Source organism: Cyanobium sp. Candia 9D4, from assembly GCF_024346155.1.
GTDB lineage: Bacteria > Cyanobacteriota > Cyanobacteriia > PCC-6307 > Cyanobiaceae > Cyanobium > Cyanobium minutissimum.
In genome coordinates this window covers 1-51,449 of the sequence record NZ_JAGQCK010000013.1, presented here as the reverse complement: position 1 = coordinate 51,449, position 51,449 = coordinate 1, and the positions used below count along the sequence as shown (strand labels likewise).

Here is a 51,449-nt window from a genome sequence, read left to right as displayed (position 1 = left end):
GGCCGGTGATCGTGCTGCTGCGGTGGACGTGGGGGATGGAGACGTGGTGGCAGTACGGGTTGGCGGTGGTGGGGAGCGTGGTGCTGGCGGTGGCGGCGTACGGGCTGGTGGAGCAGCCGGTGCGGCGGCATCCACTGAAGTGGTGGTGGGAGACAGCTCTGGCGCTGCTGGCGGTGGGGGGGCTGTGGATCGGCATTGATGCCCTGCATCACCAGTTCCGCGGCAAGTTGTTCCTGGGCAAGGACGCCGATCCGGTGCCGATCAGCGAGCGGGTCCATGCCCTCAATCCCCTCATCCCCGGCACCGGCATCACCAGCGATTGCACGGTGGCCAGCGGCAAGCCCTACAACGCCACCACCCGGCCGAATTTCGACAGGTGCAACCGGCCCGGCCTCCCCGGCGCCCGGGAGATCTTCCTGCTGGGCGATTCCCACGCCCAGCACCTGCTGCCGATGCTGGATGCGGTGACCGCCCGCACCGGCCAGCGCCTCACCTTCGCCGCCATGGGTGCCTGCCTGATCGCCCCGGAGCTCACGGTCACCTGGCAGCAGGGCCGCTACGAATCCTGCCGCCAGTTCTCCGCCGGGGAGATGGAGCGCTCCCTGCAGCGCCTGCAGCCGGGTGACATGGTGCTGGTGTCGGGCTTCCTGCACAACTACCTGGCCAGCAACGACCTGGAGGGCCGGGGCTATGGCGCCCCCACCTACCGGGGCGAGCGCCGCCTGCGTATCGCCGAGGTGCGCCAGGTCTGGGTGGCGTCCATGCGCGCCTACGCCGAGCGGCTGGCGGCCCGGGGCCTCCAGCTGGTGCTGGTGGTCGACAACCCGTCCCTGGCCAGGGAGCCGGTGGCCTGCCAGGACCCCGCCGGCAGCAGCTGCGCCGGCGATGCCGCCACCACCGCCCGGATGCGGGCGACCCTGCGAGGGCTGCTCGGCGAGGTGGCCGCCGGCCTGCCCAATGTCCATGTGTTCGACCCCACCCCCTACCTGGTGGGTCCCGACGGCCGGGTGGTCTACCGCCGGCCCGACGGCACGCCCCTCTACGCCGATTCCCACCACCTGAGTGTCTCGGGGAGCCGGTCGCTGGCGGGTCCTTTCGAGCGTTTCCTGCAGCAGCAGGGCCTCACCAGCCCCCGGCCCACCCCACCGCCCCCCACCCCACCGCCCCCCACGCCATCGCCCCCCACCCCATGACCCTGCAGCCCCCCACCGGGTCCTCCCCCCGCTGGCACTTCACCGATCCGGTCAGCGGCGATGCGCTCACGCTCGCCCCCGAGCGTGGCGGTCTGGTCACCGGCTGGTGCTGCGGAGGAGAGGAGATCCTCTACTTCGATGCGGAGCGCTTCGCCGACCCCGCCAAGTCGGTGCGGGGAGGGATCCCGGTGCTCTTCCCCATCTGCGGCAATCTCCCCGGCGACGAGCTCGTGCTGAACCAGGGGCGCTTCCCCCTGCCCCAGCACGGCTTCGCCCGCGATCGGCCTTGGTCCATCGCCCCGCTGGCGGACGGCAGCGGCGTGGGCCTGCGCCTCGAGGACAGCCCGGCAACCCTCCGCCACTTCCCCTTCGCCTTCGCCCTGGAGCTGGAGCTGCGGCTGCAGCCCTCGGCCCTGGCGATCACGGCCCGGATCAGCCACCGGGGTGAGGTCGGCGCCGATCCCCTCCCCTTCAGCCTGGGCCTGCACCCCTACGTCGCCGTCGCCGATCTCTCCGCGGTCCGGATCGAAGGCCTGCCGGCGGACTGCTTCGACCACCTCAGCATGGCGCCGGCCGTCACCGCCGACCAGCTCTCCCGGCTCGAGCAGGGCGTGGATTTTCTCTGCAGCGGCCAGGGCCCGGTGCGGCTGGTGGATCCGGCGGGCGGCCGGGCGGTGACGCTGCATCCCGTGGCGCCGATGGATCTGGTGGTGGTGTGGAGCGACCCGCCCCGGCCGATGCTGTGCCTGGAGCCCTGGAGCGGTCCGCGGGGGGCCCTGAGCTCCGGGGAGCGGCGCCTGCTGGTGCCCGCCGGGGACTGCCTCGAACTGGGTTGCCGCTACACCGTCGAGAGGCTCTGAGCGACGCCGGGGAGCCGGCCCGGGGCCAGCTGGCCGGCGGGATCGAAGCGGTGCTTGATCGCCTCGATCAGGGGGCGGGCGGGGGCATCCAGCCAGGCCGGCAGGCCGGCGCCCGGGGGCTGGCGCAGCACGGTGAGATGGCCCCCGAGTTCGCCGCAGAGACGGCGCAGGGCGCCCACCTGGCTGGAGGTCAGGACCGGCTGGGACCCCGTCGGGTCTGACCAGGCCAGGCCGAGGCCGCTGCCGGCGGCCATGTCCACGGCCAGCCCCGCCAGGGCCGGCGCCGACATCAGGCTCGCGAGCCGATCGGGGCTGACCCCGAGGCGCAGCAGCCAGGCGGGCGCGGTGGCGGTGGCACCCGGAGGTGCGGGGCCCGCAGGCTCGGCGCCGCTGCCCCCCCGGGCGCGGGCCAGCCAGGCGCCGGTGCTGGCGCCATCCAGCACCCGAGCCGGCAGGCTGCAGCGCTCCTGCAGGCAGCGCACCTGCTCCTGGAGGGTGGCGGCATCGACGCTGGCCAGGCCGATCAGCAGCAGGGGATCCGGGTCCAGCCCGGCGGCGGCGGCGAGGCTGCCGTTCCACCAGTCGATCCGCTCCGGGCTGAGGCTGGAGCCCAGCAGCCAGCGGCTGAGGCCGGCCAGGTCCTCCGCCCCCCCCTGGAAGCAGACACTGCGCCGCAGGGGCGGCCGGGGCAGGGTGCGCAGGGTCAGCTCCGTGATCAGGCCCAGGGAGCCCCAGCTGCCGGTGAACAGCCGCATCAGGTCGTAGCCGGCCACGTTCTTGACCACCTTGCCGCCGGCCCTGGCCATCACCCCGTCGGCCCGCATCAGCGCCAGGCCGATCAGCTGGTCGCGCACCCCCAGGTAGCGCTGGCGGTAGCCCCCCGCCAGGCCCCGGGCCACCAGGCCGCCGATGCTGCCGGCGGCGGCGCCATCGTCGTCTCCCCAGGGGGCATCCACGGACAGCCACTGCCCGTGGTGTCCAAGCGCGTCCTGCACCTCCACCAGTGGTGTGCCGGCGGCCACGGTGATGGTGAAGTCGCCGGGGTTGAACTCCCGCACGCCCCGCAGGGCAGCGCAGCTGACCACCGTGCAAGGGGCCTGGAGGGGCGGGCCCCAGTCGAGCCGGGTGCCCAGGCCCGCCGGAAGCCAGGCGGAACCCTGCCGGTGCAGGTCCCGCACCAGCTCCTGCAGCTCACTGGGCTCAGGTCGCATCACGGCACGATGGTGCCATGGCGCAGGCAACGCTCGACCCCCGGCCCGGGCTCAAGATCGTCGTCATCGACGACGACCCCACCGGCTCCCAGACCGTGCACGGCTGTCCGTTGCTGCTGCGCTGGGACGCCGGGACCCTGGCGGCCGGCCTGGCCCACCCGTCGCCGCTGCTGTTCCTGCTGGCCAACACCCGCGCCCTGGCGCCGGCGGCGGCGGCGGAGCGGGTGCGGGAGATCTGCCGCGCCCTGGGGCCCGCCCTGGCCCAGGCCGTCGCCGCCGGCCGCATCGGCGGCTGGATCGTGGTGAGCCGCGGCGATTCCACCCTGCGGGGGCACTTCCCGCTGGAGGTGGAGGTGATCGCCGCCGAACTCGGCCCCTTCGACGCCACCCTGCTGGTGCCGGCCTTCCTCGAGGGGGGGCGCACCACGGTGGATGGGGTGCATCGGCTCCAGGGCCGGCCCGTGCACGAGAGCCCTTTCGCCCGGGACGGACTGTTCGCCTACGGCACCAGCCATCTCCCGGACTGGGTGGAGGAGAAGAGCGGCGGCCGCATCCCGGCCAGCGCCGTGGACCGCATCGGCTGGCGGGAACTGGAGACCGGCGGCCCCGCCCTCCTCCGCCACCTGGCCCGCCTGGAGCGCAATGTCTGCGTGGCGGTGGACGGCGCCTCCGAGGGCCAGCTGGCGTCCCTGGCCGCCGCGGTGCGCTGCCTGATCGCGGGATCCCCGGCGGAACAGGGCCCCGGCAACGGCCCAGGCGATGGCCTCGGTGTTGGGCGCCCCCGGCGCTTCCTGTTCCAGAGCGCCGCCAGCCTTATCCAGGCCCTGGCGTCGCTGCCGCCCCAGCCGCTGGCGCCGGCGGCCCTGGCCGGACTGCGCCGCCGTGGCGGCGCCGGCCCCCTGCCGGGGCTGGTGCTGGTGGGCTCCCACGTGCCCCTGGCCGACCGGCAGCTCGAACGGCTGCTGGCGGAGCCGGACTGCGTCGGGGTGGAACTGGAGGTGGCCAAGGTCCAGCGGTTGCTGGAGGGCCCGGAACCCGCCCTGCTGCTGGCCTCCCTGGAGCAGGCCTGGGGGCGGCGCCTGGCGGAGGTGCTGGCCGGGGGCCGCACGCCGGTGCTCTACACCAGCCGTGGCGAGGCCCGCTGCCGCCATGCCGGCGAGCGCCGGGCGCTGGGCCTGGCCCTGGCGGGGGTGATGGCCCGGCTGGCCGCCGCCGTGGCTCCCGCCCTGGGCTATCTGATCAGCAAGGGGGGCATCACGACCCACACCCTCCTGGCCGATGGGCTGGCCCTGGAGCTGGTGGAGCTCCAGGGCCAGCTGCTGCCGGGCCTGTCGCTGGTGCTGGCTGCCACCGACGGCGCCACCGAGCCAGCCCCTGATGCCCGGAAGGAGCCCCTGCCCGTGCTCACCTTCCCCGGCAATCTCGGCGACCCGGGCACCCTGTGGGAGGCCTGGCGCTGGATGGACACTCAGGCCGGACCGGCGTAGCTGCGATCGAGCAGCTCGATCGGATGGACCACCGGCAGCGGTCGCGGCTGCGCCTCCATCGCCTGGCGGATCTGCAGCGTGCAGCCGATGTTGGCGCTCACGGCCAGCTGGGCGCCCGTGCCGCTCAGATCGGCGGCCTTGATCCGCCCCAGTTCGGCGGCTTCCTCCGGCTGCACCAGGTTGTAGATGCCGGCGCTGCCGCAGCAGACGCCGGCTTCGGTGGCCTCGCGGATCCGCACATGGGGAATCCGGCCCAGCAGGCGCCGGGGCTGGGCCGCCAGGCCCTGGCCGTGGAGCTGGTGGCAGGCATCGTGATAAGCCAGTTGCATGGGGCGCTCGGCGCTGGCGGGGGTGCCGTCGTCGTGGAGCAGGGGCCGCAGACCCGCCTGGAAGCCCTCGCTGAGCCCGACCTTGTCGAGGAATTCCTGCAGGTCGGCCACCCTCCCCAGCACGGGGTGGCGGGTGCCGAGGATCTGGTCGTAGGCCTTCAGGGTGTGACCGCAGCCCGAGGCGGCCACCAGCAGGGCATCAAGGGGTTCGGGGCCGGCCGGTCGCCCCGGGCCGATCACCGCTTCGAAGCTGGCCATCAGGGCCGCCGCCAGCTCCCGGGTCTGCTCCAGTTCGCCCTGGTGGTGGGTCATGGCCCCGCAGCAGCCCTGATCAGGGGGAATCACCACCTCGATGCCGTTGGCGGCCAGCACCCGGACGGCGGCGGCGTTCACCCCCGGCTCGAAGACCCGCTGCACGCAGCCGAGCACCAGCCCGACCCGGTGGCGGCGGGGCCCCACCGCCGGCACCAGCACGGGCCAGTCGTCACGGAAGGACTGGGCGGGCAGGGGCGGCAGCAGGGTCTCCATCGCCGCGATCTGCGGACCGAACAGGCGGGTGAGGCCGCTGCGGCGCGCCAGGGCCTGCAGGGGCGTGCCGGCGTAGGCCCGCAGGGGGGCCAGCAGGGCCCGCAGCCGCCCGGGGTAGGGGAGCAGGGCGAACAGCAGGCGCCGGAAGGTGCGCTGGCCGGGGCTGCGCAGCTCGGGGGCGTTCAGCCGCGGCCGCATGGTCTCGATCAGTTCGTCGTAGCGCACCCCCGCCGGGCAGGCGGTTACACAGGCGAAACAGCCCAGGCAGGTGTCGAAATGCTTCGCCACCGTGGCATCGAGCACCAGCTCTCCGGCGTCGATGGCTTTGAGGGCATGGATGCGTCCCCGGGGTGAGTCCATCTCGGTGCCCAGCACCCGGTAGCTGGCGCAGGTGGGCAGGCAGAAGCCGCAGTGGACGCAGGGGTCGGCGGCGATGAAGCCGGCCCCGGGCTCCCCGGCAGCCGGGGACCCGCTGGTCGCGAGGGACGGAAGGCTCATGGCCGCCATTCTGATCGCTTGCACGTCCCCCTCAGGCCGTCGGGCACTCACTCCCAGAAGGCGCCGAACCAGGCATCCCACTGCCGCGGCATTCGCAACAGCAGGCCAGCCCCCGGATAGGGCGTCAGTTCCCCCACAAGGACGCCCCTGTCGCTCAGAAAGCCGTCCACCCTCAGGAAGGGCGTTTCGCAGGAGAGATCCTGGGCCAGGGCGCAGAAGGTCTGCAAGGGAGGACGATCAAGGCTGGCGAAGTCCCGGCAATGGTCGTGCTGGGGGCGTTCCAGTGGCAGCGGCCGGAGCGCCTCATCGAGAAAGCACTCCTTGGTGCGGGGTAGTTGTCGCTGGTTGCTGCGATGCCGGGCATGGGCGGACTCCGGGCGGAACAGCCGCAGGCCCCTGACACTGCCGTTGAAGCAGAAGGCGCTCATTTCGATGCACTGCCTGCCGGAGAAGCTGAGGAACTCCTCGGCCAGCAGCCGCCGCGGCAGGTTCCTGTAGCCCCATTCCTGAAAGACTTCGGAATAGTCCATGCTCAGCCACCGTTGGGCCTGCGCGATCACCAACTCATCCATGGGATGGGTGGTAGAGGCCACCAGTTGGTACCAGCCGGATCCATGGCTGGCCTTGAGCATCCAGCGATCAGGAAGCTGGTGGGCCCGCAGGGCCTCGACACTGTCCGCAATCGCCAGGGTGCGGGGGGTTCGGCCCGCTCCGATGCGGGTCGCAATCCATTGCTTGGCGGCGAGCTTGTCGCAGAACGTGCGTAGAAGGGGGTCCCGGTCCGTCAGGATCCGATGCAGGATCCGCTCACTCAACAGGCGTGGCTTACGCAGATCGGGAGCCACGCCGTTGATCTGCCGGAAGCGGGCGGCCATTTGCGTCCGCTTTGGCAGAAACCTGACGAGATGCCGGGCCGCCTGGGATTTGCATCTCCTTGCAGAAAGCATCTCCTCCATGACCAATCCGGAAGCGACCCTAAGGCGATCGTCTGGGGTTGGTTGGCAACTCGCCTTGAGACCCATGCGTCATCGTTGGCTCGTCCCATCCCCCATCCCCCAGGCCCCTTGCCCTCACCCTCCGAAGTGGCGCACCACGGCTTCGGCGAAGCCGGAGCAGCTGACGGCCTCGGAGCGGGGTTCCATCAGCCGGGCGAGGTCGTAGGTGACCTCCTTGTTGGCGATCGCGGCGCTGATCCCGGCGGTGATCAGGTCGGCGGCTTCCTGCCAGCCCATGTACTCGAGCATCATCACGCCGGAGAGGATCACCGATCCGGGGTTGATGCGGTCGAGGCCGGCGTGTTTGGGGGCGGTGCCGTGGGTGGCCTCGAAGATCGCCGCGTTGTCGCCGATGTTGGCCCCCGGTGCCATGCCCAGGCCGCCCACCACCGCCGCCGCCGCGTCGGAGATGTAGTCGCCGTTGAGGTTGAGGGTGCAGAGCACCGAATACTCCTGGGGCCGGGTCTGGATCTGCTGGAAGATGCTGTCGGCGATGCGGTCGTCGACCATCACCATCGCTTTCCATTTCCCTTCGCCGTGGCTGGCGCCGATGGCGTCGATCACGGCCTTCACCTCCGCGTCGACAGCCGCCTTCTTCTCGGGGGTGAGGCTGTCGTAGCCGGGTTCGATCAGGCGGGCGTTGTCCTCGATGCTGAGGCCGGGCTTCTCCTCCAGGTTCCCCAGGATCCAGCTCTCCCGTTCGGTGATGCACTGGTCGCGGAACTCGGTGGTGGCCAGCTCGTAGCCCCAGTCGCGGAAGGCCCCCTCCGTGAACTTCATGATGTTGCCCTTGTGCACCAGGGTCACGTGGCGCTTGGCGCCCTCCAGCCCCAGGGCGTGGCGGATGGCCTTGCGGACATGGCGCTGGGTGCCGGCCTTGCTCACCGGCTTGATGCCGATGCCGGCCCCTGCCGGGATGCGGCGGTTGCCCAGCTTGCCGTTGGCGGGGATCACCGTGTCATTGAGGTGGGCGATCAGCTCAAGGCAGACAGGATCCGTCGCCTCCCATTCGATCCCCATGTAGATGTCCTCGGTGTTCTCGCGGTAGACCACCACATCCAGGTCCTGGGGCCGCTTGTGGGGGCTGGGGGTGCCGTCGTAGTAGCGGCAGGGCCGCACGCAGCAGTAGAGGTCGAAGATCTGGCGCAGGGCCACGTTGAGGGAGCGGATGCCGCCGCCGATCGGGGTGGTGAGGGGGCCCTTGATGGCCACCCCGTACTGCTCGATCGCCGTGAGGGTGTCCTGGGGCAGGTACTGATAGGTGCCGTACAGCTCGCAGGCCTCGTCGCCGGCATACACCTTGAACCACTCGATGCGGCGCTCGCCGCCGTAGGCCTTGGCCACGGCCGCGTCCAGCACCCGCTGGGTGGCGGGCCAGATGTCCACGCCGGTGCCGTCGCCGCGGATGAAGGGAATGATCGGGTCGTTGGGAACGATCGGCTGGCCGCCCTCGAATCGGATCGCCGTGCCGCTGGCTGGGACGGTGAGCTTCTCGTATGTGGCCATTGAGTCGGCACGGAACGCGCCGATGAGCCTAGGTTTCGGGGACATCGGCTTTCTGCTCAGGGGAAACGGCATGAATGCGGCCGACCAGGCCCGATCGGTGGAACTGGCCGCCGCGATCGCCGCGGTGGTGGGGCACTTCCGCCTGCATTTCCCCGCCGCCCGGGCCAACCTCACCCCCTGGCGCGACGATCCCCTCACCCGGGCCTTCGATGAACGGGAGACGCTGGATCTCTCCTTCCACTTCCCCGGCTGGAGTCCCCGTCTGCAGTGCCGCTCGCTGCTGGTGCAGCTGCGCCTGGAGCGGGCGCCGGTCGGGTCCGGCGAACGGCCCCGGCTGCTCGGCGTGCTGATCCGCGGCCTCACCTACGAATCGGAGCGCTGGCGCCTGGCCACGGTGGGGGACTGGCAGCCGTCGGGTTCCCATCTCCCCAGTGAGGAGGTGGTCGGCGTGCTGCAGCAGGTGTGCCGCGAGCTGTTCGATCTCTTCGGCGATGTGTCGGCCGGCGGCAGCCGGGCCGCGTAATCCTTCGCAACCTTGCCGCGCCGTCCTGCAGGCCCCACCTACGTTTGTACGTCTGCCCGCGCAGCCTCCCGATCCCATGCCCGTCGCCCTTGCTTCCCAACTCCGTGAGGGAACGAAGAAAGCCCACACCATGGCCGAGAACACCGGCTTCGTGAGCTGTTTCCTCAAGGGGGTCGTCGACAAGGCCAGCTATCGCACCCTGGTGGCCGACCTGTGGTTCGTCTACAGCGCCATGGAGGAGGAGATCGGCAAGCTGGCCGACCATCCGGTGGTCGGTCCGATCGCCTCCCCCGAGCTCAACCGCCGCGAGTCCCTCGAGGCTGATCTCACCTTCTATTTCGGCGGTGACTGGCGCCAGCAGATCCGCGCCACCCCCGGGGCCCAGGAGTATGTGGCCCGCCTGCACCAGGTGGCGCGGGAGTGCCCCGAACTGCTGGTCGGCCACCACTACACCCGCTACATCGGTGACCTCTCGGGGGGCCAGATCCTCAAGAACATCGCCCAGAAGGCGATGAACCTGGGGGAGCACGATGGCCTGCGCTTCTACGAATTCGACGCCATCGACGACGAGAAGGCCTTCAAGGCCAACTACCGCGCCACCCTCGACAGCCTGCCCATCGACCAGGCCATGGCCGACCGGATCGTGGCGGAGGCCAATGAGGCCTTCCACTGCAACATGAAGATGTTCCAGGAGCTGGAAGGCAATCTGGTGGCGGCGATCGGCAAGGTGCTGTTCGGCTTCCTCACCCGCCGCACCCGCACCGGCAGCACCGAGGCCGTGCCCGCCTAGGTTTGCCAGGCCGGCGGCGGCCGCCGCCCTTTCGAACCGCGTGCGCCCGATCCGCTTCCTGCTTCCCGGCACCACCGGCCGCTTCCGCGGCGGTGGCCTGCTGGTGGAACTGCAGACCGCCCGGCTGACCTCCCAGCTGACCCCCACCGAGGTGGTCACCTACCGGAACCGTGAGCCCGACCACCCGTTCCTGGCTGACCTGCTGGCCCGGGAGTCGGCGCCCGGGGACGCCCTCTGGATCGTCAGCTGGGGATTTGATGTGCCCCGCCTGATGCGGCAGCTGCGGGGACGGCCCGTGGCCTACCACGCCCACAGCAGCGGCTACGGGTTTTCGCTGCCGCCCGGGGTGCCGGTGCTGGCGGTCAGCCGCAACACGCTCGGCTACTGGGGCGACAGGGGCCCCCGCCATCCCCTGTTCCTGGTGCCGAACGCCCTCCAGCCCCAGTGGCTGGAGCGGGGCAATCGGGCGGCCCCCGCGGGCGTCGGCCGCCCCATCGATGTGCTCGTACAGCAGCGCAAGAACAGCCGCTATGTCCTGGAGCGGCTGGTGCCGGCCCTGCGCCGGCGGGGGCTGCGGGTGGAGGTGCAGAGCGGCTGGGTGGACGACCTGGTGGACCTGTTCAACAGCGCGGCCGTCGTGCTCTACGACTCCGCCGACTACTGGCGCGGCCGGGGGGTGAGCGAGGGTTTCGGCCTGCCGCCGCTGGAGGCCATGGCCTGCGGCTGCGTGGTGTTCAGCAGCCTCAACCACGCCCTGGCCGACAGCCTTGACCCGGGGGTGGTGGGCCACCAGATCGGCTGCGGCAGCCTGGAGAACGACCTGGAGCGGATCCAGGCGGCGGTGACCGACCCGCTGGCCTGGCTGCCGCCGCCGGGCCGCCTCGCCAGCCTGCTGGAGGCCTGCAGCGAGCCGGTGCTGCAGGAACGCTGGCATTCGGCCCTGGAGGCCATCGACGCCCACTGGACCCACCTGCTGCGGGGAGGGGCGTCGCCGCTGCGCTCGCCCCCCCTGCTGGCCTTGCGGATCGACCAGTGGCGGCGCCGGTTTTCGGCCATGTGGCGATCACTGAACTGACTGGCTGGCGTGGCGGCGGCCCTTCTGGCCGCACGGGTACGATTTTCGCAAAAGTCTGACCAGATGTTTCGCAAAAGCCAAACCTTCAAGAGTTTGGTGCGACTTCTGGCCCAATTGCCGCGTCGCCGCAAGCGGGCGCTGATGCGTCTCATCCCGCTGGCGATCCTCGCCGGGGTGGCCGATCTGGTGGTGGTGGCCCTGGTGGCTCGCCTGTTCACGGTCGTCGTCGGCGGAGAGAACCGCCCCTCCATCCCCTGGGAGGGCCTGGTACCGGAAGATCCCCGGGTCAAGGTGGTGGTGCTGGTGGTGGCCTTCGTGGCGGCCGCCTGGTTTTCCTCGCTCTCCAAGCTGCTGCTGCGGGCGTTTCAGCTGCGGCTCAAGGCGTCAATCTGGCGCGATCTATCGGATATGGCGCAGCGCAAGTTGATCGCCCAGCCCTATGTCTACTTTCTGGGCGAATCGAAGTCAGATATCTCCTCCATGGTTCTCATCAATGTGTCGCGCGTCGCCGACATCGTCGTGCTCCCCCTGCTGCAGCTGGCCAGTGGTGTGTTCGTGATCGCCCTGCTCTCCGCCGGGATGCTGATCGTCGGCAAGCTGATGGCCGTTGTGCTGATCGTGGGCCTGCTGGGCGGCTATCTGCTCATCTCCACCGCCATCACCCCGTTCCTGCGCTTTGCCGCCCGTCAGAGGATCCTGCTGGAGGTGCGCACCAACACGATCCTTTCGGAATCGATGCGCACGATTCTCGATGTGCAGCTCACCGGCTCGGAGCCCTACTTCGAGCGCCATTACCAACAGGCCGGCCGTGAAACCATCCCCTTCATCTGGAAGGCTGATGTCCTGCCCGAGACCCCGCGAGCTCTGATCGAGCCGCTCGGGATCACGATGATCTTCGCGGCCGGGATGCTGCCCCTGCTTTCGAATCCCGACCCTGGGGCGCTGCTGAAGATCATTCCGTTCCTGGCCACGGTGGCTGTCACCTCCCTCAAGCTCACCCCTCCCCTGCAGGACAGCTTCCGCGCCATCACCTCCCTGCGGGCCGGCCTGCCCGACCTGGAGGAAACGCTCAAGCTGATCGAGCTTCCCGAGGCCCGCCTCACGATTCGCTCCGAGGGGGTGCCCTCCCCGGATGGTGTGATGCCCAAACGGGTGATCCGTCTCAACAGCATCTCCTATCGCTATCCCGGGTCGGACACGGATGTCCTTCGTGACGTCTCCATGTCGATTCCGGTGGGGTCCCGTGTCGCCTTCGTCGGTGCCACCGGCAGCGGCAAGACCACCACGGCCAACCAGCTCCTCTGCCTGCTGCGTCCCACCTCGGGCACCCTGCAGCTGGACGGCATCGATGTGGACGAGGCCGATGTACCGGCCTGGCAGGCGAACTGCGCCTACGTTCCCCAGGCGATCAACCTGCTCAACAGCAACATCATCGAGAATATCGCCTTCGCCGAGGAGGTCGATGAGGTCGATCAGATGCGGGTCTGGGAGGCCCTCCAGGCCGCCCAGCTCGCCGACATCGTCGCCGACCTCCCCCTCGGTCTGTTCACGCCGATCGGTGACAACGGCATCCGTCTGTCCGGAGGCCAGCGGCAACGGCTGGCCCTGGCCCGCGCCTTCTACCGCAATGCCAAGTTCCTGGTGCTGGATGAGGCCACCAGTGCGCTCGACAACCGCACCGAATCCGAGGTGATGGATGCCATCGAGGTGATCGGACGCCGCTGCACCCTGGTGGTGATCGCTCACCGGCTCTCCACCGTGATGCGCTCGGATTGCATCTTCGAATTCGAGGCTGGGCGCATCAAGGCCTCTGGAACCTTCGACCAGCTCCGCCAGCGCTCGGATACCTTCAATGATCTGGCCTCCTTTGAACGTCGCCTATCCAGCCCGCTCGGTTGATGGTGTTGAGGAGGAATCTGTGGCTGGAAGGCTATTGCTCCCATCGACAGACTCGCGCCGCCTTCTCTAGCTGAGCGACCCGCATCTGTCGGGACCGGCCCGCCCATCGGGAGGGGGCTGCTAGGGTCCGATTTCAACCTTCTCCGCCGGAGCCTGTGAGTTTTCTGGCCGGTCTGAACGAGGCCCAGCGGCGGGCGGTCGATCACCATACCGGCCCGCTGCTGGTGGTGGCCGGGGCCGGCAGCGGCAAGACCCGGGCCCTGACCCACCGGATCGCCCATCTGATCGGGCACCACGGCGTCGATCCGGCCCAGGTGCTGGCGGTCACCTTCACCAACAAGGCCGCCCGGGAGATGAAGGAGCGGCTGGAGGTGCTGCTGGCCCAGCGGCTGGCCCAGAGCCAGTTCGGCCAGCCCTGGAGCACCCTGCCGGCCCGGGAGCAGAAGCAGCTGCGCAGCCGTATCTACCGGGAGGTGATCAAGGACCTCTGGATCGGCACCTTCCACGCCCTGTTCGCCCGGCTGCTCCGCTTCGACATCGACAAGTTCCGCGACCCCGAGGGACTCACCTGGACGCGCCAGTTCTCCATCTATGACGAGAGCGACGCCCAGAGCCTGGTCAAGGAGATCGTCACCCAGGAGATGCAGCTCGACCCCAAGCGTTTTGAGCCCAAGAAGGTGCGCTGGGCGATCAGCAGCGCCAAGAACCAGGGCTGGCTGCCGGAGCGGCTCGAGGAGGAGCACCCCGGCCCCCGCGGCAAGCACGAGGCCGAGGCCTACCGCCGCTACCGGCGCGCCCTGGCCGCCAACAACGCCCTCGACTTCGACGACCTGCTGCTGATGCCGGTGCAGCTGCTGCAGCAGAACGAGCAGATCCGCCACTACTGGCACCGCCGCTTCCGCCACGTGCTGGTGGACGAGTACCAGGACACCAACCGCACCCAGTACGACCTGATCAAGCTGCTGGTGGCCAACGGCCATCCCCCCGAAACCTTCGATGACTGGGAGGGGCGCTCGGTGTTCGTGGTGGGCGACGCCGACCAGAGCATCTACAGCTTCCGGGCCGCCGACTTCACGATCCTGATGGGCTTCCAGAAGGAGTTCGGCGACGGCTCCCTCGACGGGGACACCGGCACGATGGTGAAGCTGGAGGAGAACTACCGCTCCACCGCCACGATCCTGGAGGCGGCCAACGCCCTGATCGCCAACAACAGCGAGCGCATCGACAAGGTGCTGCGCCCCACCCGCGGCGAGGGGGAGCCCATCAGCCTCACCCGCTGCGACGACGAGATCGCCGAGGCCGAGGCGGTGGTGCACCGGATGCGGATGCTGGAGGCGTCCCACCCCGACCTGCGCTGGGGCGATATGGCCGTGCTCTATCGCACCAACGCCCAGTCCCGCGCCATGGAGGAGTCGCTGGTGCGATGGGGGCTCCCCTACATCGTCGTGGGGGGCCTGCGCTTCTACGACCGGCGCGAGATCAAGGATGTGCTCGCCTACCTGCGCCTGCTGGTCAACCCGGCCGACACCGTCAGCCTGCTGCGGGTGCTGAACGTGCCCCGACGGGGCATCGGCAAGACCACCATCGAGCGGCTCACCGATGCGGCCAACCAGCTGGGGCTCCCCCTGTGGGAGGTGGTCAGCGATCCGGAGGCCGTCCGCTCCCTCGCCGGCCGCTCCGCCCGGGGGGTGCTGCAGTTCCAGGAGCTGATCACCGACCTCAGCCGCCGCCTGCAGGATGCTCCCCCCTCCGAGCTGGTGCAGCGGGTGATGGAGCAGAGCGGCTACCTGGCCGAACTGCTGGCCGAAGCCACCGATGAATCGGAGGAGCGGCGCCGCAACCTGCAGGAGCTGGTCAACGCAGCCCTCCAGTACCAGGAGGAGAACGAGGAAGGCTCCCTGGAGGGCTTCCTGGCCTCCGCCGCCCTGGCCAGCGACGCCGACAGCAAGGACACCGAGGCCGACCGGGTCACCTTGATGACCCTGCACGCCAGCAAGGGGCTGGAGTTTCCGGTGGTCTTCCTGGTGGGGCTGGAGCAGGGCCTGTTCCCCAGCTACCGCTCCCTGGAGGACCCGGCCGCCCTCGAGGAGGAGCGCCGCCTCTGCTACGTGGGGATCACCCGGGCCAAGGAACGGCTGTTCCTCTCCCATGCCAGCGAGCGGCGGCTCTGGGGCGGCATGCGGGAGCCGGCGGTGCCCTCGGTGTTCCTCTCCGAGCTGCCCGAGGCCCTGCTGCAGGGCGACATCCCCCGCAGCGGCGGCGCGGCCCTGCGGCGGGAGCAGCGGCTGGAGCGGCTCACCCGGGTGGATCGGGACGACAGCCAGCGGGTCGCGGCCGGTGGGTCGGCCGGCATTCCCGCCAATGCGGTGCGCCGCCGCGGCGCACCGCGCACCTGGGCCGTGGGGGATCGGGTGCGGCACAGCAGCTTCGGCGAGGGCCAGGTCACCCACCTGTTCGGCAGCGGCGACAAGACCTCCATCGCCGTGAAGTTCGAGGGCATGGGGCCGAAGATCCTCGACCCGCGCCTGGCCCCGATCGAGCCGGCATGACCCTGCCGCTGGTCACCGCCGTGGTGCCCACCCGCAACCGCCGCCAGACCACCCTGCGCTTCCTGGCCGCCATGGCCGGCCAGACCCACGGCGCTTTGCGGGTGGTGGTGGTCGATGCCAACTCCAGCGACGGCACCGTGGCGGCGATCCGCCGGCAGCATCCCAAGGTGACGGTGGTGGCGGCCGGGGACAGGGATTTCTGGGCCGGTGCCACCAACCGCGGCGTGCGGCGGGCCCTGGCGGCCGGCACCGACTACGTGCTCACCATCAACGATGACGCCGTCGTCCCGGCCGATTACGTGGAGCGGATGGTGGCCCTGGCCCAGCGCCACGGCTGCGGCATCCTCGGCAGCCGCATCGACCTGCTGGCCGAGCCCGGGCGCATCTGGGCCCTGGGCACCCGCACCGACTGGGGCACGGACCGCTTCCTGCGCCTGTCCCACCACGACGAGCTGGCCAGCCAGCTGGATCCGGCGCTGGCGGCCGCCGAGGTGCTCCCCACCGAGGCGATGCCGGGCAACGGGGTGCTGATCCGCCGGGAGGTCTTTGGCCGTGTCGGCCTCTACGACGCCCGCTGGCTGCCCCACTATCACGCCGATTCCGAGTGGGTGATGCGGGCGGTCCACCGGGGCGTCGAGGCCCGGGTGACCCCGGGGGTCGTGGTCCTCAACGACTTCGGCGACGAGCAGAAACGCCTGCCCCTGGGCAGCCTGCGGGGGCTGCTGTTCACCTTCTTCCACCCCAGGTCCCACCTCTACCTGCCGGCGGTGGCCGCCATCCTCTGGCGCTACTGTCCGCCGGCCCAGCGCTGGCCCACCCTGCGGGCCCTGGCGGGCCGCTTCCTCAGGATGAAACGGTGAAGGAGGTGCGCGGGTGGGGCGGCTCCGGCCGGCGCAGGAGCCCCCGCCAGCACCAGCGCAGGTAATCCCCCAGCCCCCACCAACGGCCCCGGGCCCGCTCCGGATCGGAGAGGCAGAAGCTCAGGGGGCGGACGGCGTAATAGATCAGGTTCAGCAGCAGGGCCAGCGGCGTGGCGTGGCGGTGCAGGAAGTAGAGCTTGCTGAAGGTGGCGTGCTGGTACTTGGCCCGGGGGGCCCGCTGGGTGATGGCGGACACCTGATGCTCCACCAGCACGGCCTGGGTGACCCGCAGGCGGTAGCCGAGCCGATGGTGGCGCTCGCAGATGTCGGCGTCCTCGTAGTCGAGGAAGTAGCGGGGGTCGAACTGGGGGCAGTCCCGCAGCACCCCCAGGCGGAAGATCAGGCTGCAGCCGGAGATCCAGCGGGTGGGCCAGGTGCGCACCGGAAGGGGGCGGCAGTCGTCGCCGGGGAAGCGATGGCCCAGCTGGCCGGTCCAGCGGTTGAAGCTGCCGTGGCTGAACCAGACGTCCCCCTGCGGGTCCCGGATCCGGGTGCCGAGCAGGGCGATCCGTTCGTCGTCGCGCAGGCACTGCCGGACGTAGGCGATCGCCCCGGCATCGAGGCGGGCATCGGGGTTGATCAGCCAGGCCACCGCCTGCCGGTCGGTCTGCCACACGTGGGCGAGCCCCAGGTTGCAGCCGCTGCCGAAGCCGAGATTTCCACCGGCCTCGATCAGGGTCACCCGCTGGCGGTTCGGCGTGGAAGGGAGCCAGTGCCGCAGGCCGGCGTCCCGGGGCGAGTTGTTGACGACGATGAAGTGCAGATCGGGGTCCCCTGAGGCGAACGTGTGCTCGATCAGCCCGATGATGAAATCACTGCAGTGATAATTGATCGTGATGAAATGGATCGCCTGCAGCGCCCGCCCGCCGGTCATTGATAGGTGGAGGGATAGACGAAGGCGCCTGTGATGCCCTTCAAGGCGGCTTCGCGCAGCCGGTTGTTGTAGCTCAGGGGAACGCCACGTGCGTAGATGAGATCACGGAATTCATCCGCGAGTGCCTTGATCTCCTGTTGGCGTTCTTCCCCCATGGAATCGAGAAGAGCTTCCTTGAACAGGCTGATGGCCTGGGCCATCGTGTAGCTGCCTGCGGTTCCGAGGTCATGCTTCACAAATGGACAGTGGAGATAGAAGGGATAGAGAAAGGCTGCGATGTGACTGGGATTGCCATTCTCAATCAGATCAGGAATGCTATAGAGTTCCACACGAGAAAGATGCTCGTTCTTATCGCTTTTCGCCATCAGCTGGTTGAGGGAGTAGCCAATCTTCTTCATCTGCGACGTCCTGGCCGGAGAGGGCATCAGCCGGAAGACTTCCCCAGCGGGCACTCCCGTTTTCTCCGGGCATGACTGCTCGATGGCCTCGAGTAGCTTGTCGCTGGTGTAGAGGGTCTCGACGGGATTGAAGCGTCGGTAGACCTGCTGAGACAGTTCGATTTCCCCCTTGTAGATGCAGTGGCCCCGATGGGACAAAGGCAAGTAGTTCTTCCAGAAACGGATGAATGGCTTGGCGAGGAAGACTTCGGGCTTGAGAACTTGAAAATAGGATTGATAGTGGGTCTGAATCTGATGGCTGATGTGGCTGAAGAGGGCTTTCCGGTCGGAGCTGGCGAAGGCCTCCACGGACCTGACCAGGGCATCGGCATTCCTGCCTGGGATGAACTGCATCGAATCATTCACGACGCAGAGGAGCTGGCATCGTTGCAGGTGGCCTTCCTCCAGAAGCAGCAGAATGCCGTCCTTGAAGCCACCAAAGTCCCGGCCGATGTTGCGCCTGTTGAAGGCGCGCCAGCTCAGCTGGCTGATGGCATCAAGCGACCCCTCCTCCGTGGTTTCGTTGTTGATGTAGAGGACTGCAAAGCCGGCCTTGTTGAGCGCTTCGAGATAGGCCCTGTTCGACAGTGTCAGCCGCTTTGAATAGGCAACGAAGACAGCAATGCGTGTTGGTGTGGAGCCATCGACGGACGGCTTCCCAATGGGCATCAGCCGCCTCGATGGACTGCTGCGGGAGCCGTTGGGGCCAAGCCAGTACTCGCACAGAGACGTAAGATAATCAACCAGAATAAACGCCTTGATCTTGATTCTTTTGTAGATACCAAGAGGCGCTTTGATGATTTTCTTGGCGCTGTCAGTCATGCGGTTTGGATGTGACTTGTTGGATGTCGTTGTTGGTGCTTGCCGTCACTGGTTCGGCCCATCGGTGGATGGTCTGGCGATGGGCGGGCGGCTGGCCGTGCCGACGGGCTGTGGTGACTGCCCGTGACGTCTGCCCGTGGCGGCTTCCAGGAGCAATGACCGGCGGACACCTTCCCGAGGTTTATGTATCGGGACGTCGCACGATGTCGTTGGCCCGAGTGTACCCTGCGCCTTCTGGACAGCGCTCCATGGGCCTGCCTCGATGACGGTCTCCGCGATCGATGCCGGAGAGCTCTCCCTGCCCCCCCGGCTGCTGGCCGCCTTCCATCGGTCGGCGGATTGCGCCGTGCTGGCCGTCGTGGGTGGCGCCGTGCGCGATCTGCTGCTGCATCGGGTGCATCGCGATCCCCTTCGGGGCCTGCCGGACATCGACCTGGTGGTGGAGCTGGCCCCGGGGGCCGATCCGGCCGATCCGCGACCGGCGGCCCATCGCCTGGCCGAAACCCTGCTGGCGGATGTCCCGGCCGCGGCGGTGGGTTTCTGCCAGTTTCACCAGGCCTTCGGCACCGTCGAGCTGGAGCTGGACGGGATCCTGCTCGACCTGGCCAGCGCCCGCCGCGAGACCTACCCGGCCCCCGGGGAGAACCCCGTGGTGATCGACGGGTCCCTGGAGGAGGATCTCGCCCGCCGCGACTTCAGCATCAACGCGATGGCCCTGGTGTTCGCCAGCTCTGGACCCAGCCTGTCCCTGCTCGATCCCCATGGCGGCTTGGCCGACCTGGGCCAGCGGCAGCTGCGCCTGCTCCACCCCAGGAGTGTGGAGGACGATCCCACCCGGATCGTGCGGGCCGCCCGCTATGCCGCCCGGCTGGGGTTCAGCCTGGCCCCCGCCAGCCTGGAGCAGCTCCGCGCCACCCTGGCGCGCTGGCCCTGGGGGGAGGCGAGCCGTGGCGCCGGCAGCGGACGGGTGCCGCCCGCCCTGGGCACGCGTTTGCGGATGGAGCTGGAGCTGTTGCTGGAGCGGGAACCGTGGGAGGCGGCGCTGGGCTGTCTGCAGGCGTGGGGCGCCCTGGTGCTGGTGGATCCGGCGCTGCAGAACGACAGGGGTTGGCGCCGCCGCCTCCGCTGGGCCCGGCGCTGCGGCCTCCCTCCCCTGGCGGCCCTGCTGGCCGGCAGCACGTCGGCGGTGACCGTGGCGGCACGGCTGCAGCTCCCCCACGGGCAGCAGCGGCTGCTGGCCCAGCTGGCCCTGCTGCGTCAGGGCTGGCAGGCCCTGGAGGCGCCACCCGCCACGGCCGAGGCCTGGACCCACTTCCTGGAGCGGCCCGGCTGGTCCGCCGAGGCCGTCGCCCTGGCGCTGGTGAGCGGGGCCCTGCCGCGGCGGCCCCTGCTGCGCTGGTGGTGCCGCTGGCGCCATCTCCCCTCCCCGGTGTCGGCGGGCGAGCTGATCGCCGCCGGCCTGCGGCCGGGACCGGCCCTGGGGGAGCGCCTGCGGGAGCTGCGGGGGGAGCGGCTGCGGGACGAGCGGCCCTGAGCCGTCGCCGCAACGGGCCATCCCGGCAGGTCCCCTAGGGTCACGGGGCAGCGGCTTCCCCTGCGCCGAATGGCAGCGCTGACCCAACCCTTTCTGCCGCTGCTGCTGGCCATCGCCGCACCGCTGCTGTGGGGATGGCGCTGGCGCCGGCCCAGCTGGCAGATGCTGCTGCTGGGGGTGGGCTCCTGGGCCGCCATCGGCTGGCTGTCCCTGCTGCCGGCGGGGCCCACGCTGCGCCAGGCCTATGGGCTGCTGGTCGTGATCGACCTGCTTGTGGTGGCGGCAACCGTGGGGATCCGGCCGCGGCGCTGGCGTCAGCGGCTGGCCGACCCGGCCCTGGGGCGGCCGTTGCTGGCGGTGCTGGCCCCCGCGCTGGTGTGTGCCATCGCCCTGGCCCTGCGCGGGGTGGTGCTGGAGTTTCCCTCCGATGGCTTCGTCTACTACACGACCTATTTCGGCAGCGACCTGCTCGACACGGTGCGCCTCGACCCGGTGCGCTACCGGGCCCCGGCCAACTGGTTCTTCACCGCGGCCAGCTATCTGTTCGGCTTCCCCGACGCCCTGGCCCCATGGCGGGCCAGCCTGGTGGCGGCGCTGAACACCTTCCTGGTGCTGACCGCCAGCTGCCAGCTCTGCCTGCGCCTCACCGGTCGGGTGGCCCTCGCCTGGCTCACGGCCCTGCTGTTCCTGCTGGGCATGGGGCACCAGAACTTCTCCTTCTTCCATCAGATCGCCCTCAACGGCACCCTGCCCGGACTGGCCCTGCTGCTGGCCGCCGCCACGCCGCTGCTGGGGCTGCTGCAGCGGCCGTGCTGGCCGGGTGCCCGCCCGCTGGGCGCGGCGACGGCTCTGCTGCTGGGGGCCGCTTACCTGGCCTATCACGCCCATGGCGTGACCGCCTTCCTGACGGTCAACCTGCTGATCGTCGCCACGGCCGCCAGCCTGGTGGTCTGGCCCTCCCGGCGGCGACTAGGGGTCTCTCTGGCGCTGGCGGGCCTGGTGCTGCTGGCCCTGAACAGGCTTCCCTGGCCGGAGCGGCTCGCCTCCTTCTACGCCTGGCCGGAGACGATGCGCTTCGTCCACGACTACCGGCTTCTGGGCCACCGCTTCTTCTATTTCTGGCCCAGTCTGCCGGTGGCCACCTGGGAGCCGGTGTTTCTGGCGGCCCTGGGGCTGTCCCTGGCCTGTGCCGTGGCCTGGAGGGGCCGGCGTCCCGTCCCCGGCGCGGTGCTGGCCCTGGCGCTGCTGCCGCCGCTGGTGCTGCTGGAGTGGTGGGCCCCCTTCGTCAGCGACCTGGTCTTCAAGCTGATCGAGCCGGACAGCGCCTACCGGCTGGTGTGGACGAGTCTGTTCTGGATCAGCATCCCGGCGATGGCCCGGGCCCTCGACCCCGGCGGGCGGCGGCACCGCTCCTGGGGGTTGTCATGGGCACGCGGGATCCTGATGGTGCTGCTGGCCGGACTGATCGCCGTGCTGGCGGTCCCGCTCGGGCTGCAGGGCGAGACCAATGTGTTCGCCTCCAAGGTGCCCCACCTGCTCACCCCCCTGGAGGAGGTGCGGCCGGCGGATGGCGCCACCATCGAGCCGATCCTCGAGCCGCTGCAGGAGCTGTGCGAGCGGGAACCGCGGCTCCAGGGCCGGACCCTGCTGAGCGATCCCTTCGTCGGCGCGGTGCTGGGCATGCGCCAGTGCCTGGTTCCGCTGGCCGCCAGGGACATCACCAGGCTGGCGGCGCCCACGGTGGAGACGGGCCAGTACCCGGGGCTGCGCAGCGCCCTGGCCTCCCCCGCCGCGCTGCGGGCCTGGCTCGATGGGCGGCGGGTGGATGTGGTGCTGCTCCGCGATGCCTACCCGCCCTACGAGAGCCGGATCGCCCGGGCCAGCAACCACTGGCAGCCGGATCTGGTCAGCCGCTACGGCGATCTCTCCATCAACCGGCTCTCCACGGCCCAGCTCGCTCGGGTGGGGTTTCCGCTGGTGCGGCACGCCCACGGGATGCGGCTGTACCTCAGGACACCCCCTGCACCTCGATGAGGGCCCGCCCGGGCTCGGCCTGCCGATCGCTGTCGCTGCGATAGCCCTCGGGATTGGCGCGCTGCCAGGCCCAGCCATCGCGGCAGATGTCCGCCAGGGAGCGCCGGGTCCGCCAGCCCATGCGCCGCGCCGCCTCGCGGGGATCGGCGACGCTGATGGCGGAATCCCCTGGCCGGCGTTCCACCACCGCGTAGGGCAGGGTCAGGTGGTTGGTGGCCTCGAAGCTGCGCACCAGATCGAGCACGGAGTGGCCGCGACCACTGCCGAGATTGAGGGTGAGCAGCTGGGGTGGCTCCGCCTGGAGCACCTCGAGGGCCCGGCCGTGGCCCTCGGCCAGATCCATGACGTGCAAGTAGTCGCGGACGCCCGTGCCGTCGGGGGTGGGCCAGTCGCCACCGAACACCTCCAGCCGCTGGCGGCGCCCCGCCGCCACCTGGCACAGGAAGGGAAACAGATTGTTGGGGGGGCCGGAGGGGTCCTCGCCGATGCGCCCGCTGGGGTGGGCGCCCACCGGATTGAAGTAACGCAGCAGGGCGATGCGCCAGCCGGGGGTGCTGGCGGCCAGATCGGCCAGCATCCGCTCCACCGCGGCCTTGGTGTAGCCGTAGGGATTGATCGGCTGCAGCGGGGCCGTCTCGGGGATCGGCACCCGGTCGGTGAGGCCGTAAAGGGTGGCGCTGCTGCTGAAGACGAGCGTCTGACACCCGTGGCGGTCCATGGCCTCCAGCAGCCGGACCGCCCCGACGACGTTCACGTCCCAGTAGCACAGGGGCTGGCCCATCGATTCCCCCACCGCCTTGAGGCCGGCGAAGTGGAGCACGGCGGCGATGCCGCCGCCGCCCATCGCCTCCCCCTCCCCGAAGGCCCGGTCGAGGTCGAGGGGGCAGCGCACATCTCCCTTCAGCAGGGTGAACCGGGCCGGGCCCCCATCCCCAGCGGCCCAGCGCTCCGGGGACAGCTGCCGCCAGCCCCCCAGCCCGGCCAGTTCGCTCACGCGGCGCAGGGCTTCGGGACGGCCGTTGCTGAAGTCGTCGATCACCACCACCCGGTGACCGGCCTCCAGCAGCGTCAGACAGGTGTGACTGCCGATGAATCCGGCTCCTCCCGTCAGCAGCACCGTGGTCAAGGACCGGCCCCCGTCAGGCTCTCGGCCACAACTTACCCGTCCTTAACCTCCGGCACCGCCCTCTCCCCGCCCGGCCACGGCCAAAGCCAGGCAATGGCGGTAATGTCCCCGCAGCACTGCCATCCCCCATGGACCCGGCCCATCCGCCGATTCGCACCATCTGTTGCATCTGGGCGGGCTATGTGGGGGGGCCGACGATGGCCGTGATCGCCGACCGTTGTCCCGGGATTCAGGTCACGGTGGTCGACCTCAATGCCGAGCGGATCGCGGCCTGGAACGACCCGGATCTGAGCCGCCTGCCGGTGTACGAACCCGGACTGGATGCGGTGGTGGGCCGGGCCAGGGGGCGCAACCTCCATTTCACCACCGAGGTGGATGCGGCCATCGCCGCCGCCGACATGGTGTTTCTCTCGGTGAACACCCCCACCAAGACCAAGGGCGTGGGGGCCGGCCAGGCGAGTGATCTGCGCTGGATCGAGGCTTCGGCCCGCCAGGTGGCCGCCTCCGCCCGGGGCCACACGATCGTGGTGGAGAAGAGCACCCTGCCCGTCCGCACCGCCGAGACGGTGAAGGCGATCCTGGGGGCCGCCCAGCAGAACCGCCCGGAGGGCGATCGCCGGCAAGCCAAGACCTTCGCCGTGCTCTCCAATCCCGAGTTCCTGGCCGAGGGCACGGCGATCGCCGACCTCGAGGCCCCCGATCGGGTGCTGATCGGCGGCGAGGACCCTGCGGCGATCGAATCCCTGGCCGGGATCTACGGCACCTGGGTGCCCCAGGAACGGATCCTGCGCACCAACCTCTGGAGCAGTGAGCTCTCCAAGCTCACCGCCAACGCCTATCTCGCCCAGCGGATCTCCTCGATCAACAGCATCGCCGCCCTGTGTGAGGCCACCGGGGCCGACGTGCGCGAGGTGGGCCGCGCCATCGGCACCGATTCCAGGATCGGCGCCAAGTTCCTGCAGGCCGGACCCGGCTTCGGCGGCAGCTGCTTCCAGAAGGACATCCTCAACCTGGTGTACCTCTGCCGTCACTACGGGCTCGAAGAGGTGGCGGGTTACTGGGAGCAGGTGGTGACCCTCAACACCTGGCAGCAGGACCGCATCGCCCGGCTGGTGGTCCAGCGCCTGTTCGGCACCGTCACCGGCAAGCGGCTGGCGGTGCTGGGCTTCGCCTTCAAGGCGGACACCAACGACACCCGCGAGGCCCCCGCCATCCGCATCTGCCAGGGCCTGATCGAGGAGGGGGCCCGTCTGGTGATCGTGGATCCGAAGGTGTCAGCTGCCCAGATCGCCGAGGACCTCGGCCAGCCCTCTTCGCCGGCCGACGGCGGCTGGCAGACGGCGCCATCGCCGCTGGAGGCGGCCGCCGGAGCCGATGCGGTGCTGATCCTCACCGAATGGCGTGACTACGCCCGGCTCGACTGGGGCGCGATCGCGGCGGTGATGCGCCGTCCGGCCTGGCTGTTCGACGCCAGGGCCATCGCCGATGCCGCGGCCGCCCGGGCGGCGGGTCTTAACGTCTGGCGGGTGGGTGAGGGCTGAGTGACGCGGCGCAATCTGATCACGGGCGGGGCCGGCTTCCTCGGATCCCATCTCGTCGACCGGCTGATGGAGGCCGGCGAGGAGGTGATCTGCCTCGACAACTTCTACACCGGTCGCAAGGACAACATCCGCCACTGGCTGGGCCACCCCAGCTTCGAGCTGATCCGCCACGACGTCACCGAGCCGATCCGCCTGGAGATCGACCGCATCTGGCACCTCGCCTGCCCGGCCTCGCCGGTGCACTACCAGTCGAACCCGATCAAGACCGCCAAGACCAGCTTCCTCGGCACCTACAACATGCTCGGGCTGGCGCGACGCGTCGGCGCCCGTCTGCTGCTGGCCAGCACCAGTGAGGTCTACGGCGATCCGGAGGTCCATCCCCAGCCCGAGAGCTACCGGGGCTGCGTCAACACCATCGGCATCCGCTCCTGCTACGACGAAGGCAAAAGGATCGCCGAGACGCTCTGCTTCGATTACCAGCGCATGCACGGCACCGAGATCCGGGTGATGCGCATCTTCAACACCTACGGCCCCCGCATGCTCCCCGACGACGGCCGGGTGGTGAGCAACTTCATCGTTCAGGCGTTGCAGGGTCTGCCCCTCACCCTCTATGGCGACGGCAGCCAGACCCGCTCCTTCTGCTACGTGGATGACCTGATCGAGGGCATGATCCGGCTGATGAACGGGGAGCACACCGGCCCGATCAACATCGGCAACCCCGGCGAGTTCACCATCCGCCAGCTGGCCGAGAAGGTCCGGGACCGGATTCAGCCCTCGCTGGAGCTCACCACCCAGCCCCTGCCCCAGGACGACCCGCTGCAGCGTCAGCCGGTGATCGACCGGGCCCGCGAGCTGCTCGGCTGGGAGCCGAAGGTGAGCCTGGAGGAGGGGCTGGAGCCCACCATCGCCTACTTCCGTCAACGGATGCAGGCAGTCCGTTGACGGCGAAGGGGCCGATCCTGGTCACCGGGGTCGCCGGCTTCATCGGGGCCGCGGCGGCCGGGCGCCTGCTGGCCCGGGGCGAGCGGGTGGTGGGGCTCGACAATCTCAACGCCTACTACGACCCGGCCCTGAAGCGGGCCCGGCTGGAGCGGCTGGAGGCCCTGGCTCCCGCCGGCGCCTTCGCCTTCCATCGCCTCGATCTGGTGGACGCCGAAGCGGTGGCGGCCCTGTTCGCCGCCGAGCGGCCCGCCCGGGTGCTGCATCTGGCCGCCCAGGCCGGGGTGCGGCATTCGATCGACAATCCGGCGCTCTACATCCAGAGCAATCTGGTGGGGTTCGGCACGGTGCTCGAAGGCTGCCGCCACGCGGGTGTCGAGCATCTGGTGTATGCCTCCAGCAGCTCGATCTACGGAGGCAACCGCCACATGCCCTTCCGCGAGCAGGACCCGGTGAACCATCCGGTGAGCCTGTATGCGGCCACCAAGAAGGCCAATGAGCTGATGGCCCACACCTACAGCCATCTCTACGGTCTGCCGGCCACCGGCCTGCGCTTCTTCACCGTCTACGGCCCCTGGGGTCGGCCCGACATGGCGCCGATGCTGTTCGCCCGCGCGATCCTGGCCGGGGAACCGATCCGGGTGTTCAACCAGGGCCGCATGGAGCGGGATTTCACCTTCATCGACGACATCGTCGAGGGGGTGATCCGCTGCCTCGACAAGCCCGCCACTCCGGACCCGGCCTTCGATCCCCTGCACCCCGATCCCGCCACGGCCGCCGCCCCCCACCGGGTCTTCAACATCGGCAATGCCCGGCCCGTGCCCCTGCTGCGGTTCATCGAACTGCTCGAGCAGGCCCTCGGACGTCCGGCGATCCGGGATCTGCAGCCCATGCAGCCCGGGGACGTGCCGGCCACCGCCGCCGACACCACCGCCCTGGAGTCCTGGGTGGGGTTCCGCCCCTCCACGGCGATCGAGTCCGGGATCGGTTCCTTTGCGGCCTGGTACCGCGCCTTCCACGACGTCTGAGCCGAGCCCTTCGGGCACAATGGGGCGCTCGCCGATCCGCACCGTCTTGAAACCGCTCCAGAGCCTGCGGGGCATGGTCGACCTGCTGCCCGGTCAGACCCCCTTCTGGCAGCGGATCGAGGCCACCGCCAGGGAGCACTTCCGCCGGGCCGCCGTCGAGGAGATCCGCACGCCCCTGCTCGAGGTGACGGAGCTGTTCGCCCGGGGCATCGGTGAGGCCACCGACGTGGTGGGCAAGGAGATGTACAGCTTCGAGGACCGCGGCGCCCGCAGCTGCACCCTGCGGCCCGAGGGCACCGCCTCGGTGGTGCGGGCCGCGATCCAGCATGGCCTGGTGGCCCAGGGACCCCAGCGGCTCTGGTACGGCGGGCCGATGTTCCGCTACGAGCGGCCCCAGGCCGGCCGGCAGCGCCAGTTCCACCAGATCGGTCTGGAGTTCCTCGGCCACGCCGATCCCCGCAGCGACGTCGAGGCCATCGCCATCGCCTGGGATCTGCTGATGGACCTGGGGGTGGGCGGCCTGTCCCTGGAGCTCAATTCCCTGGGCAGTCCCGAGGACCGGCAGCGCTACCGGGCCGAACTGTTGGCCTGGCTGGAGGCCCATCGGGAGCGTCTGGATCCCGATTCCCAGAACCGGATCACCACCAACCCCCTGCGGGTGCTCGATTCCAAGAACCCCGACACCCAGGCGCTGCTGGCCGGAGCCCCCACCCTGGCCGATGCCCTCAGCGGCGAGAGCCATGGGCGCTTTCTGCGGGTGCGCCAGGGTCTGGAGGCCCTCGCCATCCCGTTCGAGCTCAACCCGCGCCTGGTGCGGGGCCTCGACTACTACGGCCACACCGCCTTCGAGATCACCAGCAGCCAGCTGGGGGCCCAGGCGACCGTGTGTGGCGGTGGGCGCTACGACGGCCTGGTGGAGCAGCTGGGCGGCCCCCCCACGCCCGCCATCGGCTGGGCCATGGGCATGGAGCGGCTGGTGCTGCTGCTCAGCCAGGCCATGGAGGCGGGCACCCAGGCTCCGGTGACGGCCGCCCAGCCTGACCTCTACCTGGTGAACCGGGGGGCCCTGGGCGAGGCCTGCGCCCTGGAGCTCGCCCGTCGCTGCCGCCAGCGCCCCGGGGCGCCCCTGGCGGTGCAGCTGGATCTCAGCGGCGCCGGCTTCGACAAGCAGCTCAAGCGGGCCCGCAGGAGCGGCGCCCGCTGGGCCCTGGTGCTGGGCGACGAGGAGGCCGGGGCCGGCCAGGTGCGGCTGCTGCCCCTGGATGCCGAGGCTGGATCAGGGGATCGGGTGCTGAGCCGGGAGGCGTTCCTGGCGCTGCCGCCCCATGAGCTGAAGCGCCTGGGCTGAACGGCGGGCCATCGGGTGTCGTGACAGGCTGGGCACGCTGTAGGGCTGGCTCAGCGAGCCATGGCGATCGATGCGCACGGGAGCGGCCAATTTCGTGATCTTCTTTGATGAGAAGGAGGGCACCACGGCCTTGATGTCGCTGCTCGACAAGCTCCCGGGGATCACGATCCTGAGGAAGGACCGGGGCCATGGACTCACGAGCGTGGAACCCTTTGACCTCCACTCCTGTGGACGGATGTCCGATGCTGATCTGAGATTTTGCCTGCATGGCCTGCTGGGCTCCCAACCTGTTGATCCAGAGGCCATCCAGGCACGGTATGGCCGAACGGCCATGGGCCGTTTACTGGGGGTTCGTCAAGGGGCCGTGACAGGCTTGAAGATGCGATTCCGGGTGTTGACATTGCCGTGGTATCCCGACCGCCTTCCAATAGTGCATCGTGTCCTGAGTCGTACTCTGCCGCGAGTCAGTAAACAGCTAGAGGATCTTTCACAAAGAATCAATCTCAGGAACTACAGGAGATTGATGATCAAGATTCTGAAAAGGAATCAAGTCGTCGTCTTCCTTGCTGTTCGGCAGGATGTCTTTCGATGGGCCCTCTCGAAGTATCACGGTGATGGAACGGGCCAGCCTGGTCACCTGCAGTTCAGGCTGGCCAGAGGTGAACTTCAGAGAAGCGAGATTGGGAAGATCCATGTTGACCCCGTCCGTTTCGAGACCATCGTTGCCAGCTGCGAAGCCTTTCTGGCTCGAAAGCGGGAACTCAGGCAGGTGCTCGTCAGGGCAGGACTGGAGGTCTATCCCATCTGTTATGAAGACTTTTTGAGCAGTCCGTACGAGACGCTGGCGCGTATCTGTCGGTTGATTCGATTTGAGGTTCCCGAAGATGATCTGCGCAGGGTCGTTGCTGAGGGAGCCGACGTCCAGAAGGTTCATTCTGAGGACATTTCCGAGTTCGTGGAAAACGATCGCCAGATGATCGAACGTTTCGGCCACCGCTTTGTCCCATGGCAATGAAAGGCGCGTGATCCGGTTCCGTTTCACGTCAGCATCGCCTGGCAGGACGGCAGCAGGGCTTTTGCCGCTTTTTGATGCATTTCTGGTGAAGGGTAGTAGCGGTTGTAGTCGACGATGATGCCCTGGCTGTTCAGCAAGGGCTGGGGCATGCCCGCAGCGGTGCTGCACTCCACGAAGGCATCGGCGAAGGGGCGAATCATCTTCAGCATGGGTTCCGTGACGAGATGGGGGAACTTGCCGAGAAGCGAGGGCTTGGGGCTGCGGTCCCACATCCCTAGCTTGTAGAGGACTTTCGCAGAGAGCCGTCCTTGGGGCGTGCGAGAAAATCTCAACTCTTCCAGCCGTTGTCGACTTGGAAACCGATAGCTTTCCGGTGCGCGCTCCGAAAACCAGAAGAGAATCTTGGGCACGGAGATCTTGTTGAGGAGTTGAACCATTTTTTCTACATACGCCCTGGAATTCTCTTCGATGAGCTTCTCGATGAACTCGGGATCATCCCCCCGTTTATCCCCACCCAGGAAAAGGTCACTCCAGACCTGCTCAGATCTCATGGGCTGGCCATCGGGAAGCCGATGGCCTTTGGAAGCGCCCAGACCACAGAAAAACACCGAATTGTTGATGCTTCTCCCCGACATGACCTGGACAACGACCAAGCGGGCCTGGTTGGCCAGGCCCAGCAGCGCCTGTGAATCCTGGGAGGAGAGGTAGTAATCCGGGCCTGCTCCCCCTCTGCCGAGATTCATGGTGCCCACGCCCAGCGTTCTGCCGATGATGGTGGGGAAAGGGTCCTCGCAATACGTGCCGAACGTCTGAGCTGCACCCAGGTAGGCGATGCCGTCGGAGCGGCTGGACTGGGGACCTCGCAGGGTGAGCCCGTCCAGCTGATACAGCTGATAATCGATGAACTCTTTGTCCCGGGCCTGATAGAACTTGCCCATGCCATCCCTCGTCGCCGTGGGTCCTGGCGGAAGCTTAGGGATTGGGTCGGATACCGCCTGCTCTGCCGTTGTCAGTGGTCTGTTGTCCGCCGTGGTGCATGGCCAAAAAAAAGCGGATCCCAGAGGATCCGCTGCAGAGCATTGGAGAACGATGGACGCCGTTCAGTCAGGCCGAACCGACACCCACGTAGGAGCCGTAGAAGAACAGGCCGACCACGAAGATCACGGCCATGCCACCGGCGGTGGCGACCATCCAGAGCGGCAGGACCCCTTCGGTCCACCGGCTCTTCCAGGCCACGGCCGGGCGGCCGTCGGGAAGGCGGTCGGGGATCCGGCCGTCAGGAAGTGAGGATTTCTTGCCGCTCATGGATGGGGTGCCTCCCGATCAGTTGAAGAAGTAGCTGGAGAAGAGGATGCCGATGACGAACACGAACAGCAGCCCGAGATAGAGGCTCGTGCGGTTCAGCTCGACCGGCAGGTTGTTGGGGTTGGGATTGCGCTGCATGGATGTCTCAGCGACGGACGAACTGCATGGCCGCCAAGGCACCCAGGAAGAAGACCGTGGGGATGCCGAGGGCGTGGACGGAAAGCCAGCGCACCGTGAAGATCGGGTAATTGCGCGGCGTGGTGGGAGCGGTGGACTGGGTCATGGTTCCTGGAGGCGCAGATCAAGGCTGCTCTTGCCCTCGTAACGCTGGCTCACGACGGGAGCCTTGGTTTCCTGGGCCTGGAAGTAGGCATCCGGACGGGGCGTGCCGAAGGCGTCGTAGGCCAGGCCGGTGGACACGAACAGGAAGCCCGCCAGGAAGATGGCCGGCAGGGTCACCGCATGGATGACCCAGTAGCGGATGCTTGTGATGATCTCGAAGAACGGGCGTTCCCCTGTGGAGCCGGCAGCCATAGCAACAAGCGTTCAGCCCGGCAATCCTAGGGGTCGGCCAGCGGCTGGCGGGAGCGGGTCGGGGGGTTGGTTACAGAGGGATGCAGTTGCCCCCCGCCCTCAGCCCACCCAGCGCAGCAGCACGCCCCGCTCCCCCAGGACGAAGCCCTTGCCATCGGCGGCGAAGACGATCCGGGAGAAGTTGGTGGGCTGCTCGCTGCCCACCGGATCCCGCTGCCAGCTGGCGCCGGCATCGTTGCTCACGAGCAGGGTGCCGTTGCCACCGCCGGTCCAGACGGCGCCGCGGGGATCCCAGGCCATGTCGAGGTAGCCGTAGCCGTTGGTGATCGGGATCACGGGCTTGCTCCAGTCGCCGCTTTCGGTGCTTTCGGCAGTGCTCGGGTCGCCGTCGAAGCGCAGCTGGGCGCCCCGGGCCACCATCCAGAGGTGGCCGTCGGGCTGGAAGCCCATCGACTGCAGCCGCTGGCTGCTGACCCGCTGGTGCACCTGCCAGGCGGGCAGGCCGGGTTCCCAGGTGGCGAAGAAGTTGCCCAGGCTGCTGACGCTGACGTAGTCGCCGTCGGCGCTGCGGCGCAGGTCGCGGATGGCGCCGGCGGCATCGCCCACCAGGGCCTGCCAGCTGGAGCCGGCATCGGTGGTGCGGTACACCGCGCCGACGTTGGTGGCCAGCTCGGCGGTCTTCGGCCCCAGGGCCGTCACCAGGTAGGGCTCGCCGGGCAGCTTGGTGTCGAGCAGCAGCCGGCTCCAGCTGCTGCCGGCGTCGTCGCTGTGCAGCAGCAGGCCGGGCTGGCCCACGATCCAGCCCTCAGGCCCGTTGAAGTCGATGCTGATCAGCCGGAAATTCTCCTCCTCCGGCAGGTCCAGGGCCCGCTCCTGCCAGCTGGCACCGCCGTCGTCGGTTTCCATGATCAGCCGGTTGCTGCCCACGAGGAAGCCGTGGTCGGCGCTGCTGAAGGCCACGTCGAGGGGGTTGGAGCGGGTGTCCAGGGGAACCGCCTGCCAGGGGCTGGCGGCGGCGGTGGGCAGTCCGGTGGTGACGCAGCCCGTGAGGCCGAGGGCGAGCACGAGGGACAGGGCCAGGCTGAGCAGGGGCCGCAGCGGGCGAAGGATGGCCGGCAGGGCGGGGAGGAGCGCAGGCATCAACGCAGGGAATAGAGGGAGAGGAAGAAAGCGAAGGCCAGGGCGAACCCCCCGAAGATCAGCACGTTCTTCTGGCCGGGGGTGAGGCGGTTCACCCCCAGGCCGAAGTTGAGGTTCTCCTCGAAGCCACTGGGCTTGTTGCGGGGGCCGATGTCCTTGAAGGCTCCCACCCGGCTGCGGCAGACCGGGCAGCGGAACCCGACCGGGTCGAGATCGAGAAAGGAGGTGCCGGCCGCGATCCCCAGTTTCTTCACCCCCTCGGCCGGGTCGTACACGAAGCCGCAGCTGCGGCACTCGAAGCGGTGGCTGGAGGGGTCTTCGGCGACGGGTTCGGCCGCCTCGCCGAGGGTGCCGGCGGCCCCGCTGGGGAGCTCTTCGGTGGATGTCTCCGTCGGCGGTTCCGTGCTCATCCCGTGCCTGGCCATACCAGGGGACTCTATCGAGGGCGACCCCGGGCCCAGCGGCCCCTCCCGGCGGCCGGCCGGGCCGGTCGTCCCGGCGACCGCCGCCCCCGGAGGCAGGTGGCAGAATGCGCGCCAGGTTGGGTCTGCCGATGTTCGTGCTCTCCGGCTACGACGCCTTTCTGGGCTTCCTGCTGATTTCGGCGGCGGTTCCGGTGCTGGCGCTGGTGGCCAACAAGCTGCTGGCTCCCAAGAGCCGCCAGGGGGAGCGACAGCTCACCTATGAATCGGGCATGGAACCGATCGGCGGGGCCTGGATCCAGTTCAACATCCGCTACTACATGTTCGCCCTGGTCTTCGTCATCTTCGATGTCGAGACCGTCTTCCTCTATCCCTGGGCGGTGGCCTTCCACCGACTCGGGCTGCTGGCCTTCATCGAGGCTCTGATCTTCATCTCCATCCTGGTGCTGGCCCTGGCGTATGCCTGGCGGAAGGGCGCCCTCGAGTGGAGCTGAGCACCTCCCCACCATGACCCTCACACCCCCTGCCGGCTCCCTTTCCGTCGATGCCCTGCGCGATGTGCGCGAGGCCAGCTGCGGTCCCGTGGGCGCCCCCGGCGTCACCGCCGACCTCTCCGAGAACATCATTCTCACCAGCCTCGACGATCTCCACAACTGGGCCCGGCTCAGCAGCCTCTGGCCGCTGCTCTACGGCACGGCCTGCTGTTTCATCGAGTTCGCGGCCCTGATCGGCTCCCGCTTCGACTTCGACCGCTTCGGTCTGGTGCCCCGCTCCAGCCCCCGCCAGGCCGATCTGCTGATCGTGGCCGGCACGGTGACGATGAAGATGGCGCCGGCCCTGGTGCGGCTCTATGAGCAGATGCCGGAACCCAAATACGTGATCGCCATGGGGGCCTGCACCATCACGGGCGGCATGTTCTCCGCCGACTCCACCACGGCGGTGCGCGGCGTCGACAAGCTCATCCCCGTCGATCTCTACCTGCCCGGCTGCCCGCCCCGTCCTGAAGCGATCTTCGATGCGGTGATCAAGCTGCGCAAGAAGGTCGGCAACGAAGCCCTGGCCGAGCGCGGCAACCTGCGTCCCACCCACCGCTACTGCACGATCCCCCACCAGATGAAGCGGATCGACCCGATCGTCACCGGGGCCTACCTGCGGGCGGAAACCCAGCAGGCCGCCCTGGCCGCCGCCGCCGGTCTGCCGATGGGCGCCGCCGCTGACACCGCCACCGTCTCCGCCCCCACCGCCCCCACCGCCCCCACCACCGATGCCTGAGGAGTCCCCCGTCACCCCTGGTGCCGCGGACGGCACGGCCTCCGAAGCCAGTGCCCTGCAGGCCGCCGCCCCTGGGCCCGTGGCCACTTGGCTGAGCGGCCAGGGTTTTGATGCCGTCAGCCTCGGCCCGGACCACTCGGGCGTCGAGATGCTCGGGGTGGAGCCCGCCGCCCTGCCCCTGGTGGCCACGGCCCTGAAGGCGGCCGGCTACGACTACCTCCAGTGCCAGGGGGGCTACGACGAGGGCCCGGGGGGCCGGCTGGTGAGCTTCTATCACCTGGTCAAGCTGGCGACGATGGTCGATCAGTTTTCGGCCATGGCCGATGGCCACGGCCCCCTGCCGGCCGAGGCGCGTCCCGAGGAAGTGCGACTCAAGGTGTTCCTCCCTCGGGACGGTGCCCTGTCGATCCCCAGCCTCTATGGCCTGTTCCGCGGGGCCGACTGGCAGGAGCGCGAGACCTTCGACATGTTCGGCATCGCCTACGAGGGCCATCCCCATCCCAAGCGGCTGCTGATGCCTGAGGACTGGAAGGGCTATCCGCTGCGCAAGGATTACGTGCAGCCTGATTTCTATGAGATGCAGGATGCCTATTGATGGCGCCGCCTATGGGAGACCTGAGCCGCTGAGGGCGGCGAGCGTTTCCTGCAGATAGCGGCTACCCCAGCGTTGATCGGGTTCGAGGTGGTTGCCTTCGGCCCACTCGTTCCAGGCGTTGATGAACACGATCGGTTCAGGCAGACCGCAGGCCGGGAGGCGTGCCAGGGTCTGCCTGAGCCAGTGGCCGTAGCGCTCCGGCGTTGCATCCTGGAGGATGATGCCCCCCCAGCGTCGCCGGGCGGTGTTGTCCCAGCACGGGGTGACACAGGGGAAGCGGGGATAGGGGGGGACAGGCCTGGAAAGGGCGGCCTCACTGACCTTGTCGTAATCGACGACCCGGTGGATGCTTTTCCCCGGTGACTCCTTCTTGATCAAGCCCTTGACCCTTTCCCGCAGACTGGGGGTCTGGTGCGGGAGAGAGCCGAGCATCGGCCAGCAGGGCTGAAACTCCACCGCGGCATCAAAGCCGAAGTCCTGAGGGTTCCTGATCTCAGTCTCCTTCGATTCAACGGAAACGAGATAGAGATCTCCCAGGCCATGGTCATGGGCCATGGATCGCCAGATCTCTGCCGTTCGGGCCGGATGGGGCAGGGCGCTGGTGCGATAGACGAGAAACAGAGGTTTACCTGCGATCCTGATGTAGCGAGGATCCCTGAAGGCCGTCAACAGGGACAACAGGTGCTCGCGGTCGTCCTGTTCGCTGTAGATCTGCTCCAGAAGAATCTCATCATCGGACCCGTCCCAGCGCCGGGTCCAGTTTTCATTGGCCCAGCAGACACAGAAGGGAAAGTCCGGTTCACCGGAAGCCAGCACGTCTTCGAACGGCCGCTGCAGCACGCGCCGACCATTGAACCAATAGTGGTAGTAGCAGAAACCATGCAGGCCGAAAGATTGCGCCAGCTCAGCCTGGGCCTGGCGGACTTCCGGCAGCCTCAGGTCGTAAAAGCCCAGATCGGCGGGCAGGTGCGGCTGGTAATGCCGGGGGTACAGCGGCCTTGCCCTGGTGACATTTCGCCATTCCGTGAATCCCTTACCCCACCACGCATCATTCTCAGGAATCGGGTGATATTGGGGAAGATAGAAGGCAATGGCTTTGGCTGAATTCACGGGGAATGAAGGCCTGGCGTTTCGGACATCTATGCAGTGGAGCGAGCTGGATGCAGCGGAGCGAGCTGGATGGACACCATCGGGCTCACCCTAGGGCCGGATACGCTGCACCACCCTCTCAGTGTTGCCGGGGTGAGGTGAATCACCATTCGCTGCACTACCTCCAGGGGCTCCCGGCCGGTGCTGCCGGCTCTGGCCTGAGGGGGCGGCCCCCCACGGTTGGCTGCGCCGAACGGCCGCCAGGAGCAGATGCAGCAGTCGCCTCAGCAACCGCGTTTTGGAGCTGAGGACGGCGTCCTGGGCCCGGATGGTTTCGGCCTGTGCCCTGATGGACCTCTCGCGGTCATCGAGGCAATGGACCATGGAGGCGAACCAGAGGTCCGTGGCTGGCGCGGTGGGTTGCGGTGTGGCGTCTTTCAGTCGCGGCCGCTCGCTGCTGGGCGCGGCGGCCTTGATGATTCCGGTGATGGTCTCGATATGGCTGTCGATGATACTCAGATCCTTCATCTGGGCACGGTCATCCACCATCCTGACGGGATGGACCGAAGCGATCAGAGAGTTGACGGCGAACGCCAGCCCGTCGGGCTCAACGCCGAATGGATAGCCGCCATCATTGCTTTCTGACCAGCAGTTGACCTTGTGCACATTCATGGTCAGCCGAGGCACGCCATAGGATCTGGCGACGATGCGGTAATGCAGGCTGGTCGATACGACTGCCGCAGCGCTGGCAATCTGCTGACAGATGGTGAAGATGTCAACCGACGGCAGGACTTCCACAGGAACGGAAGATTCATCGGCCAGCTGCTTGAATCGATAGAGACCCTCCAGGGAATCGTGATAGTTGGCCGTGCCGGCAAGGCCGATCTTCAGGCCGCCTGCGAAGCCGCCGGCAATCTGCGAGAGTGATTGGATGAGGGCGGCGGCGTGTCTTTGCAGATAGCCGCCATTGAAATGCAGCAGCAGATAGGGTGGATTCCCAGGGTTGGCAACGGGCATCAATCGGCTGATGGACAAAACAATGTCCGGGGCGTATGTGGTCTGGTCAACTCCCAGGCTCTTGGCGTTGCTTAGGGAGTGGGCATCTCGGAAGCCGATCATTCTCGCGGCGGTCAATGAGGCTTTCAGGTGTTCGTTCTGGGCGCTGTCGTCTGCCAGCTGGGTGAGGCCGATGCCGTAAAACAGTCTGTTCTCCCATCGCTTCAACTCCTTGTCGATACGTTCTTCGGTTGGTGTCAGATAGGGAAAGGGGCGGTCCGTGCCCAGCTGCTGATGGACATCGGAGCTGACCACGTCCTTGAGGTGGAAGGGCAGAGGGGCAGGGGAGTCGCAGGCCAGCGCCTCCATGAAGGAGCAGGACGCCGTTTCACCTCCGACATGCAGAATCGGGATGCTGGTCTCCAGGCCGCTGGCCAGCAATCGGAAGATGGAGTGGACCCTGGTGCCGCCCCACGCCGTCAGATCATTTTCAAGGATGCTGGCGTGAATCGTGCGGATTCCTTTTTGTTGGAGCAGCTTCTCAAAGGCAAAGCCCATGAGGAGATCTCCAAAATTGTGCCTTTCAAAAGCGCCGAACAGAATGGCGTCGGGATTCATTCGCTAGCGGCACCGGCCGGGTTGGGGACGCATCGGAAGCTGCGGAGCCCATCCCTGGAAGCTGTTTGGATGGTCCCCAGGCACCTCATCGCTCAGGAGCTCCAGATGCACCGGCCTGGATGATCGCTGGTTGATGGTCGTGAGGGCTCCGGCACCTGCATTCCGCCCTGACAGCGACGGGAGTCTATGCCTTCAATCCCTTCTGTGCTTCCGATAGAAGCGGATCACTTCCTTGGCCACGCTGCGGGGTTCATGGCGCAGGGTGGCGCTGGGGCGGGCCCCCTGCAGTGGCGCCAGGATCACTTCGTAGCCCTGCTCCCGCAGCACGGAGGCTTCGCAGGTCACCGGTTCGGCGCCCCGCAGCCGGTAGATGTCGAGCAGGCTGGAGTCGTCCAGGTCCTCCTGGGCCAGCACGGCCGTGAACAGGCGCTGCTCCACCCCCAGGCTCGCCAGCTGGGCTTCGATCGCCCGCAGGTGGCCGCCCACGTCCAGGCCGTCGGTTTCGCCGGGCTGGGTCATGAGATTGCAGATGTACAGCCGCGGCGCCTTGCTGGCGCTGATGGCGCTCACCAGCTCCGGCACCAGCAGGTTGGGCAGCAGGGAGGTGTAGAGGCTCCCCGGTCCCAGCACGATCAGTTCCGCGTTGGCGATCGCCTCCAGGGCCCGCGGCAGGGCCGGCGGACGCTCCGGGGTGCAGCCCAGGCGCACGATCGGGCAGGGGGCGTGGCCGATCTGGGATTCCCCCTCGATCCGCTCGCCGTTCTCCAGCTCCGCCCACAGGCGCACGTCGGCGTTGGTGGCGGGCACCACCTGCCCCTGCACCGCCAGCACCCGGCTGCTGGCGATGATCGCCGATTCCAGACTGCCGGTGATCGCCGTCAGGGCGCTCAGGAACAGGTTGCCGAAGCTGTGGCCCTCCAGGCCGCTGCCCGCCTTGAAGCGGTACTGGAACAGGCGGGTCAGGAGGGGCTCCTCCCGCGCCAGGGCCGCCAGGCAGTTGCGGATGTCGCCGGGGGGCTGCACCCCCAGCTCCCGCCGCAGCACGCCGCTGCTGCCGCCGTCGTCGGCCACCGTGACGATGGCGGTGAGGTTGCTGCTGTAGCGCTTCAGGCCGCTCAGCAGGGTGGCCAGTCCGGTGCCGCCACCGATGGCCACGATGGTGGGGCCCCGGTTCAGGCGCCGCTGGGCGAGCAGGGCATCCACCAGCAGGGTGTCCTTCTCCGGGGCCAGGGCCTGCTGGATGGCGCCGAAGCTGCGGCTCTGGCCCAGCCAGATCATGGCGGCGCCGATCAGCAGCACCAGCGGGCCGGTGATCCCCCGGGGCATCACCTGGGTGAGGCGGTTGAGGCCCCACCGGATCGTCTCCAGGGTCCAGTAGATCGGCTGCAGGTCGGCCCACACCGCCGCCCCCAGCAGGGCGATCACCAGGCCCAGGCCCGAGGTGATCATCCAGCGCTTCACCACCAGCCCCGGCTGCAGCCAGCGGGCCGCCCGCCGCGAGCGGCTCATCAGGTCCTGCTGACGCAGGTCGCCGCGGCCCACCCAGCGGGGGCGCCCCGGGCGGGAGCCGCCCCGGCGCCGACGGGCGTTCGCAGCGGGGCCTCGAACCGTCAAGGGCAGGGCGTGGCGACGCGGCACAGACCAACGGAACTGTACGGATGAAAAGCCCGTCCTGAACCGGCAGGATGGGAGCCGGGCCCCAGGGGCCCCCTCGCCGTGGTTCCTTGGCCTCCAGTCAACTCGCGCTGAAAGTTCCCCCGGCCATCCCACCGGTGGCCCAGATGGAGAACCTCAGCATGCGCTGGGGACCCAACATGGTCCTCGACCGCGTCGACCTCAGCCTCACGCCGGGCGAGCGCCTCGTCGTGGTGGGACCCTCGGGCTCCGGCAAATCCACCCTGCTGCGCCTGCTGGCGGGGCTGCAGCTGCCCACCTCCGGCCTGCTGCGCATCCACGGCGAACCCCAGACCTACCTGCGCCTGGACCAGCGCCACCCCCCGGACGTGCGCCTGGTCTTCCAGAACCCCGCCCTGCTGGCCTCGCTGTCCGTGCGCGAGAACGTCGGCTTCCTGCTTTACCGCTTCAGCCGCCTGGGGGAGCGGGAGATCGCCGAGCGGGTGGACCAGGCCCTGCACGCCGTGGGGCTGGCAGGCATCGCCGACCGCATGCCGGGGGAGCTCAGCGGCGGCATGCAGAAGCGGGTGAGCTTCGCCCGTGCCCTGATCGACGACCCCACCCTGGCCTCGGCCCGCACCCCCCTGCTCCTCTTCGACGAGCCCACCGCCGGCCTCGACCCGGTGGCCTGCACCCGCATCGAGGACCTGATCGTGCGCACCTCCCGCATCGTGCACGCCTCCACCCTGGTGGTCAGCCATGTGATGAGCACGATCGACCGCTGCGCCGAACGCGTCGCCCTCCTCTACGACGGCCGCTTCCGCTGGGTCGGCACGGTGGAGGACTTCCGGGTCAGCACCAATCCCTATGTGGTGCAGTTTCGGAGCGGTAGTCTGCACGGACCGATGCAGCCGGCCGAGAACTGAGCCCATGCGCCGGAGTGTCCGTGAAGCCCTGGTTGGATTTTCCCTGCTGGCCGCCATCGCCAGTGGCCTGGGTCTGTGGTTCTGGCTGCGGGGGATCTCCCTGAGAGGCAACACCTGGACGATCCGCGCCAGCTTCGCCGATGCCGCCGGTCTGGCCGACCGTTCGCCGGTCACCTTCCGCGGCGTGCTGGTGGGCAGCGTGCGTCGGGTCACCGTCACCGACGCGGCCGTGGTGGCCGACCTGGAGATCACCGACCCGCGCCTGCGGCTGGCCCGCCCCCTGGTGGCCCGGGTCGGCAATGCCTCCCTGCTCGGGGGCGACGCCCAGGTGTCCCTGCTGGTGGGCGGCCCCCCCCTGCCGGCCAGCCTGCCGGGGCCACGGGAGCGGGGCTGCAACAACACCCGCATGGTCTGCAATGGCGGCCAGGTCAAGGGAATCGCGGCGGCCAGCCTCGACACGGTCACCGAAACGGTCCAGGGTCTGCTCGACCAGGCCGAGAAGGAACAGCTCGTCCAGCAGATGGTGGCGGCCACCGCCGCCTTCTCCAAGACCGCCAAGGAGACCGAACTGCTCACCAAGAGTGGCCAGGTCTTCCTGCGGGACGCCCAGGTGCTGGTCAACCAGCTGAATCGTTCGGTGGGCAAGGTGGACCCGATCCTGAGCAACCTCAACCTGGCCAGCGCCGATGCCGCCCGGGCCAGCAAGCACGTGGGCAACCTGGCGGCGGCATTGGACAACCCGAAGACCGTGGCCGATCTGCAGGCCACGCTCACCAACGCCAAGCAGCTCACCGACCGCTGGTCGGCCGTCGGCGGCGACGTGAGCAAGCTCACGGGGGATCCCAAGTTCCTCGACGGCATCCGCAGCGTCTCGATCGGCTTGGGCCGGTTCTTCGAAGAGCTCTACCCCGCCGAGGTGGATGCGGCGCGCGACCGCAAGGCCCGCCAGGACGCCCGCCAGCAGGAGGCCAGGGCCGCCCGCCAGGCCGCCCAGGACCGGCTGGCTCCCACGGTCAGAAACCGTTGATCGCCTCCAGGGCGATGGCGGCGATGGCCTGGTCGCTCGCCTTGGGCAGCTGCACATAGCGGCCGCCGGCCGCCTCGGCCAGCACCTTGCCCATGCCGCTGCCGATGAACTTGCGCTCCGTGTCGATCACCAGCAGCCGCAGACCCAGGTTCTGGTAGCTGCTGGCCACCTGGCGCAGCTCCTCCTTGAGGTCCACCGGTTCCTCCCCCTCCAGCACCGGCTGGCCCAGGGAGCGGCTCAGGGGCACGTTGCCGCGGCCATCGGTGATGGCCACCACCACCACCTGGCCCAGGTCGCCGGTGGCCAGGGCGTTCGCCCCCACCCGGGCCGCCTGGGCAAGGCCGTGGGCCAGGGGTGAGCCGCCGCCGCAGGGCATCGATTCCAGCCGCCGGCGGGCGGCGGTGATCGAGCGGGTGGGTGGCAGCAGCACCTCGGCCTGCTCGCCGCGGAAGGTGATCAGGGCCACCTCATCGCGGTTTTCGTAGGCCTCGGTGAGCAGGCGGATCACGGCCCCCTTGGCGCTCTGCATCCTGTTCAGGGCCATCGAGCCGCTGGCATCCACCAGGAAGATCACCAGGGCGCCGGCCTTGCGCTGCAGCTGCTTGGCCCGCAGGTCCCCCTCCTCCACGATCACCTTGCGGTGCGGCTCCCGGGCGCGGCGGGCCTTCTGGTAAGGCGCGGCGGCCCGCAGGGTGGCGTCGATGGCGATGCGGCGCACGGGGCCCCGGGGCAGCATCGGCTTGACGTAGCGGCCGCGGCTGTCGCTGAACACCACCGCCCGGCTGCCGCTGCCGCCGCTCCTGGCCTTCGCCGAAGCGAACACCAGCAGGTCGGGGTCGATGGCGGTGGCCTCGGGATCCAGGAGGAATTCCTCGGGGATCTGGGGCGGGGCCTGGTCCTCTGGGCTGTCGTCCTCGTCCTCCTCGTCCTGATCCTCGGGCTCCTCGTTCTCCGGCTCCTGCTCGGGCGGTTCCGGGTCCTCGGGGGGCTGCTCCCCCTGGGGCGGTGGCGGTGGCGGCGGCTCCATGGGCTGGTCGGGATCCTGCGGCGGCAGCTGCAGGGCCCGCGGGGCGATCACCAGGCGCACCGCCACCTGCAGATCGTCCGCGTCCACCCGGTCGCGGCCGGAGAGGGCCGCATGGGCCCGGGCCACCCGCACCGCGTAGAGCTCGGCCCGGTGGCCCTCGACGCCGCCGCGGATGGCTTCGGTGACCAGGTAGCGGATCTGCTCCCGGTCGATGGTCACGTCCGGCAGCCACTGGCGGGCCAGCAGCAGCTGGGTGGCCAGGGCCTCGGTTTCCTCCTGCCAGCGGGCGCCGAAGGCGCTGCTGGAGGCGCCGTGGTCGAGGGCCGAGCGGGTGATCGCCACCCGCTGGTCGGTGTCGAGCAGCTGGTTGGCCGACAGGGCGATGGCGAAACGGTCGAGCAGGTGGTCGCGCACCGCCCCCTCCTCCGGGTTGTAGGTGGCGATCAGCAGGCAGCGGCAGGGGTGGGACAGGCTCAGCCCCTCCCGTTCGATGCGGTTCTCGCCGGAGCCCACCGCCGCCAGCAGCAGGTTGGTGATGCCGTCATCGAGCAGGTTGAGCTCGTCGACGTAGAGCACCCCCCGGTGGGCCTCCGCCAGCAGTCCGGGCTGGAACACCGGCGCCCCGGCGGTCAGGGAGGCGGCCACGTCCACCGAGCCGATCAGCCGGTCTTCGGTGACGCCGAGGGGCACCTGGATGAACGGGGCCGGAATCACCCGGGTGGGCAGCAGGGCCTCCGGATCGGCGCCGCTGGGATCGCCGCCCAGCTCGGTGATGCGCTGCCGGGTGGGGCCGTCCCACTCGTCGGGCCGGGAGGGATCCGCCTGCCGCAGCCCCGGACCATCGGCCAGATCGATCACGTCGATCGGCGGCAGCAGGGCATGGAGCCCCCGGGCCAGCACCGACTTGCCGGTGCCGCGCCCGCCGGCGATCACCACCCCGCCCAGGCCGGGGTCCACCGCCGCCAGCAGCAGGGCCAGCTTCAGGGTGCCGTGGCCGGTGATGGCGGCCAGCGGAAAGCTGCCGGTGGGGGCGGCACCGGCGGGCGCGGCAGGGGACCCGCTGACGACCATGGGGCAGTGGCTGGGTGGGGTGGCCAGTCTCGCCGACCGGGTGGCGGCGGGGCCATGGCCGTCGTCTATCCGTTCCGCCAGCTCCAGATCAGCCCCTGAAGCACATAGAACCCCCCCGCCGCCAGCAGCACCAGCGCACTGAGCCGCGTGAGGGTGGCGCCATGGCGCAGCAGCTTCCGGGAGGCCCCCATCAGACCGGCCCAGAGGCTGGTGGCCGCGATCAGGGCCGTGTACCCGAGGGCGTAGCTCACCATCGTGACCACCGACAGCAGACCGGAGCCGGTGCCGGCGGCAGCGGCCAGCACCGAGAACAGCACGGGGCTGGCACAGGGGGAACTCACCAGGGCGAAGCCCATCCCCACGAGGAACGGCCCTCCCGATGGGGGCAGTGCCGGCAGGCGGGGCAGCCGCAGCGGCAGCCATCCCCCCAGATGGAGCCCCATCAGCAGGATCACCAGACCCACCCCGAGGTGGACAGGGCCGCGGTGGTCCACCACCACCGCCGAGGCGAACGAGGCGACCAGGCCGAACAGGCTCAGCACCAGAACGGTCCCGGCCACGAAGCCGGCCACCCTGACCACGGCCTGGCCACGGCTGAGCGGCCCGAGGGTGCCGATGTAGCCGAGGTTCAACGGCAGCATCGCCAGCACGCAGGGCGACACGCTCGCCAGCAGCCCACCGAGGAACGCGGCCATCGGAACCAGCAGCGGTGGGGGCGAAGGCCAGGCCTCGAACCGTTCGGCGTAGGCCTGCGACGCGGCCAGGATCGCCTGATCCAGCTGGGCCCCGATCCGCGGCAGGCCCTCCAGCGCCAGTGCCGCCGCCAGGGACGCCGCGGCCAGGACCACCAGCAACGCCGGTCCGGTGCGGTTCAGGGGGGACCGGATCATCGCCGGATCATCGACTGGGCCTTGCCGATGGCGGCGACGTAGGCGCCCGCATCCGTGCTGGCCCGGAAGGTCTGCACGCTGGTGCCGCTGCGGGGGTCGATGACGGCCACCAGGGAGGTCTGGCTGCGGTTGGCTTCCAGGAACGCGCCAAGCCCGAGCGACCTGGCCCGTTCGCGGGAGGTCTTCAACGTGGCGGCATCGGACACGTCGAAGGTCACGAACGTGGCTTTGCCGGCCTGACTCTTCGCGAGGGAGCGCAGCGTTGGCGCGATCGTGCGGCAGGCGGGGCACCAGCTGGCATAGATATCCACCACCACCGGGCGGCCCTGCAGCGACGGGGCGAGCGCCCCGGCCGGCTTCTGGGCCAGCCACGCCCCAGCGCCGTCCACCGGAAGCGGTGCGCCGAGGGACGCCGGTCCAGCCAGGCCGCCGGGCAGCGGGTTGGCGAGGGAGAGCAGCAGCACGGACAGGGGGAAGGACATCGGGGCGGCGTCGATGGACGCCTCAAGTACCGCCGGCCCCTTCCGGTGGATTGCCGCAGCGCCGCCCCGCCGCCGGCCGTTGGCCAGGATGGCTCCCACCGGCCCGGAAGGGTCTTGCTGGCGAAGGCCCGAGGGCGACGGTCGATGGTCCACTCCCCTGCCGATCCCCTCTCCGTCAGCCTGGCCATCGCCCTCGGGGCCAACCTCGGCGACCCCGTCGCCACCTTCACGGCCGTGCGACCGCGGCTGGAGGCCGAGCTGCGGGCCTGGGCAGCGGCCCCAGTGCAGCTGAGCTGGTCGCCCCGGTTCCTCACCCAGCCGGTGGGGGGGCCGCCGGGACAGCCCCCGTACCTCAACGCCGTCCTGCTGGCGCGGCTCGCAGCGGCCTCACTGCCGGGGGAGCGATGGCCTGATCCCCCCCGGTTGCTGGCGCGGCTGCTGCAGCTGGAGGCGACGTTCGGCCGGGAGCGCCGCGAGCGCTGGGGACCACGCCGTCTCGATCTCGACCTGCTCTGGTGCGGGCCCTTCACCTGCGGCAGCCCGGAGCTGGAGCTGCCCCATCCGCGCCTGGGGGAGCGGGCCTTCGTGCTCGCCCCCCTGGCGGCGATCGACCCGGACCTGCCCCTTCCCGTGGCGCCCACCGGCACCCCCCTCACGGCCTCCGCAGGGCTGGCGGCCCTGCCGCGGGCCGCCCTGGAGCCGCCGCCCCTGGTACTGCCGGGGGAGCCGGGCTGGCCGGAAGGCCCATGATACCGCGCCCAGCGGCCCCCGCCCGTCACACTGGGGGCCCCGATGGCCTGCCCCATGGCTCCCCTGCCGCCCCCCGAGCCCTGCACCCATCTGGAAACCACCGCCGCCCTCCAGGCCCGCAAGGTGCGCTTCGAGCTCAACCGGGTGGTGCTGCCGATCGGCATCGAGGGCACCTACGGCGTGATCCGCCATCCGGGGGCGTCCCTGGCGGTGCCCGTGCTCGAGGACGGCCGGGTGGTGATCCTGCGCCAGTACCGCTTCGCCGTGGCCGGCCGGCTGCTGGAGTTCCCGGCCGGAACCCTGGAGGAGGGGGAGGAGCCCCTGGGCTCGATGCGGCGGGAGCTGGAGGAGGAGACCGGCTACAGCGCCAGCCGCTGGGACCCCCTCGGCGCCATGCACCCCTGCCCCGGCTACTCCGACGAGGTGATCCACCTGTTCCTGGCCCGCGATCTCACCCTGCTGCAGGACCGCCCCCCCGGTGACGACGACGAGGACATGGAGGTGCTGCTGCTGGAGCCTGCCCAGCTGGATGCGCTCCTGGCCAGCGGCGACGAGGCCCTGGACGGCAAGACCGTGACCGCCTGGTACCGCGCCCGCCAGCTGCTGGGATCCTGATGGCCCCGGAGCGCTGGCTGTTCTGGCATCGCCGCGACCTGCGCCTGGCCGACAACCTGGGCCTGGCGGCGGCGGCCGCCGCCACGCCGGCGGTCACCGGCCTCTACGTGCTCGATCCGGCGATCGTCTCAGGCCCACTGATGGCTCCGGCCCGGGCCTGGTTTCTGTGCGAGAGCCTGCGGGAGCTGGCGGTCCGCTGGCGGGCGGCGGGCAGCCGGCTTCTGATCCTGCAGGGCGATCCGGCGGTCCTGGTGGCCCAGGCGGCCCTGGCGACGGGGGCCTCGGTGGTGGCCTGGAACCGGGAGGTGGAGCCCTACGGCCGCGAGCGCGACCGGCAGGTGGCGGCGGCGCTGCGGGCCCAGGACACCCGGGTGCTGGTGGACTGGGACCAGCTGCTGGTGGCCCCGGAGGCGATCCGCACCGGCGCCGGGGAGCCCTATCGGGTCTACGGCCCCTTCCTGCGCAACTGGCGCGGCCAGGTGGAGGGCCGGGCCGCCCTCGGCGCCGGATCCGCCGGCGGCCTGGAGCCGGTGGCGGCGCCGGGCGGTCTGCTGGATCTCGAGCCCAGCGCCCTGCCGGCGGAGCGGGCGCCCCTGTGGCAGGCCCTGCCCATGCTGAGTGCCGTGCCCAGTGCCGAGGAACTCGGTTTCCCCTTCAGCGGCGCCGATCTCTGCCCCTGCCGTCCCGGGGAGGCGGCCGCCCTGGCGCAGCTGCAGGCCTTCGCCGACGGCGGCGTCAACGGCGGTCCCCTGGCCGCCTACGAGCCGGGCCGCAACCTGCCGGGTGAGGCCGGCACCTCCGCGCTGTCCGCCGCCCTCAGCGTCGGCACCCTCAGCCCCCGCCAGGCCTGGGCCGCCGCCCGGGGCGCCCGGGCCCTCGCCCGCAGCGCCGAGGCCCTCACCTCCATCGGCGTCTGGGAGCAGGAGCTGGCCTGGCGCGAGTTCTACCAGCAGGCCCTGTTCCATTTCCCGGAACTGGCCGAGGGGCCCTACCGGCCCCAGTGGAAGGTCTTCCCATGGGAGAACGATCCCGAGCGGCTGCGGGCCTGGCGCGAGGGGTGTACCGGCTTCCCGATCGTGGACGCGGCGATGCGGCAGCTGAACACCAGCGGCTGGATGCACAACCGCTGCCGCATGATCGTGGCCTCCTTCCTGGTGAAGGATCTGATCTGCGACTGGCGCCAAGGCGAGCAGGGGTTCATGCAGCGGCTGGTGGACGGCGACCTGGCGGCCAACAACGGCGGCTGGCAGTGGAGCGCCAGCAGCGGCATGGATCCCCGGCCCCTGCGCATCTTCAATCCCGCCACCCAGGCGGCGAAGTTCGACCCTGAGGCCACCTACATCCGCCGCTGGTTGCCGGAGCTGGCCCATGTGGCCACCGCCGACCTGATCAGCGGCGCGATCGGACCGCTGGAGCGCCGGGGTTACCCCGAGCCGATCGTCAGCCACAAGGTCCAGCAGGCCCGCTTCAAGGCGCTCCACGCCGCCCTGCCCCGGGGTTAGGCGGGGGCTGCCTCAGGCGACGACCGCTTCGGCCCCCACCAGGCTGCGCACAGCGGCGATGACGCTGTCCTGCTGCTCGGCGCTCAGTTCCGGGAAGATCGGCAGGCTCAGCACTTCGGCGCAGAGCCGTTCGGTGATCGGCAAACTGCCGGGCCCGTAGCCGAGGGCGGCGTAGGCGGGCTGCCGGTGGATGGGGATCGGGTAGTAGATGATCGTCGTCACGCCCGCCTCCTGGAGCTGCTGCTTGAGCCAGTCGCGGCAGCAGGCTTCGGGCAGCCCGTAGCTGGCGCTGTCGGCGGCCGGGGTGCAGCGCCCCCCGCAGGCGCTCGTGGCGGCAGGGCAGCGGGGCACCCGCACCACGAACTGGTTCCAGCTGTGGCCCTCCGGCCCGGGCGCCGCGGGCACCAGCCCCGGCAGGCCCGCCAGTTCGCGCTGGTAGCGCTCGGCGATGGCCCGACGCCGGTCCACCCAGCCGGCCAGGTGGGGCAGCTTCACCATCAGGACGGCGGCCTGCATGGCGTCGAGGCGGCTGTTGTAGCCCAGATCGGTGTGCAGGTAGCGGCGGGGCATGCCGTGCACGGCCAGCTCCCGGATCCGCTGGGCCAGCTGCGCGTCACCGCAGACCACCATGCCGCCGTCGCCCGCCGCGCCCAGGTTCTTGGTGGGAAAGAAGCTGAAGCAGCCGGCGTCGCCCCAGCCGCCCACCGGCCGCCCGGCCCAGCTGGCGCCGCTGGCCTGGGCGCAGTCCTCGATCACCCGCAGGCCATGGGCGGTGGCGATGGCCATGATCCGCTCCATGTCCACCGGGCGGCCGAACAGGTGCACCGGCATCAGGGCCCGGGTGGCGGGGGTGATCGCGGCCTCGACCCCCTCCGGATCGATCAGGTAGGTGTCCGGGTCCACGTCCACGAACACCGGGGTGGCCCCCACGGCGCTGATCGCTTCGGCGGTGGCGAAGAAGCTGAAGGAGCTGGTGATCACCTCGTCACCGGGGCCGATCCCCAGGGCCCGCAGGGCCAGGACCAGGGCATCGGTGCCGCTGTTGCAGCCGATGGCGTGGGGGACCCCGCAGGCCTCGGCGAAGGCGGCCTCAAAGCCGCTGATGGTGCTCCCCCCGATGTACTGGCCACTGCGCAGGACCTCCAGGACGGCCTGATCGAGGGCGTCTCCCAGCTGCTGCAGTTGCTCGCTGAGACTGAAGGGGGGCACATGCATGGCGGCAACATTAAGCCTGCGGATCCGACCGCCGCCGCCGGCCCCCTGGAAGCGTCAGCCGCTGAACCAGGGGGGCTCGGCACCCGCCTGCCACTTGATGTTGCAGCCGATCGCCGGCCGCTGCGGTTCCGGCACCGGCCGTCCCTCCAGCAGGGCGGTCACGGCCGCCCGCAGATCCCGGCCGTCGCAGGGCTCGCCGCCGGGCCGGCTGCCATCCAGCTGGCCCCGGTAGGCGAGGCGGTGGGCCCCATCGAAGAGGAAGACGTCCGGGGTGCAGGCGGCCCGGAAGGCGCGGGCCACGCTCTGGTCAGGGTCCTGCAGGTAGGGGAAGGTCCAGCCGCAGGCCGCGGCCTGGGCCGCCATCCCCGCCGGCCCGTCCTGGGGGTGGCTGGCGGTGCTGTTGCTGCAGACGCCGATCAGGCTCACCCGCCCCTCCAGGTCGCCCTGCAGCCGGGTGAGCTCCGTCTCCACGTGCTTCACGAACGGGCAGTGGGGGCAGAGGAACAGCACCAGCACCGGGCTCCCGGCCAGGGCGGCGGCCGCGAGCGGACCGCCCGTGACCGGCCGCAGAGCGGCCCGCATGGCGGCCAGCGGCAGGGGTGTGCCGAGGGGCAGCATGGTGGAGCTCGTCAGGACCATGGCTGTGCTGCCGCCCTTGCTGCAGAGCGGATGGGGGAGAGCGGGTCAGGATCATCGCCGCCACCGAGCCGTTCCCGCCGTGCCGCCGTCGAGCCCGCTGGCCCGCCGCCCGTGGGCGACCCTCCCGCCGGCCTCGCGCCTGCTGGCCCTGCCGCTTCTGGCGGCCCTGCTCGCCGGCTGTGTGCCCGCCGATCAGCGCCCCAGCGGCCGGGTGTATCCCCTGCCGCGACACCAGCCCAACGATGGGCTCGCCGTGGTGAGCCGGCCGGGCGGCGAGGGTCTGCACATCTGGATCGAGACGGACACCGCCCGCCCCGGGGTCTGCCGGCCGCGCTGGCTCCCCGACGCGGCCCGGCTGCGGGACGGCAACGGCCCCCGGCCCACCAGCTTCGGGCTGGCCCCCCGGGAGGAGTTCTTCCAGGTCCTGGAGCGGGGCAGGGTGCGTCTGGCCCTGCGCCGCCAGATGGAGGCGCTCTGCCGCCAGCGGGCCCCGGGCAGCACCTTCCTCTGGGAGCCGCCGCCGCGGACGGCGGCCGACCACCGGCCGCCGGTCCTGCCCCTGCTGGAGGAGCCCGATCTGCTCAGCGATCCCCGGGCGATCCGGAGGGCCGAAAAGCAGCTGCTGGGGCTGCCCCTCACCCCCGAGGACCTCGAGGAGCCCGGGGCGACGGACCACGGGGGCTGGTGACGGCCACGGCCCGAGCGGCTCAGGCCAGGGCCGCGGCGCCCACGTACCCCTCCGGCAGCACCAGGGGCCAGACCACCGGCGCCGGTTCCCCCGGGGCGGGAGGCGGGCCGAACAGACCCTGGCCCCTGGCCTTGAGCTGGGCCTCCAGCCGGCACCAGGCGGCCAGGAAGGCCTGCTCACGCCGCGGCTCCGGCAGGCGGCCGATCGCCTCCCGCTCCCCCGGCGGCAGGCAGCGGCGGGCGATGCCCTCCCACTCCGGCACCGGTCGCCGCTGCTCCACATCCACCCCCACCGGCCGCCGGGGGTGAAAGCCGAGAAGGATCAGGTCACCCGAATGGGAGACGTTGAAGCGGGGGGCGGCCGGCGGCGCGGTGAGCAGCTCCGGCTTGCCATGGGGACCACTCCCCAGCACGAGTCCGGCGGGGTCGCACCCCAGCCAGCTCCCCAGGAACAGCCGCAGGGCGCCGCGACCGAGCAGGAAGCGCTCGCCATCCCCCTCGCCCCGGAGCCGTCCCAGCCGTTGCCGTTCCCCTGGATCCAGCAGATCCCCCAGGGGGGGGCGCAGCGCCCGGACGTCCGGGTCGCGGCGATCGATCAGCACCAGCAGGGGAGGCCCCTCGGGCCCAACGGGGGGCCAGGGCGGTGGGTCCGGGGCCGGGCCCGTCCGCTCTGGCCAGCGCTGGGGAATCAGGCCCATCAGCTCCCGTGCCGGCCGCCGTCGGACCCGGGCGAGGGCAGGCAGGGGGCCCCCGCGGGTGGGGGAGAATCGCCGGACTGCATTCCTTCGCCCTCCGGCGCTCCGTTTCCCATGCTCCTTGATCTGCGCGGCAAGAAGGCTCTCGTCACCGGCATCGCCAATAACCGCTCGATCGCCTGGGGCATCGCCCAGCAGCTGGCGGCGGCAGGCTGCGAACTGGGCATCACCTACCTGCCGGACGACCGGGGTCGCTTCGAGGGCAAGGTGCGCGAACTCACCGCCCCCCTGAACCCCACCCTGTTCGAGCCCCTCGATGTGCAGAACCCTGCCCAGATCGAGGCCCTGTTCCAACGCATCGCCGAGCAGTGGGGAACGCTGGATGTGCTGATTCACTGCCTGGCCTTCGCCGGCAAGGACGAGCTGGTGGGCGATTTCAGCGCCATCAGTCCGGAGGGCTTCGCCCGGGCGCTGGAGGTGAGCGCCTATTCCCTGGCGCCCCTCTGCCGCCACGCCAAGCCCCTGTTCAGCCCGGGGGCCAGCGTGATCACCCTGAGCTACCTGGGCGCCGAGCGGGCGATCCCCAACTACAACGTGATGGGCGTCGCCAAGGCGGCCCTGGAGGCCTCGGTCCGCTACCTGGCGGCGGAGCTGGGCCCCGAGCAGCAGGTGCGGGTGAACGCCATCAGCGCCGGCCCGATCCGCACCCTGGCCAGCTCGGCGATCGGCGGCATCCTTGACATGATCCACAACGTCGAGGCGAAGGCCCCCCTGCGCCGCACCGTCACCCAGGACGAGGTGGGCGCCACCGCCGCCTTCTTGGCCAGCCCCCTGGCCAGCGGCATCACCGGCCAGGTGATCTACGTGGATGCCGGGTACTGCATCACGGGGATGTGAGTCCCGGCCGGTGCACGGTTCGCTCAGAACAGGTCGGGTCTGGGGGCGAGCAGCGGATCCTGCTGGACCCCAAGAACGCCCAGGGCAACATCCTCCACCGACGTCGGAACAACCTGGAGGCTTCCCAGGTTCTGCACCAGGGGTTGGACCTGGAAGTTGTCGGTGCCACCAACCCCGGTTACGGGGAGAGCTGATGGGTCGACCAGGGCACGGGACGCCCCGCCAATGATGGGATCGGTCGTCCTTGACTGACTGGTGTCGATGATGAGGGAGGAGGCTTCCGAGCTGTCGAGGGCGAGGACCTTGAGATCGGGGCCGTTGTAGCGGACGGCGCCATCACCGGGTGTTTCCTGAATGGCGGAGAAGCGGAAGGTGTTGAC

Annotated in this window: 50 protein-coding genes; 26 read left to right on the top strand and 24 right to left on the bottom strand. The window is 69.8% G+C overall.

From position 1 onward, the window contains the following. Both KBZ08_RS15590 and KBZ08_RS15585 read left to right on the top strand, forming a co-directional pair. Positions 1-1,193: SGNH hydrolase domain-containing protein (locus KBZ08_RS15590; protein WP_261359389.1), on the top strand; the 1,193-nt coding region annotated here is incomplete at its 5' end. Then, positions 1,190-2,053, top strand: coding sequence for a galactose mutarotase (locus tag KBZ08_RS15585; protein WP_254974116.1), 864 nt, complete (start codon positions 1,190-1,192; stop codon positions 2,051-2,053). The genes KBZ08_RS15590 and KBZ08_RS15585, both read left to right, overlap by 4 nt. On the opposite strand, the gene KBZ08_RS15580 is transcribed toward KBZ08_RS15585, so the two are convergent. After that, complete coding sequence (locus tag KBZ08_RS15580) at positions 2,032-3,264, bottom strand: FAD-binding oxidoreductase (protein WP_254974115.1); 1,233 nt, start codon at positions 3,262-3,264, stop codon at positions 2,032-2,034. The genes KBZ08_RS15585 and KBZ08_RS15580 overlap by 22 nt on opposite strands. 17 nt (positions 3,265-3,281) lie before the next feature. Between KBZ08_RS15580 and KBZ08_RS15575 the strand changes: the two genes are divergently transcribed. Then, positions 3,282-4,751, top strand: coding sequence for a four-carbon acid sugar kinase family protein (locus tag KBZ08_RS15575; RefSeq protein ID WP_254974113.1), 1,470 nt, complete (start codon positions 3,282-3,284; stop codon positions 4,749-4,751). On the opposite strand, the gene KBZ08_RS15570 is transcribed toward KBZ08_RS15575, so the two are convergent. From KBZ08_RS15570 to KBZ08_RS15560, 3 genes are read right to left on the bottom strand one after another with little or no spacing between them, the layout of a single operon-like run. Then, the gene (locus KBZ08_RS15570; protein ID WP_254974112.1) at positions 4,733-6,106 is read right to left on the bottom strand and encodes a (Fe-S)-binding protein; all 1,374 of its coding nucleotides are present in this window, start codon (positions 6,104-6,106) and stop codon (positions 4,733-4,735) included. The genes KBZ08_RS15575 and KBZ08_RS15570 overlap by 19 nt on opposite strands. A 47-nt stretch (positions 6,107-6,153) precedes the next feature. Next, on the bottom strand, positions 6,154-7,128 hold the full coding sequence (locus KBZ08_RS15565; RefSeq protein ID WP_254974110.1) for an ATP-grasp fold amidoligase family protein: 975 nt from the start codon (positions 7,126-7,128) through the stop codon (positions 6,154-6,156). Positions 7,129-7,176: 48 nt separating this feature from the next. Beyond that, positions 7,177-8,607, bottom strand: coding sequence for an NADP-dependent isocitrate dehydrogenase (locus KBZ08_RS15560; RefSeq protein ID WP_254974107.1), 1,431 nt, complete (start codon positions 8,605-8,607; stop codon positions 7,177-7,179). 70 nt (positions 8,608-8,677) lie between these two features. Here KBZ08_RS15560 and KBZ08_RS15555 point away from each other — a divergent pair, with 70 nt between their 5' ends. From KBZ08_RS15555 to KBZ08_RS15530, 6 genes are all read left to right on the top strand, one after another. After that, positions 8,678-9,130 (top strand): hypothetical protein, encoded by a 453-nt coding sequence (locus tag KBZ08_RS15555; protein ID WP_106221087.1) that lies wholly within the window; start codon positions 8,678-8,680, stop codon positions 9,128-9,130. A 76-nt stretch (positions 9,131-9,206) separates the two neighbouring features. Further along, positions 9,207-9,920, top strand: coding sequence for a heme oxygenase (biliverdin-producing) (locus KBZ08_RS15550; RefSeq protein WP_015109717.1), 714 nt, complete (start codon positions 9,207-9,209; stop codon positions 9,918-9,920). A gap of 40 nt (positions 9,921-9,960) precedes the next feature. Beyond that, positions 9,961-10,995: a glycosyltransferase gene (locus KBZ08_RS15545; RefSeq protein WP_254974105.1), complete on the top strand. Its 1,035-nt coding sequence runs from the start codon at positions 9,961-9,963 to the stop codon at positions 10,993-10,995. A gap of 141 nt (positions 10,996-11,136) precedes the next feature. Then, positions 11,137-12,894: an ATP-binding cassette domain-containing protein gene (locus tag KBZ08_RS15540; protein ID WP_315861269.1), complete on the top strand. Its 1,758-nt coding sequence runs from the start codon at positions 11,137-11,139 to the stop codon at positions 12,892-12,894. Positions 12,895-13,049: 155 nt separating this feature from the next. After that, entirely contained in the window at positions 13,050-15,443 is a 2,394-nt protein-coding gene (locus KBZ08_RS15535) for a UvrD-helicase domain-containing protein (RefSeq protein ID WP_106221081.1), read from the top strand. Further along, positions 15,440-16,303, top strand: coding sequence for a glycosyltransferase family 2 protein (locus tag KBZ08_RS15530; protein WP_254974101.1), 864 nt, complete (start codon positions 15,440-15,442; stop codon positions 16,301-16,303). The genes KBZ08_RS15535 and KBZ08_RS15530 overlap by 4 nt, the downstream gene beginning before the upstream one ends. Here the strand turns inward: KBZ08_RS15530 and KBZ08_RS15525 are convergent. Together KBZ08_RS15525 and KBZ08_RS15520 are read right to left on the bottom strand one after the other, a co-directional pair. Further along, positions 16,287-17,237, bottom strand: coding sequence for a glycosyltransferase family 2 protein (locus KBZ08_RS15525; RefSeq protein WP_254974099.1), 951 nt, complete (start codon positions 17,235-17,237; stop codon positions 16,287-16,289). The two genes, KBZ08_RS15530 and KBZ08_RS15525, sit on opposite strands and share 17 nt — an antisense overlap. Beyond that, on the bottom strand, positions 17,234-18,496 hold the full coding sequence (locus tag KBZ08_RS15520) for a hypothetical protein (protein ID WP_146134604.1): 1,263 nt from the start codon (positions 18,494-18,496) through the stop codon (positions 17,234-17,236). The genes KBZ08_RS15525 and KBZ08_RS15520 overlap by 4 nt, the downstream gene beginning before the upstream one ends. Positions 18,497-18,758: 262 nt before the next feature. Here KBZ08_RS15520 and KBZ08_RS15515 point away from each other — a divergent pair, with 262 nt between their 5' ends. Both KBZ08_RS15515 and KBZ08_RS15510 read left to right on the top strand, forming a co-directional pair. Then, positions 18,759-20,030 carry a CCA tRNA nucleotidyltransferase gene (locus tag KBZ08_RS15515; RefSeq protein ID WP_254974098.1) on the top strand — a complete coding sequence of 424 codons (1,272 nt, stop codon included), beginning with the start codon at positions 18,759-18,761 and terminating at the stop codon, positions 20,028-20,030. Between the two features lie 69 nt (positions 20,031-20,099). After that, positions 20,100-22,064, top strand: a complete 1,965-nt coding sequence (locus tag KBZ08_RS15510) for a hypothetical protein (RefSeq protein WP_254974095.1) — start codon at positions 20,100-20,102, stop codon at positions 22,062-22,064. On the opposite strand, the gene galE is transcribed toward KBZ08_RS15510, so the two are convergent. After that, a complete protein-coding gene (gene galE, locus KBZ08_RS15505; RefSeq protein ID WP_254974093.1) occupies positions 22,039-23,190 on the bottom strand; it encodes a UDP-glucose 4-epimerase GalE in 1,152 nt (383 codons plus the stop codon). The two genes, KBZ08_RS15510 and galE, sit on opposite strands and share 26 nt — an antisense overlap. Before the next feature lie 128 nt (positions 23,191-23,318). Between galE and KBZ08_RS15500 the strand changes: the two genes are divergently transcribed. The 5 genes from KBZ08_RS15500 to KBZ08_RS15480 all read left to right on the top strand — a co-directional run bounded on the left by KBZ08_RS15500 (position 23,319) and on the right by KBZ08_RS15480 (position 29,061). Next, positions 23,319-24,731 (top strand): nucleotide sugar dehydrogenase, encoded by a 1,413-nt coding sequence (locus tag KBZ08_RS15500; protein WP_254974091.1) that lies wholly within the window; start codon positions 23,319-23,321, stop codon positions 24,729-24,731. After that, the gene (locus KBZ08_RS15495) at positions 24,732-25,673 is read left to right on the top strand and encodes a UDP-glucuronic acid decarboxylase family protein (protein ID WP_254974089.1); all 942 of its coding nucleotides are present in this window, start codon (positions 24,732-24,734) and stop codon (positions 25,671-25,673) included. It begins immediately after the preceding gene. Further along, on the top strand, positions 25,670-26,698 hold the full coding sequence (locus tag KBZ08_RS15490; RefSeq protein WP_254974088.1) for an NAD-dependent epimerase/dehydratase family protein: 1,029 nt from the start codon (positions 25,670-25,672) through the stop codon (positions 26,696-26,698). The genes KBZ08_RS15495 and KBZ08_RS15490 overlap by 4 nt, the downstream gene beginning before the upstream one ends. Before the next feature lie 19 nt (positions 26,699-26,717). Continuing rightward, positions 26,718-28,046 (top strand): histidine--tRNA ligase, encoded by a 1,329-nt coding sequence (hisS, locus tag KBZ08_RS15485; RefSeq protein WP_396122427.1) that lies wholly within the window; start codon positions 26,718-26,720, stop codon positions 28,044-28,046. 70 nt (positions 28,047-28,116) lie between these two features. After that, a complete protein-coding gene (locus KBZ08_RS15480; protein WP_254974084.1) occupies positions 28,117-29,061 on the top strand; it encodes a hypothetical protein in 945 nt (314 codons plus the stop codon). Positions 29,062-29,084: 23 nt separating this feature from the next. Here KBZ08_RS15480 and KBZ08_RS15475 read toward each other — a convergent pair whose 3' ends face one another. The 7 genes from KBZ08_RS15475 to KBZ08_RS15445 all read right to left on the bottom strand — a co-directional run bounded on the left by KBZ08_RS15475 (position 29,085) and on the right by KBZ08_RS15445 (position 32,450). Further along, positions 29,085-29,999 (bottom strand): DUF6473 family protein, encoded by a 915-nt coding sequence (locus KBZ08_RS15475; protein WP_254974082.1) that lies wholly within the window; start codon positions 29,997-29,999, stop codon positions 29,085-29,087. Positions 30,000-30,165: 166 nt separating this feature from the next. Further along, positions 30,166-30,366 carry a photosystem II reaction center protein J gene (locus tag KBZ08_RS15470; RefSeq protein ID WP_015109703.1) on the bottom strand — a complete coding sequence of 67 codons (201 nt, stop codon included), beginning with the start codon at positions 30,364-30,366 and terminating at the stop codon, positions 30,166-30,168. A gap of 18 nt (positions 30,367-30,384) precedes the next feature. Beyond that, positions 30,385-30,504: a photosystem II reaction center protein L gene (locus tag KBZ08_RS15465; RefSeq protein WP_015109702.1), complete on the bottom strand. Its 120-nt coding sequence runs from the start codon at positions 30,502-30,504 to the stop codon at positions 30,385-30,387. Between the two features lie 7 nt (positions 30,505-30,511). Continuing rightward, positions 30,512-30,649 carry a cytochrome b559 subunit beta gene (psbF, locus tag KBZ08_RS15460; RefSeq protein ID WP_015109701.1) on the bottom strand — a complete coding sequence of 46 codons (138 nt, stop codon included), beginning with the start codon at positions 30,647-30,649 and terminating at the stop codon, positions 30,512-30,514. After that, positions 30,646-30,900 carry a cytochrome b559 subunit alpha gene (psbE, locus tag KBZ08_RS15455; protein ID WP_015109700.1) on the bottom strand — a complete coding sequence of 85 codons (255 nt, stop codon included), beginning with the start codon at positions 30,898-30,900 and terminating at the stop codon, positions 30,646-30,648. Before psbE ends, psbF begins: the two co-directional genes overlap by 4 nt. A gap of 99 nt (positions 30,901-30,999) precedes the next feature. Beyond that, entirely contained in the window at positions 31,000-32,040 is a 1,041-nt protein-coding gene (locus KBZ08_RS15450) for a photosynthesis system II assembly factor Ycf48 (RefSeq protein ID WP_254974081.1), read from the bottom strand. Continuing rightward, on the bottom strand, positions 32,040-32,450 hold the full coding sequence (locus KBZ08_RS15445; RefSeq protein WP_106221057.1) for a rubredoxin: 411 nt from the start codon (positions 32,448-32,450) through the stop codon (positions 32,040-32,042). The genes KBZ08_RS15450 and KBZ08_RS15445 overlap by 1 nt, the downstream gene beginning before the upstream one ends. A gap of 143 nt (positions 32,451-32,593) precedes the next feature. On the opposite strand from KBZ08_RS15445, the gene ndhC reads away from it, so the two are divergent. Genes ndhC through KBZ08_RS15430 form a run of 3 tightly spaced genes read left to right on the top strand, consistent with a single transcriptional unit; the run spans position 32,594 to position 34,329 of the window. Continuing rightward, positions 32,594-32,956, top strand: coding sequence for a photosynthetic/respiratory NAD(P)H-quinone oxidoreductase subunit C (gene ndhC / locus KBZ08_RS15440; protein WP_015109697.1), 363 nt, complete (start codon positions 32,594-32,596; stop codon positions 32,954-32,956). Between the two features lie 13 nt (positions 32,957-32,969). Further along, a complete protein-coding gene (gene nuoB / locus KBZ08_RS15435; RefSeq protein ID WP_254974079.1) occupies positions 32,970-33,734 on the top strand; it encodes an NADH-quinone oxidoreductase subunit NuoB in 765 nt (254 codons plus the stop codon). After that, on the top strand, positions 33,727-34,329 hold the full coding sequence (locus KBZ08_RS15430; RefSeq protein WP_254974078.1) for an NAD(P)H-quinone oxidoreductase subunit J: 603 nt from the start codon (positions 33,727-33,729) through the stop codon (positions 34,327-34,329). Before nuoB ends, KBZ08_RS15430 begins: the two co-directional genes overlap by 8 nt. A 9-nt stretch (positions 34,330-34,338) precedes the next feature. On the opposite strand, the gene KBZ08_RS15425 is transcribed toward KBZ08_RS15430, so the two are convergent. The 3 genes from KBZ08_RS15425 to yvcK form a co-directional block, all read right to left on the bottom strand. Then, a complete protein-coding gene (locus tag KBZ08_RS15425) occupies positions 34,339-35,439 on the bottom strand; it encodes a glycoside hydrolase family 99-like domain-containing protein (RefSeq protein WP_254974076.1) in 1,101 nt (366 codons plus the stop codon). Positions 35,440-35,529: 90 nt separating this feature from the next. After that, entirely contained in the window at positions 35,530-37,032 is a 1,503-nt protein-coding gene (locus KBZ08_RS15420) for a polysaccharide pyruvyl transferase family protein (RefSeq protein ID WP_254974075.1), read from the bottom strand. 192 nt (positions 37,033-37,224) lie between these two features. Beyond that, complete coding sequence (gene yvcK / locus KBZ08_RS15415; RefSeq protein WP_106221047.1) at positions 37,225-38,541, bottom strand: gluconeogenesis factor YvcK family protein; 1,317 nt, start codon at positions 38,539-38,541, stop codon at positions 37,225-37,227. A gap of 272 nt (positions 38,542-38,813) precedes the next feature. On the opposite strand from yvcK, the gene KBZ08_RS15410 reads away from it, so the two are divergent. Both KBZ08_RS15410 and KBZ08_RS15405 read left to right on the top strand, forming a co-directional pair. Then, positions 38,814-39,572, top strand: a complete 759-nt coding sequence (locus KBZ08_RS15410) for an ABC transporter ATP-binding protein (RefSeq protein ID WP_254974118.1) — start codon at positions 38,814-38,816, stop codon at positions 39,570-39,572. Positions 39,573-39,576: 4 nt separating this feature from the next. After that, positions 39,577-40,599 carry an MlaD family protein gene (locus KBZ08_RS15405; RefSeq protein WP_106221043.1) on the top strand — a complete coding sequence of 341 codons (1,023 nt, stop codon included), beginning with the start codon at positions 39,577-39,579 and terminating at the stop codon, positions 40,597-40,599. Here the strand turns inward: KBZ08_RS15405 and bchD are convergent. The 3 genes from bchD to KBZ08_RS15390 form a co-directional block, all read right to left on the bottom strand. Next, complete coding sequence (gene bchD / locus KBZ08_RS15400; RefSeq protein WP_254974074.1) at positions 40,586-42,697, bottom strand: magnesium chelatase ATPase subunit D; 2,112 nt, start codon at positions 42,695-42,697, stop codon at positions 40,586-40,588. The two genes, KBZ08_RS15405 and bchD, sit on opposite strands and share 14 nt — an antisense overlap. Before the next feature lie 65 nt (positions 42,698-42,762). Beyond that, positions 42,763-43,587 carry a cytochrome c biogenesis CcdA family protein gene (locus KBZ08_RS15395; protein ID WP_254974073.1) on the bottom strand — a complete coding sequence of 275 codons (825 nt, stop codon included), beginning with the start codon at positions 43,585-43,587 and terminating at the stop codon, positions 42,763-42,765. After that, positions 43,584-44,069, bottom strand: coding sequence for a thioredoxin family protein (locus KBZ08_RS15390; protein ID WP_254974072.1), 486 nt, complete (start codon positions 44,067-44,069; stop codon positions 43,584-43,586). Before KBZ08_RS15390 ends, KBZ08_RS15395 begins: the two co-directional genes overlap by 4 nt. A 144-nt stretch (positions 44,070-44,213) precedes the next feature. Between KBZ08_RS15390 and folK the strand changes: the two genes are divergently transcribed. The 3 genes from folK to KBZ08_RS15375 are packed head-to-tail and all read left to right on the top strand — an operon-like array spanning position 44,214 to position 46,936. Then, the gene (gene folK / locus KBZ08_RS15385; RefSeq protein ID WP_254974070.1) at positions 44,214-44,819 is read left to right on the top strand and encodes a 2-amino-4-hydroxy-6-hydroxymethyldihydropteridine diphosphokinase; all 606 of its coding nucleotides are present in this window, start codon (positions 44,214-44,216) and stop codon (positions 44,817-44,819) included. Between the two features lie 54 nt (positions 44,820-44,873). Then, a complete protein-coding gene (locus tag KBZ08_RS15380; protein WP_106221033.1) occupies positions 44,874-45,434 on the top strand; it encodes an NUDIX hydrolase in 561 nt (186 codons plus the stop codon). After that, positions 45,434-46,936 carry an FAD-binding domain-containing protein gene (locus tag KBZ08_RS15375; RefSeq protein ID WP_254974068.1) on the top strand — a complete coding sequence of 501 codons (1,503 nt, stop codon included), beginning with the start codon at positions 45,434-45,436 and terminating at the stop codon, positions 46,934-46,936. Before KBZ08_RS15380 ends, KBZ08_RS15375 begins: the two co-directional genes overlap by 1 nt. A gap of 12 nt (positions 46,937-46,948) precedes the next feature. Here the strand turns inward: KBZ08_RS15375 and KBZ08_RS15370 are convergent, their stop codons facing one another. Both KBZ08_RS15370 and KBZ08_RS15365 read right to left on the bottom strand, forming a co-directional pair. After that, the gene (locus tag KBZ08_RS15370) at positions 46,949-48,151 is read right to left on the bottom strand and encodes a DegT/DnrJ/EryC1/StrS aminotransferase family protein (RefSeq protein ID WP_106221029.1); all 1,203 of its coding nucleotides are present in this window, start codon (positions 48,149-48,151) and stop codon (positions 46,949-46,951) included. A gap of 54 nt (positions 48,152-48,205) precedes the next feature. Then, positions 48,206-48,790, bottom strand: coding sequence for a thioredoxin family protein (locus KBZ08_RS15365; RefSeq protein WP_106221027.1), 585 nt, complete (start codon positions 48,788-48,790; stop codon positions 48,206-48,208). Positions 48,791-48,869: 79 nt separating this feature from the next. On the opposite strand from KBZ08_RS15365, the gene KBZ08_RS15360 reads away from it, so the two are divergent. Continuing rightward, entirely contained in the window at positions 48,870-49,478 is a 609-nt protein-coding gene (locus KBZ08_RS15360; protein ID WP_254974066.1) for a hypothetical protein, read from the top strand. 19 nt (positions 49,479-49,497) lie between these two features. On the opposite strand, the gene KBZ08_RS15350 is transcribed toward KBZ08_RS15360, so the two are convergent. Beyond that, on the bottom strand, positions 49,498-50,175 hold the full coding sequence (locus KBZ08_RS15350) for a 4'-phosphopantetheinyl transferase superfamily protein (RefSeq protein ID WP_106221025.1): 678 nt from the start codon (positions 50,173-50,175) through the stop codon (positions 49,498-49,500). Between the two features lie 111 nt (positions 50,176-50,286). Between KBZ08_RS15350 and fabI the strand changes: the two genes are divergently transcribed. After that, a complete protein-coding gene (gene fabI / locus KBZ08_RS15345; RefSeq protein ID WP_254974064.1) occupies positions 50,287-51,069 on the top strand; it encodes an enoyl-ACP reductase FabI in 783 nt (260 codons plus the stop codon). A gap of 23 nt (positions 51,070-51,092) precedes the next feature. On the opposite strand, the gene KBZ08_RS15340 is transcribed toward fabI, so the two are convergent. Next, the coding region (locus tag KBZ08_RS15340) for a hypothetical protein (RefSeq protein ID WP_254974062.1) at positions 51,093-51,449 on the bottom strand (357 nt) is incomplete at its 5' end.

Bases quoted from the DNA above. Each gene is read 5' to 3' on its own strand.
- KBZ08_RS15585 (WP_254974116.1), top strand. From the start codon at position 1,190: ATGACCCTGCAGCCCCCCACCGGGTCCTCCCCCCGCTGGCACTTCACC.
- KBZ08_RS15580 (WP_254974115.1), bottom strand. From the start codon at position 3,264: ATGCGACCTGAGCCCAGTGAGCTGCAGGAGCTGGTGCGGGACCTGCAC.
- KBZ08_RS15575 (WP_254974113.1), top strand. From the start codon at position 3,282: ATGGCGCAGGCAACGCTCGACCCCCGGCCCGGGCTCAAGATCGTCGTC.
- KBZ08_RS15570 (WP_254974112.1), bottom strand. From the start codon at position 6,106: ATGAGCCTTCCGTCCCTCGCGACCAGCGGGTCCCCGGCTGCCGGGGAG.
- KBZ08_RS15565 (WP_254974110.1), bottom strand. From the start codon at position 7,128: ATGGGTCTCAAGGCGAGTTGCCAACCAACCCCAGACGATCGCCTTAGG.
- KBZ08_RS15560 (WP_254974107.1), bottom strand. From the start codon at position 8,607: ATGGCCACATACGAGAAGCTCACCGTCCCAGCCAGCGGCACGGCGATC.
- KBZ08_RS15555 (WP_106221087.1), top strand. From the start codon at position 8,678: ATGAATGCGGCCGACCAGGCCCGATCGGTGGAACTGGCCGCCGCGATC.
- KBZ08_RS15550 (WP_015109717.1), top strand. From the start codon at position 9,207: ATGCCCGTCGCCCTTGCTTCCCAACTCCGTGAGGGAACGAAGAAAGCC.
- KBZ08_RS15540 (WP_315861269.1), top strand. From the start codon at position 11,137: ATGCGTCTCATCCCGCTGGCGATCCTCGCCGGGGTGGCCGATCTGGTG.
- KBZ08_RS15530 (WP_254974101.1), top strand. From the start codon at position 15,440: ATGACCCTGCCGCTGGTCACCGCCGTGGTGCCCACCCGCAACCGCCGC.
- KBZ08_RS15525 (WP_254974099.1), bottom strand. From the start codon at position 17,237: ATGACCGGCGGGCGGGCGCTGCAGGCGATCCATTTCATCACGATCAAT.
- KBZ08_RS15520 (WP_146134604.1), bottom strand. From the start codon at position 18,496: ATGACTGACAGCGCCAAGAAAATCATCAAAGCGCCTCTTGGTATCTAC.
- KBZ08_RS15515 (WP_254974098.1), top strand. From the start codon at position 18,759: ATGACGGTCTCCGCGATCGATGCCGGAGAGCTCTCCCTGCCCCCCCGG.
- KBZ08_RS15510 (WP_254974095.1), top strand. From the start codon at position 20,100: ATGGCAGCGCTGACCCAACCCTTTCTGCCGCTGCTGCTGGCCATCGCC.
- KBZ08_RS15500 (WP_254974091.1), top strand. From the start codon at position 23,319: ATGGACCCGGCCCATCCGCCGATTCGCACCATCTGTTGCATCTGGGCG.
- hisS (WP_396122427.1), top strand. From the start codon at position 26,718: ATGGGGCGCTCGCCGATCCGCACCGTCTTGAAACCGCTCCAGAGCCTG.
- KBZ08_RS15480 (WP_254974084.1), top strand. From the start codon at position 28,117: ATGCGCACGGGAGCGGCCAATTTCGTGATCTTCTTTGATGAGAAGGAG.
- KBZ08_RS15475 (WP_254974082.1), bottom strand. From the start codon at position 29,999: ATGGGCAAGTTCTATCAGGCCCGGGACAAAGAGTTCATCGATTATCAG.
- KBZ08_RS15470 (WP_015109703.1), bottom strand. From the start codon at position 30,366: ATGAGCGGCAAGAAATCCTCACTTCCTGACGGCCGGATCCCCGACCGC.
- KBZ08_RS15465 (WP_015109702.1), bottom strand. From the start codon at position 30,504: ATGCAGCGCAATCCCAACCCCAACAACCTGCCGGTCGAGCTGAACCGC.
- psbF (WP_015109701.1), bottom strand. From the start codon at position 30,649: ATGACCCAGTCCACCGCTCCCACCACGCCGCGCAATTACCCGATCTTC.
- psbE (WP_015109700.1), bottom strand. From the start codon at position 30,900: ATGGCTGCCGGCTCCACAGGGGAACGCCCGTTCTTCGAGATCATCACA.
- KBZ08_RS15450 (WP_254974081.1), bottom strand. From the start codon at position 32,040: ATGCCTGCGCTCCTCCCCGCCCTGCCGGCCATCCTTCGCCCGCTGCGG.
- KBZ08_RS15445 (WP_106221057.1), bottom strand. From the start codon at position 32,450: ATGAGCACGGAACCGCCGACGGAGACATCCACCGAAGAGCTCCCCAGC.
- ndhC (WP_015109697.1), top strand. From the start codon at position 32,594: ATGTTCGTGCTCTCCGGCTACGACGCCTTTCTGGGCTTCCTGCTGATT.
- nuoB (WP_254974079.1), top strand. From the start codon at position 32,970: ATGACCCTCACACCCCCTGCCGGCTCCCTTTCCGTCGATGCCCTGCGC.
- KBZ08_RS15430 (WP_254974078.1), top strand. From the start codon at position 33,727: ATGCCTGAGGAGTCCCCCGTCACCCCTGGTGCCGCGGACGGCACGGCC.
- KBZ08_RS15420 (WP_254974075.1), bottom strand. From the start codon at position 37,032: ATGAATCCCGACGCCATTCTGTTCGGCGCTTTTGAAAGGCACAATTTT.
- yvcK (WP_106221047.1), bottom strand. From the start codon at position 38,541: ATGAGCCGCTCGCGGCGGGCGGCCCGCTGGCTGCAGCCGGGGCTGGTG.
- KBZ08_RS15410 (WP_254974118.1), top strand. From the start codon at position 38,814: ATGGAGAACCTCAGCATGCGCTGGGGACCCAACATGGTCCTCGACCGC.
- KBZ08_RS15405 (WP_106221043.1), top strand. From the start codon at position 39,577: ATGCGCCGGAGTGTCCGTGAAGCCCTGGTTGGATTTTCCCTGCTGGCC.
- bchD (WP_254974074.1), bottom strand. From the start codon at position 42,697: ATGGTCGTCAGCGGGTCCCCTGCCGCGCCCGCCGGTGCCGCCCCCACC.
- KBZ08_RS15395 (WP_254974073.1), bottom strand. From the start codon at position 43,587: ATGATCCGGTCCCCCCTGAACCGCACCGGACCGGCGTTGCTGGTGGTC.
- KBZ08_RS15390 (WP_254974072.1), bottom strand. From the start codon at position 44,069: ATGTCCTTCCCCCTGTCCGTGCTGCTGCTCTCCCTCGCCAACCCGCTG.
- folK (WP_254974070.1), top strand. From the start codon at position 44,214: ATGGTCCACTCCCCTGCCGATCCCCTCTCCGTCAGCCTGGCCATCGCC.
- KBZ08_RS15380 (WP_106221033.1), top strand. From the start codon at position 44,874: ATGGCTCCCCTGCCGCCCCCCGAGCCCTGCACCCATCTGGAAACCACC.
- KBZ08_RS15375 (WP_254974068.1), top strand. From the start codon at position 45,434: ATGGCCCCGGAGCGCTGGCTGTTCTGGCATCGCCGCGACCTGCGCCTG.
- KBZ08_RS15370 (WP_106221029.1), bottom strand. From the start codon at position 48,151: ATGCATGTGCCCCCCTTCAGTCTCAGCGAGCAACTGCAGCAGCTGGGA.
- KBZ08_RS15365 (WP_106221027.1), bottom strand. From the start codon at position 48,790: ATGGTCCTGACGAGCTCCACCATGCTGCCCCTCGGCACACCCCTGCCG.
- KBZ08_RS15350 (WP_106221025.1), bottom strand. From the start codon at position 50,175: ATGGGCCTGATTCCCCAGCGCTGGCCAGAGCGGACGGGCCCGGCCCCG.
- fabI (WP_254974064.1), top strand. From the start codon at position 50,287: ATGCTCCTTGATCTGCGCGGCAAGAAGGCTCTCGTCACCGGCATCGCC.